The sequence below is a fragment of the Janthinobacterium salmonicoloratum genome (assembly GCF_051380845.1).
In the GTDB taxonomy this organism is placed as follows: Bacteria; Pseudomonadota; Gammaproteobacteria; order Burkholderiales; family Burkholderiaceae_D; genus Janthinobacterium; species Janthinobacterium lividum_F.
Window position 1 is genome coordinate 1 of the sequence record NZ_JBNYXV010000010.1, and the last position, 57,671, is coordinate 57,671.

Below are 57,671 nucleotides of genomic sequence, written 5' to 3' on the forward strand. Positions count from 1 at the left end.
TGAAACAACTTTGCGCCGATGATAGTGCTGCAACCAGTGTGAAAGTAGGTTATCGTCAGGCTTGTTATTCGCAGTAGAGAAAAACCCGATCAGAAATGGTCGGGTTTTTTTTCGTCTCGTACTTTGTCTGGCAAGGCATACAAGCGTAAAAAAGCAGCGTTGCACGCTGCCTTTGTCGTCGAACGTCGCTTAACTTCCTCGATAAGTCGAATACGACCACGGCGACACCACCAGCGGCACATGGTAGTTTTCATCCGTATGCGCAATGCCGAAGGCCAGGGTCACCAGGTCTATGAAGCGTGGTGCAGGCAAGTCGAGGCCTTGGGCGGCGAAATAGTCGCCTGCATTGAATACCAGCTCATATTGGCCCGCTTTCATGCTGTCGCCTTCCAGCAAGGGCGTGCTGCAGCGGCCGTCGCTGTTCGTCATATCCATCTTTAATAACACTTTGCCTTCCGGCGCGACTGAAAACAGGGCCACCTTGACGCCGGCTCCCGGCCTGCCGTGGGCGATATCGAGTACATGCGTGCTGAGTTTTCCCATTTGCTATCCTGTATATAGGGTGAATGACTGTGCTTATCGCGCAAATCATATACCGGCGACTGCGCCGGGCTATATGATTGGGCATATAGCCAACATTGTCCTCCTATAGGCGCGCCTCCGCATGAACAATTACGAACATTATCCACGCGACTTGATCGGCTATGGCCGCACGCCACCCCATCCGCAATGGCCGGGCAAGGCCCGCATCGCCCTGCAATTCGTCCTCAATTACGAGGAGGGGGCGGAAAACAGCGTGCTGCATGGCGATCCTGCTTCGGAAACGTTTTTATCGGAAATGATTGGTGCGGCCGCTTTTCCTGCGCGCCACCTGAGCATGGAGTCGATTTATGAATACGGCTCGCGCGCCGGGCTGTGGCGCTTGCTGCGCATGTTCGAGGAGCGGCGCCTGCCGCTGACAGTGTTTGGCGTCTCGATGGCCTTGAAACGCAATCCGGATGCGGTGGCCGCCTTCCAGGAACTGGGACATGAAATCGCCTGTCATGGCTTGCGCTGGATTTCCTATCAAAACATGGATGAAGCGACGGAACGCGAACACATGCGTGAAGCCGTGCAGATCATCCGCGAATTGACAGGTTCCGCCCCGCAAGGCTGGTACACGGGGCGCGATTCGCCCAATACGCGGAAACTGGTGGTCGAGCATGGCGGTTTCCGCTACGACGCCGATTATTATGGCGATGACTTGCCATTCTGGGAGAAAGTGGCGTATACGGATGCCGCCGGCCTGCCCGCCGTGCAGCCGCAGCTGATCGTGCCCTACACCCTCGACACGAACGATATGCGCTTTGCCGCCATGCAAGGCTTTAATTCGGGTACGCAGTTTTTCGATTATCTGAAAGATGCCTTCGATGTACTGTATGCGGAAGGCGATCCGAACGGCTTGAACCAGCCGAAGATGTTGTCGGTGGGTTTGCATTGCCGCCTGGTGGGGCGGCCGGGACGGGCCGCGGCGCTGGCGCGCTTCCTCGACTATGTACAGCGCCATGAGCAGGTGTGGATCACGCGCCGCATCGATATTGCCGAACATTGGCATGCGACGCATCCTTGCACTGTTTGATGGGTATTGATATTGGATGATAAGTGAAATCAGTTTTTGCATATAGTTGTCCCATATGCCGGTGTTAATCTCCTATACTGGGACTATACCGAGGCCAGCATGTCAGAACCGATCCGCTTTTACTATCGTGGTGCCGTACAGGAAGTACGCAACGCCGCCCCTACGCAGACTGTGTTGCAGCACCTGCGCGAGGATTTGCATTGCACGGGCACCAAGGAGGGCTGCGCCGAAGGCGATTGCGGCGCTTGCACGGTGGTCATCGGCAGCCTGGTTGATGGCCAGGTCGAGATGAAGGCCGTCAACGCCTGCATCCAGTTCACGCCCACCCTCGATGGCAAGGCCCTGTTTTCCGTGGAAGACTTGCAACAGCCCGACGGCGCCCTGCACCCGGTGCAGCAGGCGATGGTCGAATGCCACGGTTCCCAGTGCGGTTTTTGCACACCAGGTTTCGTGATGTCGCTGTGGGGCATGTATCTGCAGAAAAACGGAGCGACGCCCACACGCTGCGAAATCGATGACACCCTGTCGGGCAACCTGTGCCGCTGCACGGGCTACCGGCCTATCATCGATGCGGCCAGACGCATGGGCGAACTGCCGCATGTGACATTTGACCGCGATGCCCTGGCGCAGCAATTGCGGGCACTGCAGCGCGGCAGCCTGACCACCTATGAACATGGTGGCCAGCACTTCCACGCGCCGCGCAGCCTCGAGGAACTGGTGGCGCTGCGCGCGGCAAAGCCGCAAGCGTGCCTGCTGGCCGGCTCCACCGACGTGGGCTTGTGGGTGACCAAGCAACTGCGCGACCTGGGCGACATCATTTATCTCGGCAACGTGGCAGCCCTAAAAACCATCGCCATCGTTGACGGCAAGCTGCACATCGGCGCCGGCGCCAGCCTGAACGAGGCCTATGCGGCGCTGTGCGGGCACTATCCGCAAGAGTTGTCGGAACTGTGGCAGCGCTTTGCTTCCTTGCCGATCCGCAACGCCGGCACCCTGGGCGGCAATGTGGCCAATGGTTCTCCCATCGGCGATTCGATGCCGTGGCTGATTGCGCTGGGCAGCGAGATCGTGCTGCGCGGCTCCGCCGGCCAGCGCATCATGCCGCTGGAAAACTTCTATCTGGCTTACCAAAAGAAAGATCTGCAACCCGGCGAATTTGTCGAAGCCGTGCGCGTGCCCTTGCCGCGTGCCGATGTGCAATTCCGCACGTATAAACTGGCGAAGCGCTTCGACCAGGATATCTCGGCCGTGTGCGCCGCATTCTCCTTCCAGCTTGACGGCGAGCGCATCATCGACGCGCGCATCGCCTTTGGCGGTATGGCGGCCACGCCGCAACGGGCCGCGCAAACGGAAGCATTTTTGCTGGGGCAGGCGTGGACGGAAGACAACCTCGTCAACGCCATGCGCTTGCTGGCCGACGATTACGCGCCGTTGTCGGACATGCGCGCCTCGAATACCTACCGCATGACGACGGCGCAAAACCTGTTGCGCCGCTTCTGGCTGGAAACACGCCCCGGTGCGCCTTTGCTGCGCGCTGCCGTCAACGCCTACGCTTGCCGCGCCTGAAAGGACCAGCATGAACCATCCTGTCACGCCCGAATTGCAAGCGGCCGCTTGGGCCGCCGTGGGCAAGCCCAGCCCCCATGAATCGGCGCAATTGCATGTGCTGGGGCAAGCCACGTACACGGACGATATCGCCGAATTGCAGGGTACCTTGCACGCGGCGTTGGGCCTGTCGCAAAAGCCCCATGCGCGCATCACGGCCATGGATTTGTCGGCCGTGCGCGCTGCCGCCGGTGTTGCCGCCGTCTACACGGCGCAGGACATTCCTGGCACCAATGATTGCGGCCCCATCATCCATGACGACCCCATCCTGGCTGCGGAACTGGTGCAATACGTGGGCCAGCCCATCTTCATCGTGGTGGCCGATACGCATGACCATGCGCGCCGCGCCGCCCGCCTGGCGCAGGTGTCGTACGAGGAGTTGCCCGCGATCATGACGCCGCAGGCGGCCAAGGCCGCGCAATCGTATGTGCTGCCGCCGATGCAATTGACGCGTGGTAATTACCAGGCTGCCTTCGAGATGGCGCCGCATGTGGTCAAGGGCCAGCTGTATGTGGGCGGCCAGGAACAGTTCTACCTGGAAGGGCAGATTTCCTACGCCATCCCGAAGGAAGCGCAAGGCATGCTGGTGCTGTGCTCGACCCAGCATCCGAGTGAGATGCAGCACGTGGTGGCGCATGCGTTGGGCGTGCATTCGCACAACATCACCGTCGAATGCAGGCGCATGGGCGGCGGCTTCGGTGGCAAGGAATCGCAGTCGGCCCTGTGGGCGGCAGCCGCATCGATTGCGGCAGCCAAACTGAAGCGTCCCGTGAAACTGCGCGCCGACCGCGACGACGATATGCTGGTGACGGGCAAGCGCCACTGTTTTTACTATGAATACGAAGTGGGCTACGACGACGACGGCAAGATCCTTGCCGCCAAGGTCGACATGACCACGCGTGCGGGCTACTCGGCCGATTTGTCCGGCCCCGTCGCCACGCGCGCCGTCTGCCACTTCGACAACACCTATTATTTGTCCGACGTGGATATTCGCGCCGCCTGCGGCAAGACGAATACGCAGTCGAACACGGCTTTCCGGGGCTTCGGCGGGCCGCAGGGCGCCATTGCCATCGAGTACGTGATCGATGAAATCGCCCGCCACTTGCAACGCGATGCGCTCGATATCCGCATGCTCAATTTCTATGGCCGCAACGATGTGGAAGGGCGCAATGTCACGCCGTACGGGCAAAAAATCGTCGACAACGTGATCCATGAACTGGTTGCAGAACTGGAAGACAGCAGCGACTACCGCGCGCGCCGCCGCGCCATCGACGCGTTCAACGAGGCCAGCCCCATTTTGAAAAAGGGCCTGGCGTTCACGCCGTTGAAGTTCGGCATCGCCTTCAACGTCACGCATCTGAACCAGGCTGGCGCCCTCGTGCACGTGTACGTGGATGGCTCCGTGCTGGTCAACCATGGCGGCACGGAAATGGGGCAGGGCATCAATACCAAGGTCATGCAGGTGGTGGCGCACGAATTGGGACTGGACCTGGACAGAGTGCGGGCCACGGCCACCGATACCAGCAAGGTGGCGAACACGTCGGCTACGGCGGCGTCCACCGGCGCCGACCTGAACGGCAAGGCGGCGCAGGATGCGGCGCGCCAGATCCGTGAACGCCTGACCGATTACGCGGTCAAACTGTACGGCGGCGATGCAGCCTGTGTGCGCTTGTTTGATAACCATATCCACGTCAATGGTCACGTCGTGCCGTTTGCCGAGCTGGTGCAGAAGGCGTATCTGGCTAGAGTGCAACTGTGGTCGGACGGTTTTTATGCCACTCCGGGCTTGTCGTGGGATGCAAAGACGATGACGGGTCATCCGTTTTCGTATTACGCGTATGGCGCGGCCGTGGCCGAGGTGGTGGTTGACACTTTGACGGGCGAATGGAAGTTGCTGCGTGCGGATGCCTTGTACGACGCTGGCCAGTCATTGAATCCCGCGATTGATCTGGGTCAGGTGGAAGGCGCATTTATCCAGGGCATGGGCTGGCTGACGACGGAGCAGTTGTGGTGGAGTGCGGCGGGCAAGCTGATGACGCACGCGCCATCGACGTACAAGATTCCTGGCATTTCGGATTGTCCGGAAGATTTTCGCGTCAAGCTGTTCCAGAACCGCAATGTGGAAGACAGCATCCACCGTTCGAAAGCCGTGGGCGAGCCGCCGCTGCTGTTGCCGTTTTCCGTCTTCTTTGCCATTCGTGACGCTATTTCCAGCGTGGGCCATCATGCCGTGCAGCCACCGCTGAATGCCCCCGCCACCAGCGAGGAAATCCTCAAGGCGGTCATGGCCGTGCAAGCGGCCGGCGTGGCTGCTTAGGGGAAGATGATGAGCGACTGGTTGACAGCGATGGAGAATGACACGCAGGCATCCGTGCTGGTGACGGTGGCCTTGGTGGAAGGTTCCGGGCCGCGCGAGGCGGGCGCGAAGATGCGCGTCACGCTTGATGGCCAGACGGACACCATCGGTGGCGGCCACCTGGAATTGCGCGCCGTGGAAATCGCCAAGACCATGCTGGCCACGGGCGACACCCATGCGCGGCTCGAGCGTTTTGCGCTGGGCCCCAGCCTGGGACAATGCTGTGGTGGCGTCGTCCACCTGGCCTTTGAGTATGTCGATGCCAGCCTGACAGAATTGCTGGCCGCCTTGCGCGAGCGCCGCCAGCACGACAGCTGGAAAGTCACGGCGCTCGATGGCGATGCCGCGTCGGCCCTGTTCGATGTTGGCGGTCGCTGGATTGCCGGCACGCCAGCCCAGGCGCCCGACACGTTTTCGCGCGAACGCAGTACCCATGTTGCTCAGGATGGCAAGGGGCGGCGATGGCTGATCGACCCCTGCCTGGCGCCGCGCGCGCACCTGACCCTGTTTGGCGCCGGTCACGTGGGTGCCGCCATCGTGCGTGCGCTGGCCCACTTGCCTTGCAATATTACCTGGGTCGATGAACGCGAAGACATGTTTCTCGCAGCGTTGCCGGCGGGGCTGCCAGATAATGTGCGCATTGCCGCCACTGATACGCCCGAGGAATTCGTTGCCATGGCGCCGCCGGGCGGCAGTTTTCTCGTCATGACGCACAGTCATGCGCTCGATCAACGCTTGACGGAAGCCATCATGGCACGCGACGATGCAGGCTGGTTCGGCTTGATCGGTTCGCACACGAAACGCAAGCAATTTGAGCACCGCCTGCAGGCGCGCGGCGTGTCCGAGGCGCGGATCGCCGCCATGGTCTGTCCGATCGGCATGCCAGGCATCCGCAACAAGGCCCCGGCCGTGATCGCCGCTTCCGTTGCCTGTCAATTACTCATGGTGTGGGAGGAAGCGGCCGCTGCCGCCCTGGCCGCACCGTTGCGGCTGGCCTCTGCCAGCGCACCGCCGCGCCGCCAACCACGCGCCGCCATTCACCCGTTATAGAAAGAAGTCATGCCGATTGTTCCCGCCACATTGCAAGCTTACCGTGCCAGCTTGCTGCACTTCCACGCCGATCCCGCTTTCACCGAGGAGGCGCACGCCTGGCATGCGGACGGCTTGCTGATCGTGGCCGACGGCAAGGTCGTGGCGGCCGGCGATTACGCACAGCTACAACCGACTTTGCCGCCTGGCACGCAGATCGTCGATTATCGCGGCAAGCTGATCGTGCCGGGTTTCATCGATACCCATCTGCATTTTCCGCAGACGGAAATGATCGCATCGCCGGCCCCCGGTTTGCTGCCGTGGCTGGAAACATATACTTTCCCCACCGAACGCGCGTTTGAAGACCCTGTCCACGCGCGTGACGTCGCCGAGTTTTTCCTCGATGAACTGCTACGCTGCGGCACCACCACGGCCATGGTGTATGGCAGCGTGCATCCGCAATCGGTCGATGCCTTCTTTGGCGCCAGCGATGCGCGTGGCTTGCGCATGGTGGCGGGCAAGGTCATGATGGATCGCAACTGTCCTGAATTTCTGCGCGACACGGCCGAGTCCGGCGCGCGCGAAAGCGAAGAGCTGATCCGGCGCTGGCACAAGCATGGCCGCTCGCTGTACGCGATCACGCCCCGTTTCGTGCCCACCTCGACCAATGAACAGATGCACCTGGCGGGCGAGCTGGCGCGCGCCTATCCGGACACGTATTTGCAGACGCATGTGTCGGAAAACGAGGATGAGTGCCGCTGGGTACGCGAATTGCATCCGCAGGCGCGCAGCTACCTCGATGTATATGACCAGTACGGCATGCTGCGCCCGCGCGCCATGTTCGGCCATTGCATCTGGCTCGATGAGCACGACCGCGCGCGCATGGCGGAAACATCTTCGGCGGCCGCTATTTGTCCCACCTCCAACTTGTTCCTCGGTAGTGGCCTGTTCGATTTCGAACGGGCCGATGCGGCGCGCGTGCTGCTCTCGCTGGCGACCGACGTGGGCGGCGGCACCTCGTTCTCGATGTTGCAAACCATGAACGAAGCCTATAAAGTAGCACGCTTGAAAGGCAGCTATCTGCCCGCTTTGCGCATGTTTTACCTGGCAACCCTGGGCGCGGCACGGGCCATGCAACTGGAAGGCACCTTGGGCAATTTCGTTGCTGGCACGGAAGCGGACTTCATCGTGCTGGATAAACAATCCACGCCGCTGCTCGAACGCCGCACGGCTGGCTGTCAAAGCCTGGAGGAATTGCTGTTTGCCTTTGCGCTACTGGGCGATGACCGTGCCGTGGCCGCCACGTATTCGGGCGGACAGTGCGTGCATGTGCGGGGGCAGGGCTGACCTACCTGTTGTTCCATACGAATTACCCTGAGCGAGAACGCGAATGCACAAGAAACTCACTGGCCTGGCGCTTGGCGCCGCGCTGGCATTGACCGGAACGGCGCAGGCCGCACCGTCTTCCAATGAAGCGGCCACCGCGCGCCATTTTGCCTCCCTGCTTGCGGGCGCGCAGCCGAAGACAGCCGAGTTGAGCCTGTTTTTTTCCATGATGCCCAAGGGCGGTGATCTGCATCACCATTACTCGGGCGCTATTTACGCCGAGCAATTCCTTGACTGGGTCGACAAGGAAAACTATTGCGTCAACAAGACGACGTACCGCATCGAAAGCAACAAGGACGTCGTCGCGGCCGAGCGCGCCAAGCCGGCCGCGCAGCGTGGATGCCTGTCGTCCACGGAAGTGTTTGCCGACGCGGGCCTGTATGCGGAATTGCTGCAGCGCTGGTCGACCAAGGATTTCTACAACCACGGCGCCATCCAGACGCCGCCAGACCGTACCTTCTTCGATACCTTTGGCTACTTTGGCCCCGTGGCGTCGAGCAACACGGCCGATGGCTTGAAAACCCTGAAGCAGCGCGCCATCGCTGAAAACCTCAGCTACATCGAGACGATTTTCGAGCTGTCGCCATTCGTGCAAAACGCGCAGTTCGACCAGCAGGTACTGGCGCCGGGCTTGCAGCCGGCAGCCTTGCAAGCCGTGCTGGCCAACTGGACGCAGAACCTCGAGCAGGATACTGGCTTCCAGAAAAGCATTACCGCCTATAACGACAACGTCAACGCCAGCAGCGCCGGCATCGACGATGCGAACTTCACCATGCGTTATCAGGCGTATGTGTTGCGTTTCCTGTCGCCATCGCAAGTGTTCTCGTCCATGGTGGCTGCGTTCAAGGCAGCGAGCCAGAATCCGCTGCTGGTGGGCGTGAACATCGTGGGCCAGGAAAGCGTGAACGTGTCGATGCGTGATTACAGCCTGCACATGGAAATGTTCAAGTTCCTCAAGGCAAAATATCCGAACGTCAAGATCGCCTTGCACGCCGGCGAGCTGGCGCTGGGCATGGTGCCGCCGGAAGGCATGGCTTTCCATATCGCGGAAGCCATCGATGTGGCGGGCGCCGACCGTATCGGCCATGGCATGGATATCGCTTACGAGCGCAATGCGCTGGCGACCATGCAAAAGATGCGCGAACGGGGCATACCCGTGGAAGTGAACCTGACCAGCAACGATTACATTCTTGGTATCAAGGGTCAGGCCCATCCGATCACCCTGTACCGCAAGTACGGCGTGCCCTTCGTGATCTCCACCGATGACGCGGGCGTCTCGCGCAATACCCTGTCGAATGAATACGTGCTGTTTGCCAGCCAGTACAAGACCGATTATGCGGAAATCAAAAAGCTGTCATACAACAGCCTGCGCTATTCTTTCCTGGCGGAAGCGGACAAGCAACGTTTGCTGAAAGCGCTTGATGCCCGCTTCACCCGTTTTGAAGCGCAAATTGCCGCGGCCGACAAGGTGGGCAAGAACAATAAACCGTAAGTTGCGCGACGTTCACAACTGATACTCTCAGGGCGGTCGGATATTCCGGCCGTTTTCCATTTACCTTCTCAAATCCCCGCAGTGTTTTTCTGTTAATTTTGTGGCGGCCATGCGACACAATTAACGGCAGATACACGACTTTATCCAATTTCCTGGATGAATCAATTTCAAGTACATATTGCTCATTTATAATCACGCGCCATAAGCCCGGACGCTGTCAGCACGATATCAATCCAGCTAGTTACCCTATGCTATTTATATTTTAAAAATATAAATATGTAAAAAAAATCGTATTTGTCATCCATTTTTTGATGATGCATAGTGGGATGAAGGTGATATTAAAAAGTCACAATCATCTGGGCGATATCGTATGAAGATGGGTATTTGCAGTAAATAAAGGTGAGATGCAGAGTGAAACAAACAGTCGCGCAGCTAAATGACGACATTCTTCTGTATTTCACCGCCGTGTCACAGTCTTGAAATATTTAACAATTACACTCGCGGCTTGCCATGTTAGCCGGGTAAGCATGTCGGGTGAATGACACAGGTGCTAGCGCCCTGGGTTGTACGGATCGGGTGCAGTTTTTTCCGCCGTTATTGTCTGAATAGGAATAGTTGTGATGTGTGGAGCGGCGTTTTGTGATGGTCTTGTCAGGACCGCAGCCAGTCCAGCCGGCGTAACAGTTGCAGCATCGTAAAGAGGAGATCTTGTGTTTGTGTTGCTGTGCGGCGCAGCCGGGCGGTGGGCAATCCAGGATTTTCAAAAATAATAGTCTTTTCTGGGGTTAAAGATGATCAATCACAAGCGACTTCGGCTAACGCAAATCGCGTTGAGCCTGTCTATTGCACTGGCGGCGGCACCATCGTTCGCACAGAACACTACGTCTTCCATTGGCGGCCGTATCTCGGCCACCGACGGCAAGCCGGCAGCTGGCGCGCAAGTCAGTATCGTTCACGTTGAGTCCGGTTCGGCCAGCAACGTAACCACCGATGCAGAAGGCCGTTATGTTGCGCGCGGCTTGCGTGCCGGCGGTCCTTATACCATCACCATTACCAAAAATGGCGTGGTTGAAAAACGCGAAGGCGTGTATATCGCCCTGGCCGAAACGGCCAACGTCGACGCCACGCTGGGCGCAGACATGCAAGTGGTGAAAGTCAGCACCAATGCCATTCGCAATCAGGTTTTCAACCGGAACAACATGGGCGCCGGCACCAATATCGGCCCGACCGAACTGGCTACCCAGGCGTCGATCTCGCGCAGCCTGCAAGACTATGCCCGCGCCGACCCACGCCTGTCGCAAACCGACAAAGAGCGCGGTGAAATCTCCGTTGCCGGTCAAAACTCGCGCTACAACTCGATGACGATTGACGGCGTGGCCGTGAACGACACGTTCGGCCTGGAAGCGTCCGGTACGGCTACTGGCAAGCAACCGATCTCGATCGAAGCGATCCAGTCGGTGCAAGTGAACGTCGCCAACTATGATGTGACGCAAAAAGGCTACACGGGCGCCAACATCAACGCCGTGACCAAGTCCGGTACCAACAAGGTCAAGGGCAGCGTTTACTACGTGTTCCGCAATGACAGCACTGCTGGCGATCGCTATAACGATACGACGGGCGAGTACTACGATGCGCCAAAATCGAAGGACACCACTAAGGGCATCACTCTGGGCGGCCCGCTGATCGAAGACAAACTGTTCTTGTTTGCCAACTACGAGGAGACCAAGAGCTCGCGCGGCGCGCCAACCTTCGGTCCGATCGGTAGCGCACAGACCAACGTGGCGATTACCCAATCGGCCATCGATGGCGCAGCTTCCATTGCAAAAGACAAATATGGTATTGATATCGGCAGCCTGGCTGTGCCTGGCGGTTCGGAATTTACGGCCAAGGAAAAGCTGCTGAAGCTGGACTGGAACTTGACCGACACCCAGCGCATGATGCTGCGTTACACCAAGACCGAACAAGCGGAACCAATCTATACGGGCTTCTCGCAAACGGGTTTGTCGCTGAGCTCCTACTGGTACACCCAGGAAAAGAGCCTGGAAACCCTGGTTGGTCAATGGACCGCCGAGTGGACGCCGACGTTCTCGACCGAAGTCAAGGTATCGTCGCGCAAGTACGACAGCGTGCCGCAAAACAATGCTTACCTGCCAGCCATCGGCCTGCAGTTTACCGGCGTGTTGCCTGACGGTGCCCCTGCAGGTTTAGCAACCGGCAACCGTTTCCTGAACTTCGGCACCGAACAGAGCCGTCAGAAAAATGTCTTGGGCACCAAGACCAAAGACTTCTACGCGGCCGGTACATGGGCGCTGGGCGATCATGAAGTCAAGTTTGGTACCGACTACAGCAAGAACGATGTCTACAATGCCTTCTTGCAAAACGTCAATGGTAACTACACCTTCGGTTGTATCAATACGAATGACAGCACCAATCCAAAGCTTAATTTCCAATACACCTTTGGCAAAGTAGATTGCAGCACTGGGACTGCAGCACAGCGCCAGGCCGCCATCCTGGAAAACTTCCGCCGCGGTCGTCCTAGCTCGTATTCCTATCAGGTGGCGCAGCCTGGCCGCACGCTGGACGATGCGATCGCCAGTTTTTCCCTGAAAAATATCGGCTTGTTCGTGCAAGATACCTGGAATGTCAACAAGCAGCTGACCATTAGCGCCGGCTTGCGTGTTGATGGTACGCGCATCGGCGAAAAGCCGATCTACAATGCGCTCGCAGCTCAGCCAACAGTGGCGCGCACGACGCCAGGTGGCCGTCAGACGGGTGGTTTCGGCATTGACAATTCGCACACCATCGATGGCGAAAACTTGTACCAGCCACGCGTGGGCTTCAATTACAAGTTTGATTCGGCGCGTCCAATGCAGTTGCGCGGTGGTTTTGGCCTGTTCCAGGGCGCTGCTGCCAGCGTCTGGCTGGGTAATCCTTACCAGAATACCGGTATGGCCGTGCAAAACTACACGTGCTCAAGCTCGGCAGGCACTTGCCTGAACAGCGACGGTTTCTTTAATCCTGACCCAACCAAGCAGCCAACCAACTTGGGCGCAGTCATTCCGGCAATGAAGGTCGATGCGCTGAGCCCGAATCTGGCGCAGCCGTCGGTTTGGAAGGCCAACCTGGCGTTCGAACATGAATTGCCATGGATGGGCCTGATTGTCGGCGCGGAATACCTGCGACTGCAAACCAAAGACTCGATCTACTATCAAGAGCTGAACATGGGGGCACCTACAGCTACTGGTAGCGATGGCCGTCCGCTGTACTATGGTGCGAATGCCTACCTGGAAAAATGCTGGAATTCCACCGGCAGCTTGACTGGTACCTCGGATTGCAGTGCACGCACCAAATCGGGCGCCAACGAGAAGTTTGGTCAAGTACTGATGGCAACAAACACCGACAAAGGCGCGTCCAACGTGCTGACCTTGTCGCTGCGTAGCCCCGTGCGTGATGGCCTGTCGTGGGGTACTTCGTACACCTATAGCGATGCTACGGAAGTGTCGCCGCTGACGTCGTCGACCTCGAGCTCGAACTGGGGCGGCCGTGCTGTCTTCGATCCGAACGAAAACGTTGCATCCAATTCGAACTACCTGGTCAAGGACCGCTTCACGGCGAACGTGAACTGGAGCAAGCGTTTCTTCGGTACTTACAAAACCACGTTCGGTCTGTTCTATGAAGGCCGTACCGGCAAGCCATACAGCTGGACCATCAATAATGACTTGAACGGCGACGGTCTGGCGGGCAATGACTTGATGTACATCCCAAGCGCACCAGGTTCGGGCGAAGTTGTGTTCCGTGGAGATACTGCTACCAATCACGCGAACGAAGACGCTTTCTGGGCTGTCGTCAATGCCAATGGTGATCTGCGCAAGGCAAAAGGCGGTGTCGTTGGCCGTAACAAGAGCTTTGCACCATGGACCAACAGCTTCGATGTCCGTATGAGCCAGGAAGTACCGGGCTTCTTCAGTGGTAACAAAGGTATCTTCACCTTCGACATCCTGAACTTCAGCAACTTGCTGAATCGTAAATGGGGCCGCATCAATGAAGTGGCCTTCCAATCGGCTGGTGGCCAAGTGCGCAGCTTTGTTGACTATGTCGGTATGAAAGATGGCAAGTACGTCTATAACACGCGTCCTGTCGTAGAAGGTACGGAAACGCGTCAAGCCAAAGGCGAATCGCAATGGGCACTGCAAGCAACGATCAAGTACGAATTCTAATTTCGTAGTTGCCTCGTAGTTTGGCAAGCTAAAGACGGCTGGTGGCGACACCAGCCGTTTTTTTATAGACCAGATGGTTTACTCATTCTTCTTTTTGACAAATATCATTCCATGGCTCACTTTTTACGCACTCCGGTCGCTGCCGCGGCCCTGATCCTGGCCCTGTCCGCCTGCGCCAACCTGGCGTCTGCACCGAGCGGCCCGATTGACGTGAACCTGGTTGCCCTGAACGATTTTCACGGCAACCTCGACCGCAGCAAATTTACCTACTCAAGCATCGCCGATGCCGAGCGCAAGACGGTGCAGGCCGGCGGCATCGATACCTTGTCCGGCGCCCTGACGGCGTGGCGGCGCGAAGATGCGCAACTGATCTTTGTCGGCAATGGCGACTTGGTCGGTGCCAGCCCCGCCATGTCGGCGCTGTGGGCGGACGAACCGAGCATCGTCGCCATGAACATGCTGGGCATGAAGGCCAGTTCGGTCGGCAACCATGAATTTGACCAGGGCAAGGCGGAATTGCTGCGCCAGCAGCGCGGCGGTTGCGACTCTTCACGCGCAGACAAGGCGTGCAAGTTCACGCCGGACTTCAAAGGCGCCAGCTACACCTATATGGCGGCCAATGTCATCGACACGCAGACGGGCAAGTCCTTGCTGCCCGCCTACCGCATCGAAGAGGCGCATGGCGTCAAGGTGGGGCTGATCGGCGCCGTGCTGAAAGATACGCCGTCCGTGGTGACGGCCGCCGGCATTGCCGGCCTGCAGTTCGGCGATGAGGCGGACGCCATCAACGCCACCTTGCCGCAGTTGCGCGCGCAGGGCGTGGGCGTGTTCGTCGTGCTGCTGCACCAGGGCGGCGAGACGAAGGAAGCCGTCGACCAGCCCGATTGCAGCCATCTGAAGGGTGAAGTGGTGGACGTGGTGAAACGCCTCGACCCGGCGATTCAACTGGTCATCAGCGGCCATTCGCACCAGGGTTATCTGTGCCGTGTCGATGGCCGCCTCGTGACGCAGGCACAGATGGGCGGACACATGTTGACGCGCATCAAGCTCAAGGTCGATCCTGTCAAGAATGCCGTGATCGATGCCAGCGCGCAAAACGTCGTCATGCTGCCAGGCATGTATGAGCCGGACCCGGCCGTGGTAGCTTACCTGGAATCGGTCAAGCAGCGCAGTGCGGCGGAATTGTCGCGACCCGTGGCCATCATCGCCGTGCCAAACGTGGGCCGAAGCACCAAGGGCGGCGGCGCTTCCCCGCTGGGCGATCTGGTGGCCGACAGCACACTTTTCGGCGCGCGCGCTGCCGGTGCGCAAATCGGCCTGATGAACAATGGCGGCATCCGCAAGGACCTGGAAGCGGGTGCCGACCTGATGACAAACGTGGGCCAGAACCAGGCAGTTGTACCGTTCGGCAATACGCTGATCGTCGTGAGTCTTTCCGGCGCGCAAATCCGTACCTTGCTCGAGCAGCAATGGCCGGGTGAAGAGGCAGGCGAGGGCAATCTGCTGCAAGTGTCCGAAGGTTTTAGCTACCGTTGGGACAGCACGCGGCCGCAGGGCCAGCGCGTTGTGCCGGGCAGCATCATGCTGAATGGCATTCCCCTTGAGGACAATCAACAATACCGTGTCGCCGCCAACAGTTTCCTGGCCGGCGGCGGTGACCGCTTTACCGTGCTGGCGGCCGGCACGCGCCGCTTGGACACGGGCGTGCGCGACATCGACGCTTTCAGCAATTACCTGATAGCCCGTGCGCGCGCCGGCAAGCCGGCTGGCAGCGCCACGGCGGCAGGGCGCATCGTGCGCGTCAAATAATTTACAAGGAATAACCATGCGTCGTTTATCTGTTTCCCTGCTCGTCACTACCCTGTTCGCAGGCACGGCCCACGCGGATTTCACCATTCCCGGCTTTGAGCTGGTGCACACTTCGCCCGTGGAAACGAGCTTGACGAATCCCGACCTGCGCGAGCCAGTTGCCGTGTGGAGCGAGCTGTTTGCTTCGGCCAAGAAAGAAATCGTCATCGCCCAGTTCTATGCCGTCAGCAAGCCGGGCACGGCTTTTGAAAAAGTGCTGGCCAGTTTGACGGCCGCCGGCCAACGCGGCGTGAAAATCCGCTTCCTGCTGGACCAGAAGGGCGTGGGTCTGTCGGAGGCGGCGACCATCGCCCGGATCAAGGCGATTCCGAATCTGGACTTGCGCCTCATCGATTTCAATAAAATCACGGGCAACGGCATCGTGCACGCGAAATACCTGGCCGTCGATGGCCAGGTGGCGTACATCGGCAGCCAGAATTTCGACTGGCGCTCGTTCGAGCACATTCATGAGACGGGCTTGAGAATCACCGAGCCCGCCATGGTGAGCCAGGTGCAAGCCATCTTCGAGCAGGATTGGCAAGCCCAGGCATTGACGTCGCAAGGCAGCCGCGCCACGGTGCTCAACAGCAAGGTGGTGCCGGCCAACTATGCGCAAAACGCGTTTTTGCTGGCCAGCCCGAATGCGTACAACCCGGCCGGCGTGGGCGACTCGGAAACGGGCTTGCCCGCCTTGCTGGCGGAAGCGAAAAGCGAAGTGCGCATCCAGCTGCTCGATTACGCGCCCTTGTCCTACGGCCCGAACCGCACGCGCCCGTACTACGCCGTGATCGACAACGCCGTGCGCGCAGCCGCCCAGCGTGGCGTGAAAATCAAGCTGATGGTGTCCGCCTGGAACACGGAAGCGCCGGCCATCGCCTACCTGAAAAGCCTGGCCCTGGTGCCGAACGTGGAAATCCGCATCGTGACGATTCCTGCCGCTTCGACGGGTTTCATTCCATTTGCGCGCGTGATCCACAGCAAGACCATGAGCATCGACGGCAAGCTGGCCTGGGTCGGCACGAGCAACTGGGCGGGCGGCTATTTCGACCTGTCGCGCAACCTGGAAGTAGTGCTGCGCAACGAGCAGATGGCACAGCGTATTGCCGCGCTGCATGAGCAGACGTGGAGTTCGGCGTATGCGCAGCCTATCGACATCAACAAGCAGTATCCGAAACCGGCCAAGGCCGCGCCGCAAGGCAAGGAGTAATGGTGAACATGAAAAAATTACTCTGCGTGCTGGCGCTGGGCGCCGCTTTTGCTTCCGGTAATGTGCTGGCCTGGGGCAACGACGCCCACCGCGCCGTGGGCGCCATCGCCGATCAATTGCTCAAGGGTAGCGCGGCGCAGGCGCACATCGCCCAATTGCTGTTGCCTGGCGAAAGCCTGGAAAAGATCGCCAACTGGCCCGATTGCGTGAAGGGTACGTATTGCGGTCCGCAGACGCCGGAAATGCTGACGTATGTGGCGGCGAACCCCAAGCATGGCGAATACCATTACACGAACGTGCCTTTCCAGAACGCGCACTACCATGACCATGGCGTGGGCACGGCCGATGACGATATCGTGCAGACGCTCAAGCAGGCGATCCTGGTGTTGCAAGGCAAGGCTGATGGGGCCAGCAATCCGCACGGCTTCAGCCAGCGCGAAGCCTTGATTTTGATCACGCACCTGGTGGGCGATATCCACCAGCCATTGCATGTGGGCAATGCGTTTCTCGGCAAGGATGGCCAGTTTTTCGTGCCCGCCACGCAGGCGCAGATTGACGACGTCGCCATTTTCAACGCACGCGGCGGCAACGATCTGCTGCTCGACGATGCGAAGATGACGGCGCTGTCCGATGCCGTGATTCCCGCGCCGCTGCCGGCGGAAGAGCGCGCGGCCAGGCCAGCCAGCGTGTATCCGAAGTCGCCTACCAAGCCCCTGCATTCATACTGGGACACGACCGTGGTCGATTACGCCATGCGCCGCCTGAGCACGCGTACGCCGCAGCAGTTCGCCCGCACCGTGATCGCCAGCGCACCTGTGGTGAGCGCCAATAGCGGCGACCCCGTCAGCTGGCCGTATCAGTGGGCCGATGCCTCGCTGGCGGCGTCAAAGATTGCTTTCACGGATGTGGTGGCCGGCCCCGCCACGCAACAGACCAGCCGCAAGGGCGATGTCTATAACGTGTGGACCTTGACGGTTCCGGACAACTATCCCGTGCCCAGCTCGGCGTTGGCGAAGCAGCAGCTGATCGAGGGCGGCTATCACCTGGCCGCCGTGTTGCAATCGATTTGGCCGCAATAAGTTGGCCGCAATAAGATGTCATGCGAGAGCGGCCTGCGGGCCGCTTTTTTCATGCCAGGGTGACGCTGATTCCCATCTCGCGGTAGGGCGCGACCAGGGCGTCGTCTACGTCGCGGTGCACGATGATGTCGTTGACCTGGCTCAAGGGCACGATTTGAAACGGCGAGGCCGTATTGCACTTTTCCGGCGAAGCCAGCACGACAGTGCGGCTAGACGCCTCGCTCAGGGCGCGTTTCACGCACGCTTCTTCATAGTCTCCCGTGGTGATGCCCGCTTGCGGATGCAGGCTGGACACGCCCATGAAATACAGGTCGGCGCGGATGCGGGCTATGGCTTCCACGGTTGCCGCACCGACACCCACGATCGAGTGCTTGTACAGGCGCCCGCCCAGCATCAACACCTCGATGCCAGGGTGATTGACCAGTTCGACGGCAATCGAGGGGCTATGCGTGACGATGGTGGCGCGCAATTCGCGCGGCAACTGGCGCGCCAGCTGCACGGCGGTTGTACCGCCATCGAGGAACACCACTTGTCCCGTCTGTATCATGGCCGCGGCTGCGCGGCCGATGGCGGGCTTGGCTTCGGGTGAGATCTGTTCGCGCCCCGCAAATGGCGCCAGCGCGGGCGAGCGCGGCAGCAAGGGCAGGGCGCCACCGTGTACGCGTTCCAGCAATCCCTCTTTCGCCAGCTCGCGCAGGTCGCGGCGTATCGTGTCTTCCGACAAGCCCAAGGCATCACTGACGGCCCTGGCGACGATCTGTCCCTCGCGCTGGAGTAAGTCCAGCAAATATTGTTTGCGTTGATGTGTGAGCATGGGCTTTCTTGAATTATCTTATATTTTCTTGATATTGCACGAGTCTGCATGATAAAGTCGTCGAAGGCAAGCATATACAAGCACAAGGAGACGCTATGCGTGAAGAAACAGCACAGCAGGAACGGGTCCGCATCCACGGCGTGCAGACCCTGTCGCACGACTGGTATTTATTGCAGAAAACCACGTTCGACTATCTGCGCCGCGATGGGCAGTGGCAGACGCAGACGCGGGAAACCTATGACCGGGGCGATGGCGCCACCATCTTGCTCTACAACAAAGTCAAACGCACGGTGATTTTGATCCGCCAGTTCCGCTTTCCCACCTACCGCGACGGCCACGATGGTTTCCTCATCGAATCAGCGGCCGGCTTGCTGGAAGCGGCCAGTGCGGAGCAGCGCATCCGCGCCGAAGTGGAAGAAGAAACGGGCTATGCGGTGGGCGACGTGCACAAGGTCTTCCATGCCTTCATGAGCCCCGGTTCCGTGACGGAACGCCTGCATTTTTTTGTCGCCGAATACGATCCGGCCAGCCGCATCGGCGACGGCGGCGGCCTGGCGCACGAAGGCGAGGATATCGAGGTGCTGGAGCTGCCCCTGGCGCAAGCGCTGCAGATGGTGGCCGATGGGCGCATCTGCGATGGCAAGACCATCATGCTGCTGCAGCATGCGCAGTTGCAGCTGATGCCCGTCAAGCGGGGCATGCAGATTCTGGTTGCCGGCCCCTACCGTTCAGGCACGGGCGACGATCCCGTCCTGATGGCGGCGAATGTGGCGGCCATGCAAGCTGTCTGCCTTCCGCTGTATGCCAAGGGGCACATGCCCGTGCTCGGTGAATGGCTGGCTCTGCCCATGCTGGCGCTGGCCGGTTCAAGCCGGGTAGGCGATGCCGTGTATGAAGAACTGTTCCACGCGCATGCGACGCGCTTGCTCAGCCATTGCGATGCCGTGTTGCGCCTACGCGGCCCGTCCCAGGGGGCGGACCAGATGGTGGAGGTGGCGCGCGGGCTGGGCCTGCCTGTATTTTTCTCGCTGGACGAGATTGCACAGGCGTAAAAAAAGCGAAGCCCGAAGGCTTCGCTTTTTTTTTGACGTGACAGGCTCTTAACGGGACTTCACAAATGGAATACCAATCGCCTTCGGTGCGATAGATTTCGCCATCAAGCCCGCCAGCACGATCACGGTGACCACGTACGGCACCATCTGGATCAGCGAGCCGGGGATGCGGCCCACCACCGGCAAGTCCACGCCTTCAATTTGAATCTGGATGGCGGCGAAGAAGCCGAACATCAAACAGCCGAGGAAGGTATAGACGGGGCGCCAGTTGCCGAACACCATGGCCGTCAGGGCCAGGTAGCCGGCGCCGGCTGACATGTCGCGCAGGAAGAAGCCGCTTTGCACGATGGCCAGGTAGGCGCCCGAGAACGAGCACAGGATGCCGGCCACCAGCATGGCCAGGTAGCGCGTCGCTTCCACGCTCACGCCAGCCGAATCAGCCGCATGCGGGTTTTCACCGCAGGCGCGCAGGCGCAGGCCGAAGCGCGTGTGGTACAGCAGCCAGTGCACGAGCGGGATCAGCAGGAACGCCACATACACGAGGATGGAATGGCCGCCGATCAGATGGGCATATACCCAGCCGATGAAGGGAATGTGCTCCACGTAATGCGTGCCCGGCAAGACCACGTCAAACAGCCGCGCCGAACCGAGGTCGGGCGTGCGGCCGCCTTGCTGGAAGAAGAATTGCGCCAGCACGAACGTCAGCCCGCTCATGGCGATATTGATCGCCATGCCGGCCACCAGCTGGTTGCCTTTTTGCGTGATGCTGACATAGGCCTGCAGCAAGGCCAGGGCGACGCACACGAGCATGCCGGCAGCCATGCCGTAATACGGGTTTTGCGTCGTGTAGGCCACGGCGGCGGATGCAAACGCACTGGCCAGTATCTTGCCTTCCAGGCCAATGTCGATCATGCCGCTGCGTTCGGCAAACAGGCCGGCCATGGCGGCAAAGATCAGGACGGGCGCATTGCGCACGGTCGATACCAGGATGCTGGCGAATTGAAAGTCGTCGAGTGTCATGGTGTTAGCCTTTGGTGCGCTTGAGCAGGGCGGAAATGGCCGGTGCGTAGAAGTTTTCCATGGCGCCGCAGAACAGGATGATCAAGCCCTGGATGAAAATGAAGGTTTCCGTCGGGATATTCGGTTTTTCCAGCGACAGGTCAAAGCCACCCTGGATCAGCGCGCCGAACAGCACGGCCGACAGGAAGATGCCGACTGGATGCTGGCGGCCCATCAGGGCGATGGCGATGCCGATGAAGCCGGCGCCACCGACGAAGTTGAGCGACAAATAATGCGTCGAACCCATGATGGAATTGACGGAACCGAGGCCCGCCAGCGCGCCGGAGATCAGCATGACGATGATGATCATCTTGCTGATCGACACGCCCGCATAGTGGGCCGCATGCTTGTTGAGGCCCGTGGCGCGCAGCTTGAAGCCCCACGAGGAGCGCCAGACCATCACGCCGTAGATCACCAGCGCGGCAATTGCCAGCAGAAAACTGATGTTCAGCGGCGTGTCGCCCAGCGACGGGAACCAGGTCGAGAGGCGCGGCATTTCGCCGCTTTCCGCAAACACGCGGCTGGCAGTGTTCTGTTCGCCCGGTGGAATCAGGTACTTCACGATCACGAAGTTCATCAGGCTGGCGGCGATGAAGTTGAACATGATGGTGGTGACGACGATGTGGCTGCCGCGCCTGGCTTGCAGATAGCCGGGCAAGAAACCCCACAGTGCGCCGAACAGGGCCGCGCCTATCATGGCGGCCGGAATCAACAGCCAGGCGGGCAGGGTCTGGTCGAAGGCCAGCATGGCCACCGTCAAGCCCAGGCCGCCGATATACATCTGGCCTTCGGAACCGATATTGAACAGGCCGGCCTGCATCGCCACGGAGACCGACAGGCCCGTGAAAATGAAGGTACTGGCGTAGAACAGGGTGTAGCTCAAGCCTTCGGGATTGAGGATGGCGCTGTGGACCAGGATCGACAGCGATTCGGCCGGGTCTTCGCCCAGCATATAAATCACCAGGGCGGCGACCAGCAAGGCCGACAGCAGGTTTAACATGGGCATGACAAAGGCTGTCGCCCAGCGTGGCAAGTCGTTATTCATGATTTATGCATTCCCCCCATCAACAGACCGATGCGGGTGGTATCGAATTCTTCAATTTTCAGTTCGCCGGTGATGCGTCCGCCGCACATGACGAGAATGCGGTCGGCCAGCGCCCGCACTTCTTCCAGTTCGACGGACACCAGCAGGATCGCCACGCCCGCGTCGCGCAGGGCCAGCAATTGCGTATGGATGCTTTCGATGGTGCCGATGTCGACACCGCGCGTGGGCTGGCCCACCAGCATCAGTTTCGGCTTGGCCAGTACTTCGCGCGCGATCACCACCTTTTGCTGGTTACCGCCCGACAAGAGACCAATGCGCAAGTCCGGGTTGGCCGGGCGCACGTCGAAGGTTTTCAGCAGTTCCGCACAGCGGGCGCCGATGGCCTTGAAGTTGAACAGGCCCCAGCGGTTTTTCAGGTGATCCTGGTAACCGAGGATGGTGTTTTGCATGACGGAGAAATTTTTCACCACGCCATCGCGCAAGCGGTCTTCCGGAATGTGGGCGATGCCCAGTTCGCGAAAGGCCAGCGGCAAGCCGTCGGCATCGTGGCGCTTGGCAAACGGCAAGTCCTTGTCGAGGAAGCGCAGCTTGCCCGAAGTGGGCAAGCGCATGCCGGACAAAATTTCCAGCAGTTCGCTCTGGCCATTGCCGGAAACGCCCGCGATGGCGACGATTTCGCCGGCGCGCAAGTTGAAACCGATGTCGGCCAGCAGTTTGACTTGCTGGTCATCGGCCAGTTGCAGACCGTCCACTTCCAGCACCGTGGCGCCCGGATTGTACGGTGCACGGGGCAGATGGCTCTGAATGGGGCGGCCGACCATCATGTTGGCCAGTTCCTCTTTCGAGGTAGTCGCCGTGGCAACGGCGCCCACCACCGTGCCGCCGCGCATGACGGTGACGTTGTCGGTGATTTCCAGGATCTCTTGCAGCTTGTGCGTGATCAGGATGATGGTCTTGCCTTGCTCCTTGAACAGACGCAGGATTTCAAACAGCGAGGCCGTTTCCTGCGCCGTCAGCACGGCCGTCGGCTCGTCGAGGATCAGGATGTTGGCGCTGCGGTAAATCTGCTTGAGGATTTCCACGCGCTGCTGCGCGCCGACGGAGAGGTCTTCGATCTTCGCCAGCGGGTCGACGTCGAGGCGGTAGCGCGCGCAAATCTCGCGCAACTTGGCTTCCGCTTCGGTGCGGTGGCTGGCCAGACGAAAGCCGCCTTCCGTACCCAGCATGATATTGTCGAGGACGGTGAAGTTCTCGACCAGCATGAAATGCTGGTGCACCATGCCGATGCCGAGATTGATCGCTTCCTGGCTGTTGCGGATAGGCTGTACTTTTCCGTCGAGCAAGATTTCTCCGCCGTCGGCACGGTAATACCCGTACAGGATGCTCATCAAGGTCGATTTGCCGGCGCCATTTTCTCCCACCAGGCCATGGATACTGCCCTTGGCGATGGAGAAGCTGACGTCGGCGTTCGCCTTCACATGTCCAAACTGCTTGGAAATGCTGCGAAATTCTACTGCTGGCTGCATAGGTTCATAACTGGATAGTTTCATGGAAACGCGCCGCGCGGAGACAGGCCCCGGCGGCGCGCTAAAAGATACAGAGAAAATTAAACCGGGCAGCTGCTGCCGACGCGGTAATCGATCACTTTGATCTTGCCATCGATAATGTCCTTACGCGCACCCAACACGCGTTTTTCGATTTCCGGCGTAATCAGCTTGCGGTTGTTCGCATCGAGCGCCCAATCCACGCCGCCTTCTTTCAAGCCTTTATAGCTGACGCCGCCCTTCCAGGTGCCGTTCTTGACTTGCATGAAGCTGTCGTAGACTGTGTTGTCGACACGTTTGACCATCGAGGTCAGGATGCTGCCTGGATACAGATGGTTCTGGTTCGAATCGACGCCGATAGCCAGCTTGCCTTTTTCCTTGGCCATTTGCAGGGTACCCATGCCGCTGCCGCCAGCGACGGCGAAGACGACATCGACGCCGCGCTCGAATTGCGAGCGGGCCAGTTCGCCGCCCTTGGCCGGATCATTCCAGGCGCCGGACGTGGTGCCGACCATGTTTTGCGTGATTTCCGTCTTCGCATTGACGGCCTTCGCGCCTTGCGCGTAGCCGCAGGCGAAGTTGCGGATCAGGGGAATATCGATGCCACCGATGAAGCCGACCTTCTTGCTCTTGCTGGCCATGGCCGCAGCCACGCCCACCAGGTAGGAGCCTTCTTCTTCCTTGAAGACGACGGAATTGACGTTGCTGCCGGCGGCCTGGCCGTCGATCAGCACGAATTTTACGTTCGGGAATTCCTTGGCGACCTTTTGCACGGCTTGCGTTTGCGCAAAGCCGATGGCGGCGATCATGTCGAGTTTCTTGCGGGCCAGGCCACGCATGACTTGTTCAGCCTGCGTATCGCTCGATGCCTGCACTTCGATGAAGGAAATGCCTGTGTCTTTTTTGAAGCGCGAGGCGCCTTCGAAAGCGGATTGGTTGAACGACTTGTCGAACTTGCCGCCCGCGTCATACACGACACCCAGTTTTGGGGTAGCCGCGGACGCTTGAGCAGTCAGAAATACGGCTGCGATCGTCAAACTAAATTGTGTAAGTTTCATGAATTGGCTCCTGGAAGATCGATATTGTATATTTTTTATAGGTGAAACATATAATTTGGGGCCGATTTAGCCTGTTTTTGATGCACGAGGTGATAATTCCTTATCAACATTGCACTGTATTGCACAAGATCATTGCTGGCCTCGACTGCTTTTATGTCGACAGCGTGATACTCATGCAACAGTCGCGCCCCGTCTCTTTTATAGGTACAACATCGAATGGGGCTGCCGGAGCGGGCTGGGATGCGCCGTCGTTGACGGGCAGGGCAAGCACGGGACCGGCGCCGCGATGGGCGTCCGAATCACTATGCATCATGCCAGATATGTATGACAAATACGTTTTTGTTTATGTATTTATATGCGGTGCATATAAATAGGTGGTAAAGGTCAGGCTGGAGGATTCAGTATGTTTAAAAAGGCCCGCACGACGGGAGCGTCGTCGAGCGTGGTGTAGCTGATGTACAGGTTGGCCGATGGCGGATTGGTCTTGATGGGCAGGAAGACGACGCCGGGCCAGCCGATGCGGCTCGTCGTTTCCGGCACCAGGGTCACGCCCAGGCCCGCGCCCACCATGGCCAGCAGGGTTTGCGGCTCGCTCGCTTCCTGGAAAATCACGGGTTCGAAACCGGCGTTGATGCAGCATTGTACCAGGTAGCGGGGAAAGGCCGATTTGTCGAGGTTCAGGGTGAGCATCGGCTCGTGGGCGATGTCGATCAGTTCGATCGCCGTGTTTTTCGCCAGCGGATGGTGTTCGTTGACGGCCACGCAGACGTTTTCGCGGAAGCACAGTTCCTGGCGTAAATTATCGTGACGCAAGTCGTCATCGTTGAGCTTGGGTTCGCGCCAGAAACCCACGTCGATTTGCTTGGCGCGCAAGGCTTCGTATTGCACCGTGGGACCGAATTCATGGATGGTCCAGGTGACGCGGGGAAATTTGGTCTGGAATTCTTCCAGCAGACTGGGGATGGGGCCCCACATGGCCGAGCCGACAATGCCCACGCGCAAGCGGCCCACTTCGCCGCGGTCGATCTGGCGGATGGTGTCGATGGTCATGCGCATCTTGGCCAGCAGATCGGCCGCCTCGTTCATCAGCGCCTTGCCCGCCACGGTCAGCTCGAACGTGCGCGTGGTGCGTGCAAACAGGCGCACGCCCAGTTCGCTTTCCAGTTTCATGATCTGCTGGCTCAGGGGCGGCTGCGAGATATGCAGGCGCTCGGCGGCGCGGCTGAAGCTTTTCTCCTCGGCGACGGCAAGAAAATACTTTAACTGTTTCAGATCGATGGACATGCTTTCCTTGGCGTTGCGTGGTGCTTGGCGATGGAACGGCGCGCAGACCTTGAGTCAGGCATGCGCGCTTTCTTTACAGCAGTCCTATTATCGTGCCACGACTGCCTGCATGGCAATGGCAAGTGCCGTACCGACCCGGGCATTGTGCTTGACCAGGGCGATATTCGTCGCCAGGCTGCGGCCATCCGTCAGTTGCTTGATGCGCGACAAGAGGAATGGCGTGACTTGCTTGCCTTTCACGCCACCCGCATCCGCTTCCTGCAGCGCCTGCGTGGTGATCGCATCGATCTCTTCCTTGGGCATGGCTTGCGCGGCGGGCACAGGGTTGCTGACGATCACGCCGCCTTTCAGACCCAGCTGCCACTTGGTGCCGATGAAGGCCGCCTGTTCCGCGGCCGTGTCGAGGCGGAAATCGGCCTTGAAGCCGCTTTCGCGCGTGAAGAAGGCGGGAAAACCTTCCTGGCCCACGCTGATGACGGGCACGCCGTGGGTTTCCAGGTATTCCAGGGTCAGGCCGATGTCGAGGATGGATTTGACGCCCGCGCAGACGACAGCCACCGACGTTTGCGCCAGTTCCTGCAAGTCAGCGGAAATGTCGAAGCTCGTTTCCGCGCCGCGGTGCACGCCGCCGATGCCGCCCGTAACGAACACGGAAATACCAGCCAGTTCCGCGCAGATCATGGTGGCGGCCACGGTGGTGGCGCCCAATTTACCCTGCGACAGGACGAATGGCAGATCGCGGCGGCTGACCTTCATGGCGTCGGGCGAGGTACCCAGCAGTTCCAGCTGCTCGGGCGACAAGCCCACGCAAATCTTGCCGCCGATGATGGCGATGGTGGCCGGCACGGCGCCGCCGTCACGGATGATCTGTTCCACTTCGCGCGCCATTTCCACGTTTTGCGGATACGGCATGCCGTGCGAAATGATGGTCGATTCCAGCGCCACGATGGCCTTGCCGGCGGCGCGCGCGTCGAGCACTTCTTGCGAGAACGAGAGGAAGGTATTCAATTGCGTCATGTTTCAATCCTGTTGAAAGAGGGTAGGGGGAGGCGGTGCCAGGTCGGCGTCGTCAATGTTGTCGAGTGCACCGGCAGAAATCTGGGGCGAGACGGTGGCAGCCGATTCCAGGGTCATGGCGGCCAGCTTCAGGCCGCGCCGGCATGCCAGTTTCAAATCGCTGCTGTCGTGATACAGCGACCAGCAGACGGCGGCGGAAAACGCGTCGCCGGCACCCGTCACGTCGACGGCGTCCACTTCGCGCGCGGCCAGGTGCACGACAGGCGCGTCAGGGCCGTCGCCATCCGTAAAGTACACGCCTTCGCCGCCGCAGGTGACGATCACCTGGCGCGCGCCCTGGCGCTGCACTTCGCGGCAGGCGGCGCGCACGTCAAACGCCGTGGGCAAGGCCCGCGCCACCCGCGTTTCCAGTTCGCCCCGGTTCAGGATCAGCAGGTGCAAGCCCGTCAGGTCTTGCGGCAGGTGCGCCATCTTCGGCTGCGATACGGCGACGATGACGAGCGGCGTCGCGTGGGCCGCATCCTGGCGCGCGTCGGCCAGCAGTGCCTGCACGCTGTCGTGGCCCAGGTTCAGGTCGCAGACGGTGAGGGCGGCGGCGGCGCGCTGCGGCTGGCGGCTATGCAAAAAGGCCGGGGTCAGCTGTTCGTAGAGTTGCATGTTGGCCATCGCCAGCAGCATTTCGCCATGTTCGTCGAGCACGGCCGTGTAGGTGCCGCTGCTGGTGTTGTTCAGATGCAAGCTGCCACGCATGTCGATGCCCGCGTCTTCCGCATGCGTCTGCAGGGCGTGGCCGGCCGCGTCGTCGCCCAGCGCCGTCAGCAGGGCGACGGGAATCGACAGGCGGGCCAGGTTTTCCGCGATGTTGCGGCCTACGCCGCCAAACACTTCTTCCGAACGCACGGGATTCGAGGTGCCCATCTGCAGGGTTGCCAGGGTGCGCATCTTGCGGTCGAGGTTGGCGGCGCCTATGCACAGCACGGGGCGGCTGTCGGGCAGCACGTAAGCGCGTCCCAGCAGGCGGCGCTCGCGGATCAATCCGGCGATGTGGCCGGCGACGGCCGAGCGCGACAAGCCCAGTTCGCTCGCCAGGTCTTGCTGCGAGATGAAGGGGTTGTTGCGGATCAGCGTGAACAGCTGGTCTTTTTTATTGGTATCGGTCACTGGGTTTTCGTCGAAGGGTTAAACATTTGTCTGAAACTGTAAACATTTGTCTTTATTGTGTCAAGCGTGTGTGAGATTCTTGTCAGGCATGCGCAAAAAGTGGTCGTATGGAGCTTGTATGCATGCATTTCCCGGGCATGGCGAACCTGGGCTTGTCTCGACTATAATATCGGCGATTTATATTTGAATTGTATAAATGGGCAAGAAAAATGGTATTTGCCATACATATTCCGTTTGATGCATAGTGGCGGCAAATAGAGGCTATCCCAGTAGGGAGCGTCTTCTGCTGGCAGTGCGTCAGGAGCGCGGATAAGGCGTGAGGAGGAAGCGTGGTGGTCCACGCGACGACGATCAACGCAGTCCCCGCTTCTGAGGTGCGCCAGCAGGGGATGTATTCATCTACTGGGATAGCCTCAATGGCAATACGCATTTCGATATACCTGTAACACCATACATACCCGATACCTGGGCCGCAGTCCCTTACCGGGGAAGCAACCATCATCATTAGTCAATCAGAGGATAACCATGTCGAACAACACCCCTTTCCACGCCGCCGAAATCATCCGTGCCCGCGCTCCTGAAAATTTCAAGCCGCGCGTGGCGATGATCCTCGGCTCCGGCCTGGGTGTGTTGGCCGAGCAGATGACGGACGCCGTCAGCATCAGCTTTGACGAATTGCCAGGCTTCCCGATCAGCACCGTGCACGGCCATGCTGGCGAACTGGTGGTCGGCACCCTGTCGGGCGTCGCCGTCGTCTGCATGAAGGGCCGTGGCCACTTCTATGAAGGCTATGGCATGGGCGTGATGACGAGCGCCATCCGCACCCTGAAACTGCTGGGCTGCGAAATGCTGTTCGTCACCAACGCCGCCGGTTCCCTGCGTCCTGAAGTGGACGCCGGCAGCCTGGTGGCCATCAGCGACCATATCAACCTGCTGCCAGGCACGCCGATGGTCGGCCCGAACGACGACCGCTTCGGCCCGCGCTTTTTCAGCATGGCCAACGCCTACGATGCTGACCTGCGCAACCTGGTCAAGGACACGGCTGCCTCGAACGGCATCACCCTGCACGAAGGCGTGTTCGTCGCCTACCCTGGCCCGAACTTCGAAACGGCCGCGGAAATCCGCATGATGGCCCGCCTGGGCGCCGACACGGTCGGCATGTCCGTGGTGCCGGAAGTGGTCTCGGCCCGTCATTGCGACCTGAAAGTGGTGGGCGTGTCCGTCATCACCAACCTGGCCGAAGGCATGTCGCCATTCGCGCTGTCGCACGAGCAAACCCTGAAATACGCCGCCATCGGCGCGAAAGACCTGGTCAAGCTGATCCTGGCTTTCCTGGCCACGGTAGCGACCAAGCCGCAAGCCTAAGTACTCTTTTTACGCAGTAGCGGCGCGCCGGCCACCGGCGCTGCCGCGCGGCAGGCCGGGAAAATCCGGCCTACACTGTCCGCATCACCCCGCATCATTCCATAAAGCGAGCCTTATCATGTCACGCGCATTTATCCTCCTGCTTGATTCCTTCGGCCTTGGCGCGACGCCAGACGCCGCCAAGTATGGCGACGCAGGTGCCAATACCTTTGGCCACATTGCCAGCACTGTCGCCAAAAGCGGCAAGACCTTGAAACTCCCCAACATGGAACGCCTGGGACTGGGCGCCGCAGCGCACCTGGCCAGCGGCGAATGGGCCACGGGCTTCGACCAGCGCGACGGTTTCACCGGCGCCTATGGCGCGGCGCGCGAGCGCTCCACCGGCAAGGACACGCAGAGCGGCCACTGGGAAATCGCCGGCGTGCCCGTCGAATTCGACTGGGGCTATTTTCCCCGCACCACGCCATCGTTCCCCGCCGACCTGACCGACAAGCTGAAAGCCATGTCGGGCGTGCCGGGCTTCCTCGGTGACTGCCATGCCTCGGGCACGGATATCATCAACAAGCATGGCGATGAACACGTCGCCACCGGCAAGCTGATTATCTATACGTCGGGCGACTCGGTGATGCAGATCGCCGCGCACGAAGAATCGTTCGGTCTCGAGCGCCTGTACCAAGTGTGCGAAATGGCCTTCAAGCTGGTCGAACCGTACAACATCGGCCGCGTCATCGCCCGCCCGTTCACCGGCAGCAATGGCAATTACACGCGCACGTCCAACCGCCACGACTACGCCGTCGCGCCGCCCGCGCCGACCCTGCTCGATCACGTCAAGAATGCGGGCGGCGAAGTCGTCGGCCTGGGCAAGATCAGCGACATTTTCGCCACCCAGGGCATCTCGCGCGTCGTCAAGGGCGTCGACAACATGGCGCTGTTCGAAGCGCTGTTGAAGACGGCCGATGAAGTGCAGGACAAGTCGCTCACTTTTGTGAACTTCGTCGATTTCGACCAGGCCTTCGGCCACCGCCGCAACGTCGAAGGCTATGCCGACGCGCTGCGCGAAATGGATGCGCGCCTGCCGGAATTCATGGCCAAGCTGAAGGAAGGCGACCTGGTCGTGATCACCGCCGACCATGGCTGCGACCCGACCTGGCACGGCTCCGACCACACCCGCGAACACATTCCGATGATCTTCTTCGGTCCCGGCGTCGCCCCGCGCGCACTGGGTATTTCCGAGACGTTCTCCGATATTGGCCAAACCCTCGCCAAACACCTTGGCGTACCACCACTTGCTAATGGAACCAGCTTGTTATGACACTCATGCACCCCGAATTCAAGCGTAACGAGGCCGTAGGCCTCGACCTGGGCTGGATCAACCAGATCCGCGTCAACCGCGCCGCGACGGACCGCCGCGCGGCCAGCCTGGCGAACCGCCGTACGGTGAAAAAGGAATACCAGGCCGCCTGGCTGGTCAAAGCCATCCAGATGATCGACCTGACCACCCTGGGCGGCGACGATACGCCGGGCCGCGTGGAGCGCCTGTGCATAAAGGCCATGCGCCCGCTGCGTGCCGACCTGATGGAGGCACTGGGCTTGACGCAATTGAGCACCGGCGCCGTGTGCGTGTACCACGAGATGATTCAGCCGGCCGTGAAAGTCATCCAGGGCCGCTTGCCCATCGCCGCCGTGTCGACGGGTTTCCCGGCCGGCCTGACGAGCATGGAAACAAAGCTGCGCGAGATCGAACTGTCGGTCGCCGCCGGCGCTTCCGAGATCGATATCGTCATCACGCGCCAGCACGTCCTGAACGGCAACTGGCAGGTGCTGTACGACGAAATGCTGGCCTATCGCAAGGCGTGCGGCGAAGCGCACGTGAAGGCGATTCTCGCCACGGGCGACTTGCTGACCATGGAAAACGTGGCCAAGGCTTCGTGGGTCTGCATGATGGCAGGCGCCGATTTCATCAAGACCTCCACCGGTAAAGAGGGCGTGAACGCCACCATCCCCGTGGCCCTGACGATGGTGCGCACGATCCGCGAATACCATGAGCAGACGGGCTTCCAAGTGGGCTTCAAGCCGGCCGGCGGCGTCAGCTCGGCCAAGAGCGCGCTGCAATACCTGACCCTGATGAAGGAAGAACTGGGCAACGAATGGCTGCAGCCGCACCTGTTCCGCATCGGCGCTTCCAGCCTGCTGACCGACATCGAGCGCCAGCTCGAGCATTACGTCACCGGCAGCTACTCGGCCAATCATCGTCACGCACAACCTTAAAGAACAATCGTCATGCCAACAATTAACGAGATTCTCAATACTATGGACTACGGCCCTGCTCCCGAAAGTCAAAAAGAAGCGCAGGCGTGGCTTGATGGCCACCAGCGCAAATTCGGTTTGTTCATCGACAATGCCTGGAGCGAGCCGGCCGAGCTGTTCGCTTCGACCAATCCTGCCGATGGCACGCAACTGGCGGAACTGACGCAAGCGAGCGACCATGACGTGGAACGCGCCGTGGAAGCGGCACGCCGCGCGCTGCCCGTATGGCAGGGCATGGGTGGCCATGGCCGTGCGAAGGTCATGTACGCGCTGGCACGCTTGCTGCAAAAGCATTCGCGCCTGTTCGCCGTGCTGGAAACCCTGGACAACGGCAAGACCATCCGCGAAACGCGCGATATCGATCTGCCGCTGGCCGCGCGCCATTTCTACCATCACGCCGGCTGGGCGCAGCTGCAATCGGAAGAATTCGCCGACTACCGCGCCGTGGGCGTGGTGGGCCAGATCGTGCCGTGGAATTTTCCCCTGCTGATGCTGTCGTGGAAAATTGCCCCGGCCCTGGCGGCCGGTAACACGGTGGTCTTCAAACCGGCTGAATTCACGTCGCTGACCGCCATGCTGTTCGCCGAATTGTGCGTGCAGGCGGGCGTGCCGGCCGGCGTAGTGAACATCGTCACCGGCGACGGTCGCGTGGGCTCGGCCATCGTCAACCATCCTGGCGTCGACAAGATCGCGTTTACGGGTTCCACGGAAGTGGGCCGTTTGATTCGTGAAGCGACGGCCGGCAGCGGCAAGAAGCTGTCCCTGGAGCTGGGCGGCAAGTCGCCGTTCATCGTCTTTGAAGACGCGGACCTGGACGGCGCCGTGGAAGGCCTGGTCGATTCGATCTGGTTCAACCAGGGCCAGGTATGCTGCGCCGGTTCGCGCCTGCTGGTGCAGGAATCGATCCAGGAACGCTTCCTGAACAAGGTGCGCACGCGCATGGAAAACCTGCGTCTCGGTTCGCCCCTGGACAAATCGATGGACGTGGGCGCGCTGGTCGATCCGGTGCAGCGCCAGCGTATCGCCGCGCTGGTCGATTCGGCCCGCGCCGAAGGCTGCGACGTGTGGCAACCGGCGTGCGAACTGCCGGCTGACGGCTCGTGGTTCCCGCCCACCCTGATCACGGGCGCGTCGACGTCGGCTGCCGTGGCACAGGCTGAAATCTTCGGCCCCGTGCTGGTGGCCATGAGCTTCCGCACGCCGCCTGAAGCGGTGCAGCTGGCGAACAACACGGTGTACGGCCTGGCCGCCAGCGTGTGGACCGAGTCGATCAGCCTGGCCCTCGATATCGCTCCCGCCATCAAGGCTGGCGTGGTGTGGATCAACAGCGCCAACCAGTTCGATGCCGCTTGCGGCTTCGGCGGCTACCGCGAATCGGGCTTTGGCCGCGAAGGTGGCCGCGAAGGCATGCTGGAATACATGACGGCCCTGGCCGAAGATGCGCGCCCGGCCTTGCCGGTGGTGCAGGCCAAGGTGAAAGGGAATGCGAAACCGGTTGCAGCCGACCCCTTCGCCATCGACCGCACGGCCAAGATGTACATCGGCGGCAAGCAGGCGCGCCCTGACAGCGCCTACAGCGCGCCCGTATTTGGCGCGAATGGCGCTCTGCTGGCCGAGGTGGGCGTGGGTAGCCGCAAGGATATCCGCAACGCCGTCGAAGCGGCCCATAAAGCGTCTGGCTGGACCAGCGCCACGGCGCACAACCGCGCGCAAGTGCTGTACTACATCGCCGAAAACCTGGCTGCGCGCGCCGACGAATTCGCCGCCCGCATCGCCGCCATGACGGGCAGTAAAAATCCTGAGAAGGAAGTGCAGGCATCGATCGAACGCCTGTTCTACTACGCCGCCTGGGCCGACAAGTATGACGGCCTGGCGCACCAGCCGCCCACCAAGGGCATCACCGTGGCGCTCAATGAAGCGGTCGGCGTGATCGGCATCGTCTGCCCGAACGAAGCGCCACTGCTGGGCTTCATCTCGCTGGTAGCGCCGGCCATCGCGCTGGGCAACCGCGTGGTGGTGGTGCCATCGGAAGCGCATCCGCTCTCCGCGCTGGACCTGTACCAGGTCTTCGACACGTCCGACTTGCCGGGCGGCGTCGTCAACATCATCAGCGGCAACGCCGATGAACTGGCGCGCACCCTGGCCACGCACGCCGACATCGACGCCGTCTGGCGCCATGACGGTTCCGGCGAAGGCTGCGCTGAAGTCGAGCGCCTGTCGGCCGGCACCCTGAAGCGCACCTGGGTCGGCGGCGCCAAAGGCCGCGACTGGTATAGCGCCGCCCAAAGCGGTGGCCGTGCCGTGCTGGCGCATGCGTCGCAAGTGAAAAACGTGTGGATTCCTTACGGCGTCTGATGAGCAACTAGTGTTGCAAAGCTGGGGTCAGAGCCGTAGGGACTGACCCCAGATCTCATGATTGGAGTTATTCCATGTTGTTAACCCAAGAAATCATCCGCAAGAAGCGCGACAAGGGCGTGCTGAGCGCCGAAGAAATCCAGTTTTTCGTGCGCGGCATCACTGACGGTAGCGTCAGCGAAGGGCAGATCGCGGCGCTGGGCATGGCCGTCTATTTCAACGACATGAACATGGACGAGCGCGTGGCGTTCACCCTGGCCATGCGCGATTCCGGCCAGGTGCTGGACTGGCGTTCGCTGAACCTGCCGGGTCCCATCGTCGACAAGCATTCGACGGGCGGCGTGGGCGACGTCGTCTCCCTGCTGCTGGGGCCCATGGTTGCCGCATGCGGCGGCTACGTGCCGATGATCTCGGGCCGGGGCCTGGGTCACACGGGCGGCACGCTGGACAAGTTCGACGCCATTCCCGGCTACTGCACCGTGCCGGACAATGAACTGTTCCGCAAGGTGGTGCAGGATATCGGCGTGGCCATCATCGGCCAGACGGCGCAGCTGGCGCCGGCCGACAAGCGTTTTTACAGCATCCGCGACGTCACCGCCACGGTGGAATCGGTGGCCATGATCACCGGCTCCATCCTGTCGAAGAAGCTGTCGGCTGGCCTGGACGCGCTGGTGATGGATGTCAAAGTGGGCTCGGGCGCCTTCATGCCGACCTACGAAAAATCGGTGGAACTGGCCGAGAGCATCGTCGCCGTCGGCAATGGTGCGGGCATGCAGACGTCGGCGATTTTGACGGACATGAACGAATCGCTGGCGCCGTACGCCGGCAATGCGCTGGAAGTGCGCGGCGCCATGGATTACCTGACGGGCCGTTCGCGTCCCGCGCGCCTGCATGAAGTTACCCTGGCGCTGTGCGCCGAGATGCTGGTACTGGGCGGCCTGGCTGCCACCGAAGAGGAGGCGCGCGTGAAATTGATGGCGGCCCTCGACTCGGGCGAAGCAGCCGAGCGCTTCTCGCGCATGGTCTCCGCCCTGGGCGGCCCGGCGGACCTGGTCGAGAATCCGGACAAGCACCTGGAACAGGCACCGTTCGTCGTGCCGGCACCAGCGCTGTCGTCCGGTTACGCCAACGTGCGCGATTGCCGCGCCATCGGCCTGGCCGTGGTGGCCTTGGGTGGTGGCCGCCGCCGTCCGACCGACAGCATCGATTTTGCTGTCGGCCTGACGGATCTGGTGGGCCTGGGCGAGCAGGTATCCGTGGGCCAGCCGCTGGCCATGGTGCATGCGCGCACGGAAGCGGCGGCGCAGCAAGCCGTCAAGGAAATCCAGGACGCGTATGCCATCAGCACGGTCGCGCTGGCGGCCAAGCCGGTGATTTACCGTACGATACGTCCGTAAAGTAACATTAGCAACACTGGGGTCAGACCTCCGTTTGCGATAGCGCTGAGCTATGCGTTAGCGGCATTGAGGGTCTGACCCCGGCCTTAATGATTTCAAAGGTAATACAGAAAAAATGAACAACCAAGAACTGATCGCCGAAGCCAACGCTGGCCGCGAATTGGCCTACGCGCCATACTCGCGTTTCAAGGTGGGCGCGGCGTTGCTGTGCAAGGATGGCCGCGTCTTCCGTGGCTGTAACGTGGAAAACGCCGCCTATGGCCTGTGCAACTGCGCCGAGCGCACGGCGTTTTTCAGCGCCATCGCGCATGGCTGCAAACCGGGCGACTTCGCCAAGCTGGCCGTCACGGGCGATACGGCGGAACCGATCTCCCCATGCGGCGCCTGCCGCCAGGTGATGTTCGAGATGGGCGGCGCCGACCTGCCGGTGATCCTGACGAACCTGAAAAACGATGTCATGGAAGTGACGGCGGGCTGGCTGCTGCCGCACGGCTTCGGCAATTCCGACCTGGACATGAAGTAACAGGATCCGCTTGAACAAGACGATCGACATCCAGGCGGCCGTGGCGATTGCCGCGGCCGAAGCCATGGCGGCCAAGACGCAGGGTACCTTTGGCGTGGGCGGCGTGCTGCTCGATGGCGCCGGCAACGTGCTGCAATCGATGCACAACAACGTCGTGCGCCAGGGCCTGGTGTTCGATCCCACCGCGCATGGTGAACGTCAGCTGGTGGACTGGTATTTCGCCGAGCGGGCCAAGGGCACGCCCTTGCCGCCGCCGGGCGACCTGACCATCGTCACCTCGCTCGACCCCTGCTGTATGTGCACGGGGGCGATTTTGGCGGCCGGTTTCAACGTGGTGGTGGCCGCCCCCGACGTCAAGGCGGGCATCAATTACGATGGCGCCGCCACGTTCACGGCCTTGCCGGCGCCGTTGCAGGCACAGGCCGTCCGCAGCTTTTGCTATCCGGCCGTGCGTGGCGGCACCGAGTATGCGCGGCTGCCTTCCGGCGCCGCACCCAAATCTTTTTTCATTGGCAAGAGCATCCACGAGGCGACGCAGGCACTGTGCTCGCTCGTGTTCGAAGCGACATCGGCGCAGGTGATGCAGCTGCTGAACGCCGGCGACGACGTGCATCTGCGCGATCCCGCCACCTTGCCGTCCGAGCATGTCGTGGTACGCGCTCTGCGCCGCCGCTATCCCGACGCCCTGACTTACCGCTGCGAACCTCATGCGCCCGACGCTGGCCTGGCGCCATTCCTGCAGGCGGCCATGGAGCAGGATGTGCGCGATGGAGGCCAGGGCGACGCGGCCGCCTTGCTCGATTCCTTCGGCAATCTGCTGCTGTGCATGCCGGGAAAATTGGCGCAATCGGCCATCCGCACGCCGTTCATGGAATGCACGCGCCAGTACGCGCAGCTGCGTTTTGAATTGATGGCGAATGCGGAGCCCGCGCTGCAGGAGGAGATCAAAAGCTATCTGGGTCACCCCAAGCACGGCACTTTCGTGCTGGCCATCGGCCCGGACGACAGCGCCGCCAGTTTCATGACCCTGGGCGCCTACGGCTCCACCATGGAGGGGGCGCTGCCGGAGAATAATCCGGCGCAATTCCAGTACGTGCGACCCGGTATGCCGGAAGACGCGCTGCTGGCGCTGTGCGAGACCATGCCGCCGCTGTACCGCAAACTCATACGCATCCGGCCGCGCCAGGTGGCGAACCAGGCCCTGGTCCAGGCGCTAGGCTAGTCTAGACGTCATCGTCGGGCAGGTTTTTCAGTAAAAAGTCGCGCACGTTTTCGCCCGCCACGCGGCGGATCTGCGCTTCCGACAAGCCTGCGTCGAGCAGTGCCTGCGTCAAGCGCGGCAAGCCGGTGGCGTCGATGGCCGTGGTGACGGCGCCATCGAAGTCCGAGCCATAGGCCACGTGTTCCGCCCCGATCAGTTTTACCGTGTACTTGATGGCGCGCGCGATGGATGCCACGTCCTTGCCGCAGACGGCCGTATTCCAGAAACCGATACCCACCAGGCCTCCCTGGGCGGCGATGCGTTTCAATTGTGCATCGCTCAGGTTGCGCCCATTGGCGCAGGTGCCGCGCACGCCCGTGTGCGACACCATCACGGGGCGTTTCGCCAAAGTTAACACGTCGTCGATGGTGGCCGGCGAGGCGTGAGCCAGGTCGACGATCATCTTGCGCTGCTCCATGGCGCGCAGCCATTGCCGGCCCAGCGGCGTCAGGCCGCCTTTCTTCAAACCATGCTGGGAACCGGAGAGTTCCGTGTCGAAGAAATGCGTGGGTGCGGCCATGCGGTAGCCGGCCTGGTACAAGGTATCCAGATTTTCCAGCTTGCCTTCGAGCGCATGCGCGCCTTCCAGTGTCAGCCAGCCGGCCAGCAGGGCGGGATCCTTTTCGCGCGCGGCGATGAAACTGCGCAGCTGGGCGCGGCTGCCGATGACCCGGACCTTGCCATGGCTCTTGGCCGCTTGCTGGCGCAGCTCGTCGGCCTGGTAGGTGGCGCGCGCCAACAGGCTGTTCCAGGTCGCGGGCGGCAAGCCTTGCGCCACCACCAGCGCCGTGATGTTGTCTGTGTCGCTGCCATTGCGCTCGATATTCATCTTGCGCGGCGTCTTGGTGACGACGGAAAAGGCTTGCAGCGCCACGTTGGCCCGCTGCAGGCGGGGAAAGTCGACATGCCCGCGCTGGCTGTCGCGGTTCAGATTGCGTTGCCACAGCAAGCTGTCCGCGTGCAGGTCTGCGATCCACAGGCTCTGGTGCAGGGCCATAGTAGCCGTCGATGGCGACTTGCCGGACGGCGGATGGACGCGGTTGAGGTGCTCGTCGACGAGGACGGGAGCGGACAGGAAGCCGCCGATCAGCGCAAGGCTGGCGGCGGCGAAGGTACTGATAATCATTGTTCTCCGTTTTACCATGGATCGTAGGTGCCCAGGCTCCAGATATGGCCTTCCGGGTCGCGGCAGGTAAAGCCCCGTCCGCCGTAATCTTCATCCTTGATGTCGAGCACGATCTCGGCGCCGGCTTCGCGCGCGCTGCGGTAGACGGCGTCGGCATCGCTGACGACCAGGTAGCAGTTTTGCGTGTTGGCGCCGCCGATGTCGCCAGGCAGTTTCATCAGGCGGCCATAGTCGTTGTCGAGGGCCGGCGCCACCATGACCATGCCATTGCCAAAGCTCAATTGCGCATGGGCGACGCCACCGTTGCCGTCAGGCACGATTAATTGTTTTTCAAAACCGAGCGCCTTGCACAGCCATTCGATGGCGGCGGGCGCGTCGCGGTAGCGCAGGCAGGGAATGGTCGTAGCTGCTGTAGCTTTTGCTGTCGTGGTCATCAGAAAACTCCTATGGCTGTGGGGGAGTAGCTTCGATCATGGATACGGCGTAGCGTTCCGTCTCAAAGCCCTCCATCGGGATGGGTTTGATGCCCGTCAGTGCCGCGCCCATCCATAGTGCCATAGAACAATCATTGCACTCTTGCCACGACGAAAATTTTTATTGCGGCGACTGCTGCGAGCCAGGCGCTTTCTCGTCCGCGCCGGCATCGTCGCTGTTGCTTGCCCATTTCAGCAGCATGACGAGGGCAAACAACATGATGGCCAGCGGCAAGATGGTGATCAGGAACGCCAGGCCCAGGCAGCACGCCAGCAGCATGGGCCAGGGCATGGCGCGCAAGGCGGCCATGCCCTGGCGCGTATAAGCGCACAGCTCGTTCCAGAAAGCGCTGAAGGAAGTGCTGCCCGGTGCCGAATTGATGTCTTTCATGCCGTTCTCCTGTCGTGTGGGTGCCGCTGCCGTATGCATGCTGGCGATGAATCCACTATAGGTAAAACCTTGCTGCCTGGTATCGCGTATGCGACGAATGGCAGGAATGGCGGACCGAACGGCGACAGGCAGGGACAAACGGCTATTCGAACACCTTGAGTTTCAGCTGGAAACTGAGGGCGCCATACAGGCGATCCTTGTAGGACGGCACGATGGCGATATTCACGCCCACGCGCTGGTATTCATAGCTGATGGTGGGCACCAGGGCGGGGAACCAGCCGCCATCGCGCATCTTCGGATAGCCGCTGAAGCCGCCAACGACGGCGCCGACGCGCAGCGGGCCCACCTTGATCGGCTGGTAGTACACGCCCAGGTAGTTCGAATAGGCGCGGTCGCTATTGTAGAAGCGCCCGGCCGTGACCGACGCGACGGTGGAAAAGCGATATTCGGCGCCCAGGCCCGGATTGCTGTCGTTCAGGTTCTTGTCGCGCTGAAAGTGATACGAATAAAAGCCTGCGTTGAGCCAGGTTTCGCTCAGCGGCTGACTCTCTATCATGCCGACTGTCTGCGCCTGTGCCGCGCCCGCCACTGCCAGCAGCGCCGCGCAGGCAGCTTTGCCCAGCAATGACGCGGTGCGCGCCGATGACCATTGTTTCATGCCTGTTCCTTATCCTGTCGATATTGCGCCGCCATTGCAAACGCTCCAGCGCGTCATGCTATCACTGCTCGTTTGTTCATTGGAAATTTCATCACGTGCCTGGCGCTGCCGCAGGCAGGGCGATGGCCGCCTGCACCATGTGCGTGAGCAGGATTTCGGCATCCTCGTAATCCTTGCGCGTGAGCTGCTTGCGTTCCAGCACCAGGGCCATCTGCGCCGAGAAATCCGCATACGATTGCGTCATAGCCCAGATGGCGAACATCAGGTGCGTGGCGTTGACGGGCGCGATCCTGCCGGCGGCGATCCAGGCTTCGAAGACGGCGATATCCTTGCGCAGCAGGGGCACGACCCTGTCGCGTATCTGCGCGCCGTACAGGGGCGCGCCATTGATCACTTCCAGCGCATACACGCGTGAGGCCCATGGCTGTTCGCGCGAAAAACGCAGCTTGGCGCCGATATACGCGCGCAACACGTCGCGCGGTTCGTCGTGTTCGTTGGCCAGCGACTCCATGCGCGCCAGCCAGTCGTCGAGCACGTCGTCGAGCACGCGCTGGTACAGCAGCTGCTTGGATGGGAAGTAATACATCAGGTTTTGCTTCGACAGGCCGGCCCGCTCGGCGATGGTGGCGATCGACGCGCCCTCATAGCCGCTTTCCGCGAACGCGCGCACGGCTTGTTCCAGGATGTCCGCCTCCAGGCGATCGCGGTTTTGCAGGCGCCGGCCGCCGGCATTTTTCGCGGGAAGGGCAGGGGATTTGTCGCTGGCCATGGCGGGTTCTTTAGCGTGGGCGGATCGATTGCAGGAAGGTCTGCAGCACGGGGGTATCGGTGTAGGCCACGTTGAAGCGGAACCACACCGTCTCGGGCGCGCGCAGCATGAAAAATTCGTTCGGCGACAGCAGGATTCCGGCCTTCAAGGCCATGTCGGCGATGATCTTGCCATTCCATTCCGGCGTCTGCAGGTCGGGCCAGCCGGCGCTGACGAACATGCCGCCACGGGGCCGCGCCACGGGCGTCATGCCCGCCTGCGCCAGGCAGTCGATGCTGCGTTCGCGGGCTGCATCGAGCTGCGCCACCAGGCGTTCCACCATGCGCTTGTAGGGCCGGGCGGAGATGGCGTGGTAGACGGCGCGCTCGTTGATTTCCGACGTGGTCAGTCCCGCCAGCATTTTCACGCGCACCAGCTCGGCCACCAGCGACGACGAGGCGCAAATCGACCCCACGCGCAGCACGGGCGACAGGGTCTTGGAAAAACTGCCCACGCGGATCACGCGGCGCAAGCCATCCATGGCCGCCAGCGAGGCTTCCCCGCGCGCCGCCAGTTCGCGGTAGATATCGTCTTCCACCAGCCAGAAATCGAATTGTTCGGCCAATGCCAGCAGGCGGTGCGTTTGCGCCTGGCTGAGTGAGGTACCGAGCGGATTTTGCAGCACCGTGTTGACGAACATCAGCTTGGGCTGGGTGCGCGCGGCCTCGCTGGCCAACGCGTCGAGATCCAGGCCCGCTTCGCTGCGGTTGACGCCGACGGGGATGCAGCCGTGGTGGCGGATCAGCGATTGCAGATTGCTGTAGCCGGGGTCTTCCACCAGCACCGTATCGCCCGGCTTGGTCAGGCTGCGCAGGATCAGATCGAAGGCGTGCGTGGCGCCGTGCGTCAGCAAGACCTGGTCCGCTTCCACCTGGAACAGCTCTTCCGACAGGCTGGCGGCCAGGTGCTGGCGCAGCGAGGCAAAGCCCAGCGGGTGGCCATAGCCGCGCAGGCGGCTGGCGGGTATGCGCATGGCCTGGCGCACGGCATCGAGCACGGTCGCTTCGCCATACATCTCGGGCGGCAGCCAGCCCGCACCCACGGGCAGGGCATCGGACACGCCCGAATACAGGTCCGGCGTGAGGGCGTCGATGGCGGTGGGGCTGGCAAGGGTGTTGGCAATGAGGGCCGCCTGCGGCGAGGCGGCGATATCGTGGCGCGCGACGAAATAGCCGGAGCCGCGCCGCGACGATAGCAGACCCAGATTGACCAGGCGGTCATACGATTCGACGACGGTGAACGTCGACACGCCATTGCACCGGGCGAACTGGCGCACGGACGGCATCCGCGTGCCGATGCGCAGGGCGCGGCTGCCCACCATGACGCTGATGGCGATGACGATCTGCTCGACGAGGCCGCCCTTTTTCTGGCGGTCGATGTCCAGCACGGGCCAGCCACTGGCTTGCTCCGGGGCATCGTCTGTGCTGTCGCTGTGCTTCACGGTGGCTCCTTATGCTGCCTTGCACAAAACTGTACTGATTTTTCGACCTGTACGGTTGGGATACTTTACCGTTTGTGTATCTGTGCCATTGGGGGTGGCCTGTCTATTATTACATCAGCTTTTTGCCAACTGGTAAATTATTTTACGCTTCGTCAAAAACGATCTTGGCGCCGCGGCAGCCCATCCCAAGGAGAAGGTCATGAACGAAACAAGGCCGGAATCGATGTCGGCATTCTGGATGCCGTTTACCAATAACCGCGATTTCAAGGCCAACCCGCGCCTGCTGGTGTCGGCCGAAGGCATGTACTACAAGGACGTCGATGGCAACGCCATCCTCGATGGCACGGCCGGCCTGTGGTGCGTGCCGTGCGGCCATGCGCAGCCTAAAATCGTCGGCGCCATCCGCGACATGGTGGGCCAGCTCGACTTCGCTCCCACTTTCCAGATGGGCCATCCGGCCGCCTTCGACCTGGCGGAAAAACTGATGGATTACACGGGGCATAAATTTGGCCACGTGTTCTATACGAACTCCGGTTCCGAAGCTGTCGACACGGCGTTAAAGATCGCGCTTGCCTATCACCGGGCGCGCGGCGAGGGCGCACGTACCCGCCTGATCGGCCGCGAACGCGGTTATCACGGCGTGGGCTTCGGCGGCATTTCCGTGGGCGGCATCGGCGGCAACCGCAAGACCTTCGGCCCCTTGCTGCCCGGCGTGGACCACCTGCCGCACACGCACAACCTGGACAAGAACGCCTACACGGCGGGCGAACCCGAATACGGTACCCACCTGGCCGATGAACTGGAACGCATCGTCGCCCTGCACGACGCCTCGACGATTGCCGCCGTCATCGTCGAACCGGTGGCCGGTTCCACGGGCGTGCTGATCCCGCCGAAAGGCTATCTGAAACGCTTGCGCGAGCTGTGCACCAAGCATGGCATCCTGCTGATCTTCGATGAAGTGATCACGGGTTTCGGCCGCATGACGACGCCATTCGCAGCCGACTATTTCGACGTCGAGCCTGACCTGATGACGACGGCCAAGGGCCTGACCAACGGCATGGTGCCGATGGGCGCCGTGTTCAGCAAAAAGTATATCCACGACGCCTTCATGGATGCGCCGCCCGGCATCGAGCTGTTCCACGGCTACACGTATTCCGGCCACCCGCTCGCCTGCGCCGCCTCGCTGGCCACCCTGCAAGTGTTCGAGGAGCAGGACATCCTGGGCCACGCGAAAAGCATGCAGGCGTATTGGAGCGACGCCGTGCATTCCCTGAAAGGCTTGCCGCACGTGATCGACTTGCGCAGCATCGGCCTGATCGCCGGCATCGAGCTCGAGCCCATCGCCGGCAAACCTGGCGCACGCGCTTTCAACGCCTTCAAGCAGGCCTTCGCCGACGGCGTGCTGATACGCACGACGGGCGACATCATCGCCCTGTCGCCGCCGCTGGTGCTGGAAAAACAGCATGTCGACGAGCTGTTTGGCAAGCTGGCCAAGGTATTAAGAAATCTCGACTAAGGAACACCATGAACACTCTCGACACCATCACCCACTTCATCAACGGCGCCAAAGTCGACACCCAGAGTGGCCGTTACGGCGATGTCTACAACCCCGCCATCGGCGAACCCGTCGCCCGGGTCGCGCTGGGTACCGTGGAAGACGTCGACGCTGCCGTGCAGGCGGCGGCCGCCGCCTTTCCCTCGTGGTCGGCCACGCCGCCCCTGACGCGCGCGCGTGTGCTGTTTCGCTACCTGCAGCTATGCCAGCAGCATACGGATGACTTTGCCGGCATGCTCACGCGCGAGCATGGCAAGACCTTTGCCGATGCCCAGGGTGAAGTGGCGCGCGGCATCGAGATGGTGGAATTTGCCGTCGGCATCCCGCAATTGCTGAAAGGCGAATTCACGGACCAGATTTCGCGCGGCATCGACGCCTGGTCCATGCGCCAGGCGCTGGGCGTGGTGGCCGGCATCACGCCATTCAATTTTCCCGTGATGGTGCCGATGTGGATGTTCCCCGTCGCCATCGCCTGCGGCAATACCTTCGTCTTGAAACCGTCCGAGCGCGATCCGTCGGCCTCCTTGCTGCACGCGAAATTGCTGAAAGAAGCTGGCTTGCCCGACGGCGTCTTCAACGTGGTACAGGGAGACAAGGTGACGGTCGACGCCTTGCTCGACCACCCCGTGGTGCAGGCGATCAGCTTTGTCGGTTCGACGCCGATCGCCGAATACATCTATGCGCGTGGCAGCGCCAGCGGCAAGCGCGTGCAAGCCTTGGGCGGCGCGAAGAATCACATGGTGGTGATGCCCGACGCGGACATGGACATGACGGTCGATGCGCTGATCGGCGCCGCCTACGGTTCGGCGGGCGAACGCTGCATGGCCATTTCCGTGGTCGTGGCCGTGGGCGATGCGGGCGACAAGTTGATCGACGCACTGGCAACGCGCACGGCTGCACTGAAAGTGCGCGACGGCATGGCTGATGGTGCGGAAATGGGACCGGTCGTGTCGCTGGCAGCCAAGCAGCGCATCGAAAAACTCATTGCCTCGGGCGTGGAGCAGGGCGCGACTTTGGTGGTCGATGGCCGCAACCATGTGGTGCCGGGCCGCGAGAACGGCTTCTTTGTCGGCGGTACCTTGTTCGACCATGTGACGCGCGACATGAGCATCTACAAGGAAGAGATTTTCGGTCCCGTGCTGTGCGTGCTGCGCTGTCCTGACGTGGTGCATGCGGTGGAGCTGATCAACGCCAACGAGTATGGCAACGGCGTGGCCATCTACACGCGCGACGGCGGCGTGGCGCGCGAATTCGTGCGACAGATCCAGGTCGGTATGGTGGGTGTCAACATCCCCTTGCCCGTGCCGATGGCCTTCAACAGCTTTGGCGGCTGGAAGCGCAGCATGTTCGGTGACCACCACGCGTATGGCCCCGAAGGTGTGCGCTTCTACACGCGCCACAAGGCCGTGATGCAGCGCTGGCCGAACACGGCAAGCGCTGGTGTGGAATTTGCTTTTCCACAGATGAAGTGACGGTTTTACACTAAATCCACCGCAGGCTCAAAGAAGGAAAACGCGATGATCGAGTCCCTCAACTATTTGCCGCATCCCGCCCTGCCCAACGAGGAATTGGCGGGCCATTTCACGGACCTGGCGCCGCCCCTGACGGCGCGCCAGGCGGCCATCGAGAGCGCCCGCTGCCTGTATTGCTACGACGCGCCGTGCAGCCGTATCTGTCCGTCGGAAATCGACGTGGCCAGCTTCATCCGCAACATCCACGACAAGAACATCAACGGCGCCGCCGCCGGCATCCTGAAGCAGAATATCCTGGGCGGCAGCTGCGCCCGCGTCTGCCCCACGGAAATCCTGTGTGAAGACGTCTGCGTGCGCAACCACGACGCGGAAGGTCAGCCGGTGAAAATCGGCCTCTTGCAGCGCTACGCCGTCGACCACATGCATTTCGCACAGCATCCGTTCAAGAGGGCGGCCGCCACCGGCAAGACGATAGCCATCGTCGGCGCGGGGCCGGCGGGACTGTCGTGCGCGCACCGCCTGGCCATGCTGGGCCACGACGTGGTGATCTTTGAAAAGGAAGGCAAGGCAGGCGGCTTGAATGAATACGGCATCGCCAAGTACAAGCTGACGGACGATTTCGCGCAAAAGGAAATCGACTTCCTGCTGCAGATAGGTGGCATCGAGATCCGATGTCGCCAGGTGCTGGGCGAGAACCTGCAGCTGCGCGATTTGCACGCGCAGTACGACGCCGTCTTCCTCGGCCTGGGCCTGGGAGCCAGCCGCAAGCTGGGCCTGACGGGAGAGGACGCGCCAGGCCTGCTGGCCGCCGTCGATTACATCAGCGCGCTGCGCCAGGCGGACGACCTGGCCGCGCTGCCTGTGCCCAAGCGCGCCATCGTCATCGGCGCCGGCAATACGGCCATCGACATGGCAGTGCAGGTCCAACGCCTGGGCGCCGAGGAAGTCACCCTCGTGTACCGGCGCGGCTTCGACGCCATGACGGCTACCCACCATGAACAGGACATCGCCAAGGCCAACCAGGTGCGCATGCTGACGTGGGCCCAGCCGCAGCAGGTGCTGCTCGATACTGCCGGCAAGGTGGTGGGCATGCGCTTCGAGAAAACGCGCATGCAGGGCACGCGCCTGGCGGGGACGGGCGAAACGTTCGACGTGGCGGCCGACGCCATCTTCAAGGCCATCGGCCAGAGCCTGGACACCGACGTGCTGCATGACCCGATGGCGTCGCTGTTGAAACGCGAAGGCGACAAGATCGCCGTCGATGCGGGCTTGCGCACGGTGCTGCCAGGGATTTACGCGGGCGGCGACTGCGTGGCGCCGGGGCAGGACTTGACGGTGCAAGCCGTCCAGCATGGCAAGCTGGCCGCACTGGCCATCCATGCCGACTTACTCACCAAACTGGAGGCTGCATAATGGCTGATCTCAGCATCGAATTTTGCGGCATCAAGGCGCCGAATCCCTTCTGGCTGGCATCCGCACCGCCGACCGACAAGGCCTATAACGTGATGCGCGCCTTCGAGGCTGGGTGGGGCGGCGTCGTGTGGAAAACACTGGGTGAAGACCCTGCGGCCGTCAACGTCTCGTCGCGTTATTCCGCCCTGTATGGCAAGAATCGCGAAGTAGTGGGCTTCAACAATATCGAACTCATTACCGACCGCTCGCTGGAGATCAACCTGCGCGAAATCACGCAGGTGAAAAAGGACTGGCCCGACCGCGCCATGATCGTCTCCCTGATGCTGCCCTGCGAAGAGCATTACTGGGCCGACATCCTGCCCAAGGTCGAGGCGACAGGGGCGGATGGCATCGAGCTCAATTTCGGCTGCCCGCACGGCATGCCGGAGCGGGGCATGGGCGCGGCCGTGGGCCAGGTGCCCGAGTATGTTCAGATGGTCACCGCCTGGTGCAAAAAGCACAGCGGTCTGCCCGTCATCGTCAAGCTCACGCCCAACATCACGGACGTGCGCATGCCGGCGCGCGCGGCCAAAGCGGGCGGCGCGGACGCCGTCTCGCTGATCAATACCATCAACTCGATCACCTCGCTGGACCTGGACCGCATGGTGGCGCTGCCCATCGTGGGCGGCGCCAGTACGCACGGCGGCTATTGCGGATCTGCCGTCAAGCCGATCGCCCTGAACATGGTGGCGGAAATCGCCCGCGATCCGCAGACGCGTGGTCTGCCCATTTCCGGCATCGGCGGCATCGGCAACTGGCGCGACGCGGCCGAATTCATCGCCCTGGGCGCCGGCTGCGTGCAGGTGTGCACGGCCGCCATGCTGCATGGTTTCCGCATCGTAGAGGAGATGAAGGATGGCCTGTCGCGCTGGATGGACGAGAAGGGCTACGAACGCATCAGCGACTTTTCCGGCAAGGCCGTGGCCAACACGACGGACTGGAAATACCTGGACATGAATTACCAGGTGATTGCGCACATCAACCAGGACGACTGCATCAAATGCGGCAAGTGCTATGTGGCTTGCGAAGACACGTCGCACCAGTCGATTGCGCAACTGATCGACGCCGCCGGCATGCGCACGTATGAGGTGATCAAAGAGGAATGCGTGGGCTGCAACCTGTGCGAAATCACCTGTCCGGTGCAGGGCTGCATCACGATGGTGCCGCAGACGACGGGCAAGCCATACATGAACTGGACGCAGGACCCACGCAACCCGCATGCGTTGGTGGAGACGGCATAGGGCACGCATCAAGGCATATATCTTGCGTGTGTTTATTTTATAAACAACGGCTGGCCTTTGCGGTAAGCTAGATTGACTTAAAAGTCGAGCCGTTTCTATAAAACCGATTCCCTCCCAACCGATGGAGCATACCTGTGAACCACGACTATTCAGGCAACACGCAACTCTGGAATGAAGACCTGGCGCCCACCACGGCGGCGCAGCGCACCTGGCGCTGGTACCACTTCGCCGCGCTGTGGGTCGGCATGGTGATGTGCATTCCCGCCTACACCCTGTCGGCCAGTCTGATCGACAGCGGCATGTCCGGTTACCAGGCCGTGCTCACGGTATTTCTCGCCAACGCCATCGTGCTCTTGCCCATGCTCCTGATTGGCCATGCGGGCACCAAGTACGGCATCCCGTATGCCGTGCTGGCGCGCGCCTCGTTCGGCACCATGGGCGCGCGCTTGCCGGCCCTGATGCGCGCCATCGTCGCCTGCGGCTGGTATGGCATCCAGACCTGGTTCGGCGGCCAGATGATATATACCCTGATGGGCGTGCTGATGGGCCATGAGCTGGGCGGCGAGAAGATCGCGGGCCTGGGCATCAACGGCAGCCAGTTGCTGTGCTTCCTGGCTTTCTGGGCCATCCAGTTCTATTACATCCTGCATGGCATGGAGTCGATCCGCAAGCTCGAAACCTATACGGCGCCCTTGAAAATCCTCATCTGCTTCGTGCTGCTGTACTGGGTGCACAGCAAGGCCGGCGGCGTGGCCAGCCTGCTGGACCAGCCATCGCAATTCATCCCGGGCGGTAAAAAGGCGGGCCAGTTCTGGAGCGTCTTCTGGCCATCGTTGACGGCCATGGTGGGATTCTGGGCCACCCTGGCATTGAACATCCCCGACTTCACGCGCTTCGCCAAGACCCAGCGCGACCAGGTGATCGGCCAGTCGATCGGCTTGCCGGTGCCCATGGGATTGCTGGCCATGCTGGCCGTGATCGTCACGGCCGGCTCCGTGGTCATGTATGGCAAGGCCATCTGGGACCCCGTCGACCTGGCCAGCCGCATGACGGGCGCCGCCGTGCTGATCGCCCTGATCATTCTGCTGATCGACACGGTCAGCGTCAACCTGGCGGCCAACCTGGTGGGTCCGGCGTACGACTTTTCCTCGTTGGCGCCGAAGCAGATTTCGTACAAGATGGGCGGCTACATCACGGCCTTCATCGCCATCGTCATGATGCCGTGGAAGGTGCTCGAATCGACGCAGGGCTATATCTTCACATGGCTGATCGGCTACTCGGCCTTGCTGGGCCCCATCGCCGGCATCCTCATCGTCGACTATTATTTTGTGCGCAAGACGCAGCTCGACGTCAGGCAGCTGTACCGTGACGACGGCGTCTACTCGTATGGCAATGGCTGGAACATGGCGGCGCTGATCGCCTTTGTCATCGCCGTGCTGCCGAATATCCCGGGCTTTTTGAACTCGGCCTTTCCCACGGCGTTTCCGGGCGTGGCCGAAGGCTTTAAAACCATCTACACCTACGCCTGGTTCGTGGGTGTGGCCATCGCCGCCGTCGTATACGGCGTCATGATGAAGGGTAAGGCCGTGGCGCACGTGCAGCAGGCGCCGCAGTCCTGATCTTTTCGAGAAGGAGACAAGATGACTACACTGATACGTGGCGGTACCGTCGTCAACGCCGACCGCGCTTTCCGCGCCGATGTGCTGATCGAGGGCGATACCATCGCCGCCGTCGGCGAGAACCTTTTGGCACCCGCCGGCGCCACCGTGATCGACGCGGGTGGCCTGTACGTGATGCCGGGCGGGATCGATACCCACACGCACATGAATTTACCCTTCATGGGCACCGTGACGTCGGACGATTTTTTCACGGGCACGGCGGCGGGACTGGCGGGCGGCACCACCACCATCATGGACTTCGTCATTCCTGCACCGAAGCAATCCTTGATCGAGGCCTATCACCAGTGGCGGGAATGGTCGGCGAAGGCGGCCGGCGACTATACCTTCCACGTGGCGATCACCTGGTGGAGCGAGCAAGTCCATGAAGAGATGGGCACCCTCGTGCGCGAGCATGGCGTGAACAGCTTCAAGCACTTCATGGCCTATAAAAACGCCATCATGGCCGACGATGAAACGCTGGTGAAAAGCTTTACCCGCTCGCTGGAACTGGGGGCGCTGCCCACCGTGCATGCGGAAAACGGCGAGCTGGTTTTTCAATTGCAGCAAGCCTTGCTGAAAAAAAGCATCACGGGTCCGCAGGCGCATCCCCTGTCGCGTCCGCCGGCCGTGGAGGCCGAGGCGGCCAACCGCGCCATTGCGATTGCCAATGTCCTCAATACCCCCGTATACATCGTGCACGTCTCGTGCGCGGAGTCGCTTGACGCCATCACGCGGGCGCGCGCCAACGGCCAGCGCGTGTATGGCGAAGCGCTGGCGGGCCACCTGGTGATCGACGACAGCGTCTACCAGGGCGATGATTTCGATTATGTGGCGGGCCACGTCATGAGCCCGCCGTTCCGCGGCAAGCACCATCAGGCGGCCTTGTGGCATGGCCTGCAAAGCGGCAACCTGCACACGACGGCCACCGACCACTGCACCTTTTGCGCCGAGCAGAAGGCGGCCGGCAAGGATGACTTCACGCGCATCCCGAACGGTTGTGGCGGCGTCGAGGAACGCATGGCCGTCGTCTGGGACGCTGGCGTCAATTCCGGCATGCTGACGCCCTCCGAATTCGTCAAGGTCTCGTCGACCAATGCGGCGCAAATCTTCAATATGTATCCGCGCAAGGGTGTCATCGCCGCAGGCAGCGATGCCGACATCGTGCTGTGGGATCCGCAAGGCACGCGCACCATTTCCGCCGCCACGCAGTTCGCCAGGGGAGGCTTCAACGTCTTCGAAGGACGCACCGTGCGCGGCATCCCCAGTACCACGATTGCCGCCGGCAAGGTGGTCTTCCACAAGGGCGAATTGACGGCCGTCGAAGGGGCGGGGCGCTATGTCGAGCGTCCGGCATTTTCCGCCGTCGCGCCATGAAAGGAGTGCAGCATGAATGAACTGAGGATCAACGGCGAACGCCTGTGGGCGGCCCTGATGGAACTGGCGCAGATCGGCGCGACAGTGAAGGGGGGCGTCAAGCGCCTGGCCCTGACGGACCTGGACAAGCAGGGGCGCGACCTGGTGGTGCGCTGGGGCCGGGAGGCGGGCATGAGCATCACCATCGACCAGATCGGCAATGTCTTCATGCGCCGCGACGGCACGGACAATACCTTGCCGCCCGTGATGACGGGCAGCCATATCGATACGCAACCCACGGGCGGCAAGTTCGACGGCAATTACGGCGTGCTGGCCGGCCTGGAAGTGGTGCGCACCCTGAATGATTTACAGATCAAGACGCAGGCGCCCATCGAGGTGGCGTTCTGGACCAACGAGGAAGGTTCGCGCTTCGTGCCCGTGATGATGGGTTCCGGCGTTTTTTGCGGCGCCTTCTCGCTCGAAACCGCCTACGCGGCCAAGGACACGGAGGGGAAAACGGTGGGTGAAGAGCTGGCGCGCATCGGCTACAAGGGCGAGCAGGTGCCGGGCGACCATCCCATTGGCGCTTACTTTGAAACGCATATCGAGCAGGGCCCCGTGCTGGAAGACGCCGACAAGGTGATCGGCGTGGTGCCTGCCGTGATGGGACTGTCGTGGTACGACTGCGTGGTGACGGGCATGGAAGCGCATGCGGGACCCACGCCCATGGGCCTGCGCAAGGATGCGCTGCAGGTGGCCACCAGCATCATGCAGGAGGTCGTCGCCATTGCCAACCGTTACCCGCCGTATGGACGCGGCACGGTGGGCATGGTGCAGGTCTTCCCGAACAGCCGCAACGTGATTCCCGGAGAGGTCAAGTTCAGCATCGACCTGCGCAATGTGAACGACGAACTGCTCAACACCATGCATGGCGAGATCACGGCCTTTATCGATGCCACGCGCACCGGTACGGGACTGGATATATCTCTTGAACGGGTTTCCTATTACCCGCCATGCCCGTTCCACCCCGATTGCGTGGGCGCCGTGCGCAACGCCACGGCAAAGCTGGGATACTCAGTGATGGACGTGGTGTCCGGCGCCGGCCACGACGCCATCTACGCGGCCCGGCTGGCGCCGGCCGGCATGATCTTCGTGCCGTGCAAGGACGGCATCAGCCACAATGAAATCGAAGACGCCAAGCCCGAGCACCTGGAAGCGGGATGTAACGTGCTGCTGCACGCGATGCTGGAGCGGGCGGTGGCTGTGTAACCTTATGGCTTGGGCTGGAAGTTGCGCAAAAACGCCAGCAGCGCGCGCGCCGCGATGTCGGCGTCGTCCGCCGTCATGGTTTCCAGCGGGTTGTGGCTGATGCCGCCATTGCCGCAGCGGGTAAACAGCATGGCCACGTCGGTGATGGCGGCCATGGCCATGGCATCGTGGCCGGCGCCCGATAGCAGCGCATACGGTGCTATGCCCACGGATTCCACGGCCTGCGCCAGCTGCGCCATCAGCCATGGCGCGCACGGCGCCGCACGCGCCGACAGCAGCAGCTCTAGCTGATAGTCGATCTGGCGCCGCGCGCAGATGGCGGCGATGCCGTCGAGAATATCGTCAACGGCAGCCTGGCGTACAGCATCGCTGGCGGCGCGGATGTCGAGCGACAGGATGCAGGCGCCGGCGATCACGTTGACGGAACCGTTGGGCACGTGCAGCTGCCCCACGGTGCCCACCAGCGCTTCGCCATGGTTGCAGCGCTGTTCCACCAGCAGGATGATTTCGGCCGCCGCGCTGGCCGCGTCCTTGCGCATGGTCATGGGCGTGGTGCCTGCGTGGCTGGCCACGCCGCCAAGATTGACCAGGTAGCGCGAGCTGCCGGCAATCGCCGTGACGATCCCCAGCGGCAGGTCGCGCTCCAGCAGCACGGGGCCTTGTTCGATATGCACTTCCACATAGCCGAGCAAATCTGCCGGATCGCGCGCGATGGCGCCGATGGCGCTCGCCTCGTGCCCGGCGGCGGCCAGCGCGTCCCGCATGCTCACGCCATCCGCATCGAGTTGCTCCAGCAGCGACACGTCGAACTTGCCCGTGACGGCCGTGCTGCCCAAAAACGTGCTCTTGAAACGCACGCCTTCCTCCTCGGCGAAGCCGACAATCTCGACGTGGAAGGGCAGCTTTTCACCCCGCTCATGCAGATGGCGCACGACGGCGATCGGCAGCACGATGCCCAGCCGGCCGTCGTACTTGCCGCCGTTGCGCACCGTGTCGTAATGCGATCCCGTCATCAGCGTCTTTGCGCCTGGCGCGTCGGACAGATAGCGGCCGACCACATTGCCGACGGCGTCGATGTGCACCTGCATGCCAGCCTCCCGCATCCAGTTGGCCAGCTGCGCTGCCGTTTTCTGGTGCGCCGGCGTCAGGTAGGCGCAGGTCAGGTTGTAGTCGCTGTCGCTCCAGCCGGCCAGGGTTTCCGCCTGCTGCATGATGGCCGGGCCGAAGTCCAGGCGCACGTCGAACAGGTCGTTCAGGCGCAGTTCGGCGATGCGCTTGATCTGCCGCAGCGATTCGGCCAGTTCATCGGCATGGCGGTTTTTCAGGCGCCGCGCAAACGTGGCGATGATGTCCAGGCGCGTCAAGCCATCGCCCGTCGGACCCTTGACGGCCAGGATGAAGGGAAAGCCGAACTTGGCGTTGTACTCGCTATTCAGGCGCTGCAGGGAGGCGAATTCGTCGGCACTGCACAGGTTCAGGCCGGACTTGGCCTGCTCGCGCGTCGACTCCGCCGTCAACTGGCCCGCGATGGCGGCCTTGCCGGCCAGCTCGGGGTGGGCGCGTATCAGCCCCAGCTGCTCTTCGGGCGAGGCCTGCGCCAGCACGCGCTGCAGTTCCGTCTTGAGTGCCGCCAGGCTGGTGAATGGCCGGGCGGACGCCGCGCGCTGGGCGATCCAGGGCGAATGTTCGTAGATGCCGTGCAGGTGGGCGATAAAATCGGCCTGGCTGCCGGCGTTCAGGTCTGAAAGGGTGGTCATGGTTTTCCGATCATGCAAGCGGTGATGATAGCGCTCCGTTCCTGTCTCCATTATATGCGCGTGCTGATAGCGGCTATCGCTGCACCAGCGCCTTGGCCGCGGCGCTGACCTGGTCGCGCAGCCATTTGTGCTCGGGCGCCTGGTGCACGCGCTGGTGCCACAACTGGTAAAAACGCATGGGCGGGAATTTCAAGGGCACGGTATACGTTTTCAGCGGCAGGGTCTTTTCATAGAAGCGCATGAATTGCCGGCCCGTGGTGAGCACCAGATCCGTCTGCGTCAGCATGTAGGGGATCAGGCCGAAATACGCCGATTCCACCACCACGTTGCGTTGCAGGTTTTGCCGTTCGAGGAAGGAATCGATCACGCCGTGGTAGCCGGGCATCATCTGCGACGGCGCCACGTGAGGCAGACTCAGATAATCGTCGAGTGTCATGGCGTCGCTGGCCGTGCGCCGCGCATAGGCGTTTTCCGCATGCATGGCGCAGATGATGGGGTCTTCAAACAGTTTCGAGATATGCAGATGCGCGGGCGGCTCGTCCCAGTTGGCGATGACCAGGTCCAGGCCTCCATCGGAGAGTTGGCGGATATGGTCGATGCCCGGCCCCAGGCTGTGCAGCACGACGCGGCTTTTCGGCGAACCGCGGCGCAGCAGGGCTACCACGTTGGGCAGGAACTGGCTGTCCAGGTAGTCGGGCGCAGCGATATGGAAGGTACGCGCCTCTTCCTGCGCCACGAACGGCGTCTTCTTGACGAACAGGCTCTCCGTCTGGTCGAGGATGCGCTTGGCCGGATTGAGCAGGCTTTCGCCATGCTGGGTCGGCACCATGCCGCGCGCGCCGCGCACCAGCAGCGGGTCGCCCGTCAATTCGCGCAGCTTGCGCAAGGAGGCGGAAATCGAAGGCTGCGGCTGATTGAGTTTCAGTGCCACGCGCGAGACATTTTTTTCCACCAGCAGCAGGTAGAGGATGCGGATCAGGTGCAGGTCGAGGTGTTGCGGCAGGCTGGACATGTGGCGGCGGCTCTGTTGTATATTGATTTGAATATGTCAAATATACGATATTTTTCATGTGATGGGCGGTAAATCCGTTTATCTTGTGTAGATTGGCACGAATATTGGTTCGGTCTGACTAGAGGAAATTTATGGAAGTATTTGCCTACCTGATCCCGTACGGCCTGGAGTGGCTGAACCTGATCGTCCGCTGGCTGCACGTCATCACGGGCATCGCCTGGATCGGTGCTTCCTTTTATTTCGTCTGGCTCGACAACTCGATACGCCCGCCCGCGCCCGGCTCCGAACTGGCGCAGAAGGGCGTGGCGGGAGAATTGTGGGCCGTGCACGGCGGCGGCTTTTATAACCCGCAAAAATACCTGGTGGCGCCCGCCGAATTGCCGAAGGAACTGCACTGGTTCAAGTGGGAAGCATATTCGACCTGGCTGTCCGGTTTCGCGCTGCTCACCATTGCCTATTATTTCAATGCCCAGGCCATGATGATCGACAAAGCCGTGGCGGATATTTCCAGCGGCCAGGCCATCGGCATCGGCATCGCCACGCTCGTCATCGGCTGGACCGTGTACGACCTGCTGTGCCGTTCCCCGCTGGCCAAACATGAACTGTGGTTCGGCGTGACGGTGTTCGCGCTGATCGTCGGTGCCGCCTACGTGCTCACGCATGTGTTGAGCGGACGCGCCGCCTATATCCACGTGGGTGCCATGATCGGCACCATCATGGTGGCCAATGTGCTGATGCTGATCATTCCCGGCCAGCGCAAGATGGTCGAAGCCATGGCGGCTGGCAAGCTGCCCGATCCCAAGCACGGCTTGAAGGCCAAGCAGCGCAGTGTGCATAACAATTATTTTACCTTGCCCGTGCTGTTCATCATGATCAGCAACCACTACGCGATGACCTACCGCAACGATCACGCCTGGCTGGTGCTGGCGCTGATCATGGCGGCCGGCGTCTTCATTCGCCACTTCTTCAACCTGCGCCACAAGGGCAGGGTGGAGTGGCGCTACCCGGCCATCGGCGTGGCTTTGCTGGTGGCCGTGGCCGTGGCCATCGCGCCGAAAGCGCCCGTGGCGGCGGCACCTGCGTTGAACCCTGCCGCGCAATTCAAGAGCGTGCATGCCATCATCGCCCAGCGCTGCGCCACCTGCCATTCGGCCCAGCCCACGCAACCGGGTTTCGCCACGGCGCCGGCCGGCATGATGCTGGATAATGAAACGGAAATCCGCCAGCATGCGGCGCAAATCTACAAGCAGGCCATCGAGCTTAAAGCCATGCCGATCGGCAACCTGACCAATATGACGGAGGCCGAGCGCAGCGAATTGGGCGCCTGGCTGCAACAGACCATGCAAGGAGCAAAATGACAACGCACGCGGAACGAATCACGGCCTGGATCGACGAACACTTCGATGAAGAAGTCGCATTTTTACAGAAGGTGGTGCAGCAGCCGACGGATACGCCGCCCGGCAATAACGCGCCGCATGCGGAACTGGTGGCGCAGTTGCTGCAGGCGTATGGCTGGAACGCCGAAAAGCATGCGGTGCCTGCGGACCAGGTGGTGGCATATGGCATGCAAAGCATCACCAACCTGATCTTGCGCCGCCCGTATGCTGCCGGCGGGCCGACCGTGGCCCTGAATGCGCATGGCGACGTGGTGCCACCCGGCGACAACTGGACGTTTCCGCCGTATGGCGGCCAGATCGACGGTGGTTACATGTATGGCCGAGCGACGGCCGTCTCGAAAGGTGATTTCGCCACCTATGTGTTTGCCGCGCGCGCGCTGGAGGCACTGGGCATTCCGCTAAAAGGCCAGCTGGAACTGCATTTTACCTACGACGAGGAATTCGGCGGTTTGCTGGGGCCGGGCTGGCTGCTGGAACAGCAACTGACGAAGCCCGATTTCGTCATCGCCGCCGGTTTCAGCTATGGCATCGTCACGGCGCACAACGCCTGCCTGCAGCTGGAAATCACCGTGCACGGCAAGTCGGGCCACGGCTCCATGCCGGAGACGGGGCATGACGCCCTGCAGGCGGCCAACAAGATCCTCAACGCCATCTACGGCCAGTTGCCGGAGCTGAAAAAGATTAAATCCAAGGTGGCCGGCATCGACTCGCCCACCATGCTGGTGGGCCGCATCGATGGCGGCACGAATACCAATGTGGTGCCGGGCAAGGTCGTCATGAAGATGGACCGCCGCATGATTCCGGAAGAAGATCCGGTGGCGGTGGAGGCGCAGGTGCGCGCGCTGATCGAAGACGCCGTGCGCGGCGAGCCTGGCATCCGCATCGAGATTCGCCGCCTGCTGTTGTCGCACGCGCTGCGGCCCTTGCCCGGTTCCGAGCAGCTGGTCGGCAGTCTGCAGAAAAACGCGCAAGCCATCCTCGGCGAAACGATTCCCGCCGTCGGCACGCCCCTGTATGCGGATGCGCGCCTGTATGGCGAACGGGGCATCCCGGCCGTGCTGTATGGCGCCGGTCCGCGCACGGTGCCCGAATCGAATGCGAAGAAGGCCGATGAACGCCTGGCGCTCGATGATTTGCGCAAGGCCAGCAAGATCGTCGCCCTGACCCTGCTGGACTTCCTGGGGCAGACGTAGGGCAGGAATTAAGGCAAGGAATAGGGCAGAGCGCTTTGGCTTACAATGGGGCGGACATTCAACTTGTGAAGAAGAGCCCCATTGAATACCCGTTTTCTCGAAGCGTTTGTCTGGGCTGCGCGGCTGGGCAGCTTCCGCACGGCGGCTGACAAGCTGCACATCACGCAAGCTGCCATTTCGAACCGCATCGCCTCGCTGGAGCAGGATTTCGGCACGCGTCTGTTTGACCGCGACGCGCGTGAAATCCGCCTGACTTTCGCCGGGCGCAACCTGCTCGTGTACGCCGAACGCATGCTGGAACTGTGCCGCGACATGTATGCGGCCAATTCCTCGCCC

Annotated in this window: 44 protein-coding genes and 1 pseudogene (1 of these 45 running past the window's edge); 28 read left to right on the top strand and 17 right to left on the bottom strand. The window is 61.5% G+C overall.

Features of this window, described 5'->3' with window-relative positions; translation table 11 throughout:
* Positions 1-189: 189 nt before the first annotated feature.
* Positions 190-543 (bottom strand): hydroxyisourate hydrolase, encoded by a 354-nt coding sequence (gene uraH / locus ACQ4WY_RS27235; protein ID WP_436506778.1) that lies wholly within the window; start codon positions 541-543, stop codon positions 190-192.
* Between the two features lie 121 nt (positions 544-664).
* On the opposite strand from uraH, the gene puuE reads away from it, so the two are divergent.
* The 10 genes from puuE to ACQ4WY_RS27285 all read left to right on the top strand — a co-directional run bounded on the left by puuE (position 665) and on the right by ACQ4WY_RS27285 (position 17,837).
* Entirely contained in the window at positions 665-1,618 is a 954-nt protein-coding gene (gene puuE, locus ACQ4WY_RS27240) for an allantoinase PuuE (RefSeq protein ID WP_436506779.1), read from the top strand.
* Positions 1,619-1,717: 99 nt separating this feature from the next.
* On the top strand, positions 1,718-3,184 hold the full coding sequence (gene xdhA, locus ACQ4WY_RS27245) for a xanthine dehydrogenase small subunit (RefSeq protein ID WP_436506780.1): 1,467 nt from the start codon (positions 1,718-1,720) through the stop codon (positions 3,182-3,184).
* Positions 3,185-3,194: 10 nt separating this feature from the next.
* A complete protein-coding gene (gene xdhB, locus ACQ4WY_RS27250; protein ID WP_436506781.1) occupies positions 3,195-5,540 on the top strand; it encodes a xanthine dehydrogenase molybdopterin binding subunit in 2,346 nt (781 codons plus the stop codon).
* 9 nt (positions 5,541-5,549) lie between these two features.
* The gene (xdhC, locus tag ACQ4WY_RS27255; protein ID WP_436506782.1) at positions 5,550-6,629 is read left to right on the top strand and encodes a xanthine dehydrogenase accessory protein XdhC; all 1,080 of its coding nucleotides are present in this window, start codon (positions 5,550-5,552) and stop codon (positions 6,627-6,629) included.
* A gap of 9 nt (positions 6,630-6,638) precedes the next feature.
* Positions 6,639-7,955: a guanine deaminase gene (gene guaD / locus ACQ4WY_RS27260; RefSeq protein ID WP_436506783.1), complete on the top strand. Its 1,317-nt coding sequence runs from the start codon at positions 6,639-6,641 to the stop codon at positions 7,953-7,955.
* Between the two features lie 43 nt (positions 7,956-7,998).
* Positions 7,999-9,486 (top strand): adenosine deaminase family protein, encoded by a 1,488-nt coding sequence (locus tag ACQ4WY_RS27265; protein WP_436506784.1) that lies wholly within the window; start codon positions 7,999-8,001, stop codon positions 9,484-9,486.
* Positions 9,487-10,316: 830 nt separating this feature from the next.
* Positions 10,317-13,703: a TonB-dependent receptor gene (locus tag ACQ4WY_RS27270; protein WP_436506785.1), complete on the top strand. Its 3,387-nt coding sequence runs from the start codon at positions 10,317-10,319 to the stop codon at positions 13,701-13,703.
* 111 nt (positions 13,704-13,814) lie between these two features.
* Positions 13,815-15,512 carry a bifunctional metallophosphatase/5'-nucleotidase gene (locus tag ACQ4WY_RS27275; RefSeq protein WP_436506786.1) on the top strand — a complete coding sequence of 566 codons (1,698 nt, stop codon included), beginning with the start codon at positions 13,815-13,817 and terminating at the stop codon, positions 15,510-15,512.
* 16 nt (positions 15,513-15,528) lie between these two features.
* Entirely contained in the window at positions 15,529-16,758 is a 1,230-nt protein-coding gene (locus ACQ4WY_RS27280) for a phospholipase D-like domain-containing protein (RefSeq protein WP_436506787.1), read from the top strand.
* Between the two features lie 8 nt (positions 16,759-16,766).
* Positions 16,767-17,837, top strand: coding sequence for a S1/P1 nuclease (locus ACQ4WY_RS27285; RefSeq protein ID WP_436506788.1), 1,071 nt, complete (start codon positions 16,767-16,769; stop codon positions 17,835-17,837).
* A 49-nt stretch (positions 17,838-17,886) separates the two neighbouring features.
* On the opposite strand, the gene ACQ4WY_RS27290 is transcribed toward ACQ4WY_RS27285, so the two are convergent.
* Complete coding sequence (locus ACQ4WY_RS27290) at positions 17,887-18,651, bottom strand: DeoR/GlpR family DNA-binding transcription regulator (protein WP_436506789.1); 765 nt, start codon at positions 18,649-18,651, stop codon at positions 17,887-17,889.
* A 95-nt stretch (positions 18,652-18,746) separates the two neighbouring features.
* On the opposite strand from ACQ4WY_RS27290, the pseudogene ACQ4WY_RS27295 reads away from it, so the two are divergent.
* Positions 18,747-19,331: pseudogene (locus tag ACQ4WY_RS27295) on the top strand (ADP-ribose pyrophosphatase); the annotation flags it as partial.
* A gap of 420 nt (positions 19,332-19,751) precedes the next feature.
* Here ACQ4WY_RS27295 and ACQ4WY_RS27300 read toward each other — a convergent pair.
* The 7 genes from ACQ4WY_RS27300 to ACQ4WY_RS27330 form a co-directional block, all read right to left on the bottom strand.
* Positions 19,752-20,723 (bottom strand): ABC transporter permease, encoded by a 972-nt coding sequence (locus tag ACQ4WY_RS27300; protein ID WP_436506790.1) that lies wholly within the window; start codon positions 20,721-20,723, stop codon positions 19,752-19,754.
* A gap of 4 nt (positions 20,724-20,727) precedes the next feature.
* A complete protein-coding gene (locus tag ACQ4WY_RS27305; RefSeq protein WP_353658762.1) occupies positions 20,728-21,807 on the bottom strand; it encodes an ABC transporter permease in 1,080 nt (359 codons plus the stop codon).
* Positions 21,804-23,333, bottom strand: coding sequence for an ABC transporter ATP-binding protein (locus ACQ4WY_RS27310; RefSeq protein WP_436506791.1), 1,530 nt, complete (start codon positions 23,331-23,333; stop codon positions 21,804-21,806). The genes ACQ4WY_RS27305 and ACQ4WY_RS27310 overlap by 4 nt, the downstream gene beginning before the upstream one ends.
* A gap of 80 nt (positions 23,334-23,413) precedes the next feature.
* On the bottom strand, positions 23,414-24,409 hold the full coding sequence (locus ACQ4WY_RS27315; protein WP_353658761.1) for a BMP family lipoprotein: 996 nt from the start codon (positions 24,407-24,409) through the stop codon (positions 23,414-23,416).
* 384 nt (positions 24,410-24,793) lie between these two features.
* The gene (locus ACQ4WY_RS27320) at positions 24,794-25,693 is read right to left on the bottom strand and encodes a LysR family transcriptional regulator (RefSeq protein ID WP_436506792.1); all 900 of its coding nucleotides are present in this window, start codon (positions 25,691-25,693) and stop codon (positions 24,794-24,796) included.
* An 87-nt stretch (positions 25,694-25,780) separates the two neighbouring features.
* Positions 25,781-26,710, bottom strand: a complete 930-nt coding sequence (locus ACQ4WY_RS27325) for a pseudouridine-5'-phosphate glycosidase (RefSeq protein ID WP_436506793.1) — start codon at positions 26,708-26,710, stop codon at positions 25,781-25,783.
* A 3-nt stretch (positions 26,711-26,713) separates the two neighbouring features.
* A complete protein-coding gene (locus tag ACQ4WY_RS27330; RefSeq protein WP_436506794.1) occupies positions 26,714-27,871 on the bottom strand; it encodes a carbohydrate kinase family protein in 1,158 nt (385 codons plus the stop codon).
* Between the two features lie 525 nt (positions 27,872-28,396).
* Between ACQ4WY_RS27330 and xapA the strand changes: the two genes are divergently transcribed.
* From xapA to ACQ4WY_RS27365, 7 genes are all read left to right on the top strand, one after another.
* Positions 28,397-29,236, top strand: coding sequence for a xanthosine phosphorylase (gene xapA, locus ACQ4WY_RS27335; RefSeq protein ID WP_426090075.1), 840 nt, complete (start codon positions 28,397-28,399; stop codon positions 29,234-29,236).
* A gap of 118 nt (positions 29,237-29,354) precedes the next feature.
* Positions 29,355-30,548 carry a phosphopentomutase gene (locus ACQ4WY_RS27340; protein ID WP_152281681.1) on the top strand — a complete coding sequence of 398 codons (1,194 nt, stop codon included), beginning with the start codon at positions 29,355-29,357 and terminating at the stop codon, positions 30,546-30,548.
* A complete protein-coding gene (deoC, locus tag ACQ4WY_RS27345) occupies positions 30,545-31,504 on the top strand; it encodes a deoxyribose-phosphate aldolase (RefSeq protein WP_436506795.1) in 960 nt (319 codons plus the stop codon). The genes ACQ4WY_RS27340 and deoC overlap by 4 nt, the downstream gene beginning before the upstream one ends.
* A gap of 12 nt (positions 31,505-31,516) precedes the next feature.
* A complete protein-coding gene (locus ACQ4WY_RS27350; RefSeq protein ID WP_436506796.1) occupies positions 31,517-33,898 on the top strand; it encodes an aldehyde dehydrogenase family protein in 2,382 nt (793 codons plus the stop codon).
* Between the two features lie 74 nt (positions 33,899-33,972).
* A complete protein-coding gene (gene deoA, locus ACQ4WY_RS27355) occupies positions 33,973-35,295 on the top strand; it encodes a thymidine phosphorylase (RefSeq protein ID WP_436506797.1) in 1,323 nt (440 codons plus the stop codon).
* Positions 35,296-35,410: 115 nt separating this feature from the next.
* Complete coding sequence (locus ACQ4WY_RS27360) at positions 35,411-35,818, top strand: cytidine deaminase (RefSeq protein ID WP_101483994.1); 408 nt, start codon at positions 35,411-35,413, stop codon at positions 35,816-35,818.
* 4 nt (positions 35,819-35,822) lie between these two features.
* Positions 35,823-37,040 (top strand): nucleoside deaminase, encoded by a 1,218-nt coding sequence (locus ACQ4WY_RS27365; protein ID WP_436506865.1) that lies wholly within the window; start codon positions 35,823-35,825, stop codon positions 37,038-37,040.
* Between the two features lies 1 nt (position 37,041).
* Here the strand turns inward: ACQ4WY_RS27365 and ACQ4WY_RS27370 are convergent, their stop codons facing one another.
* The 6 genes from ACQ4WY_RS27370 to ACQ4WY_RS27395 all read right to left on the bottom strand — a co-directional run bounded on the left by ACQ4WY_RS27370 (position 37,042) and on the right by ACQ4WY_RS27395 (position 41,976).
* Positions 37,042-38,205, bottom strand: coding sequence for a dipeptidase (locus ACQ4WY_RS27370; RefSeq protein ID WP_436506798.1), 1,164 nt, complete (start codon positions 38,203-38,205; stop codon positions 37,042-37,044).
* A gap of 11 nt (positions 38,206-38,216) precedes the next feature.
* Positions 38,217-38,639 (bottom strand): VOC family protein, encoded by a 423-nt coding sequence (locus tag ACQ4WY_RS27375; RefSeq protein ID WP_436506799.1) that lies wholly within the window; start codon positions 38,637-38,639, stop codon positions 38,217-38,219.
* Between the two features lie 160 nt (positions 38,640-38,799).
* A complete protein-coding gene (locus ACQ4WY_RS27380; protein WP_436506800.1) occupies positions 38,800-39,069 on the bottom strand; it encodes a hypothetical protein in 270 nt (89 codons plus the stop codon).
* 142 nt (positions 39,070-39,211) lie between these two features.
* Complete coding sequence (locus ACQ4WY_RS27385; protein WP_436506801.1) at positions 39,212-39,727, bottom strand: hypothetical protein; 516 nt, start codon at positions 39,725-39,727, stop codon at positions 39,212-39,214.
* Between the two features lie 91 nt (positions 39,728-39,818).
* Positions 39,819-40,496 (bottom strand): TetR/AcrR family transcriptional regulator, encoded by a 678-nt coding sequence (locus ACQ4WY_RS27390; protein ID WP_436506802.1) that lies wholly within the window; start codon positions 40,494-40,496, stop codon positions 39,819-39,821.
* Positions 40,497-40,506: 10 nt separating this feature from the next.
* Entirely contained in the window at positions 40,507-41,976 is a 1,470-nt protein-coding gene (locus ACQ4WY_RS27395; protein WP_436506803.1) for an aminotransferase-like domain-containing protein, read from the bottom strand.
* 199 nt (positions 41,977-42,175) lie between these two features.
* Here ACQ4WY_RS27395 and aptA point away from each other — a divergent pair, with 199 nt between their 5' ends.
* From aptA to ACQ4WY_RS27430, 7 genes are all read left to right on the top strand, one after another.
* Positions 42,176-43,492: an omega-aminotransferase AptA gene (aptA, locus tag ACQ4WY_RS27400; RefSeq protein WP_436506804.1), complete on the top strand. Its 1,317-nt coding sequence runs from the start codon at positions 42,176-42,178 to the stop codon at positions 43,490-43,492.
* An 8-nt stretch (positions 43,493-43,500) separates the two neighbouring features.
* A complete protein-coding gene (locus tag ACQ4WY_RS27405) occupies positions 43,501-45,003 on the top strand; it encodes a CoA-acylating methylmalonate-semialdehyde dehydrogenase (RefSeq protein ID WP_436506805.1) in 1,503 nt (500 codons plus the stop codon).
* 45 nt (positions 45,004-45,048) lie between these two features.
* Complete coding sequence (locus tag ACQ4WY_RS27410; protein WP_436506806.1) at positions 45,049-46,416, top strand: NAD(P)-dependent oxidoreductase; 1,368 nt, start codon at positions 45,049-45,051, stop codon at positions 46,414-46,416.
* Positions 46,416-47,696, top strand: a complete 1,281-nt coding sequence (preA, locus tag ACQ4WY_RS27415) for an NAD-dependent dihydropyrimidine dehydrogenase subunit PreA (protein WP_436506807.1) — start codon at positions 46,416-46,418, stop codon at positions 47,694-47,696. Before ACQ4WY_RS27410 ends, preA begins: the two co-directional genes overlap by 1 nt.
* A gap of 134 nt (positions 47,697-47,830) precedes the next feature.
* Positions 47,831-49,315 carry an NCS1 family nucleobase:cation symporter-1 gene (locus tag ACQ4WY_RS27420; RefSeq protein ID WP_436506808.1) on the top strand — a complete coding sequence of 495 codons (1,485 nt, stop codon included), beginning with the start codon at positions 47,831-47,833 and terminating at the stop codon, positions 49,313-49,315.
* 21 nt (positions 49,316-49,336) lie between these two features.
* The gene (hydA, locus tag ACQ4WY_RS27425; RefSeq protein WP_436506809.1) at positions 49,337-50,728 is read left to right on the top strand and encodes a dihydropyrimidinase; all 1,392 of its coding nucleotides are present in this window, start codon (positions 49,337-49,339) and stop codon (positions 50,726-50,728) included.
* A gap of 12 nt (positions 50,729-50,740) precedes the next feature.
* Positions 50,741-51,976 (top strand): Zn-dependent hydrolase, encoded by a 1,236-nt coding sequence (locus ACQ4WY_RS27430; RefSeq protein ID WP_436506810.1) that lies wholly within the window; start codon positions 50,741-50,743, stop codon positions 51,974-51,976.
* Between the two features lie 2 nt (positions 51,977-51,978).
* Here the strand turns inward: ACQ4WY_RS27430 and ACQ4WY_RS27435 are convergent, their stop codons facing one another.
* Positions 51,979-53,733, bottom strand: a complete 1,755-nt coding sequence (locus ACQ4WY_RS27435) for an allantoate amidohydrolase (RefSeq protein WP_436506811.1) — start codon at positions 53,731-53,733, stop codon at positions 51,979-51,981.
* A gap of 73 nt (positions 53,734-53,806) precedes the next feature.
* Positions 53,807-54,745, bottom strand: a complete 939-nt coding sequence (locus ACQ4WY_RS27440; RefSeq protein WP_034754583.1) for a LysR family transcriptional regulator — start codon at positions 54,743-54,745, stop codon at positions 53,807-53,809.
* 131 nt (positions 54,746-54,876) lie between these two features.
* Here ACQ4WY_RS27440 and ACQ4WY_RS27445 point away from each other — a divergent pair, with 131 nt between their 5' ends.
* The 3 genes from ACQ4WY_RS27445 to ACQ4WY_RS27455 form a co-directional block, all read left to right on the top strand.
* A complete protein-coding gene (locus ACQ4WY_RS27445; protein ID WP_436506812.1) occupies positions 54,877-56,103 on the top strand; it encodes a urate hydroxylase PuuD in 1,227 nt (408 codons plus the stop codon).
* A complete protein-coding gene (locus tag ACQ4WY_RS27450) occupies positions 56,100-57,335 on the top strand; it encodes a M20/M25/M40 family metallo-hydrolase (RefSeq protein WP_436506813.1) in 1,236 nt (411 codons plus the stop codon). The genes ACQ4WY_RS27445 and ACQ4WY_RS27450 overlap by 4 nt, the downstream gene beginning before the upstream one ends.
* 81 nt (positions 57,336-57,416) lie before the next feature.
* Positions 57,417-57,671: the 5' portion of a LysR family transcriptional regulator gene (locus ACQ4WY_RS27455; protein ID WP_436506814.1), read on the top strand. It continues 672 nt past the right edge of the window; 255 of the gene's 927 nt are visible here — the first part of the coding sequence; its start codon is at positions 57,417-57,419; its stop codon lies beyond the right edge, outside the window.

Coding starts and splice junctions, on each gene's coding strand:
- uraH (WP_436506778.1), bottom strand. CDS start 543: ATGGGAAAACTCAGCACGCATGTACTCGATATCGCCCACGGCAGGCCG.
- puuE (WP_436506779.1), top strand. CDS start 665: ATGAACAATTACGAACATTATCCACGCGACTTGATCGGCTATGGCCGC.
- xdhA (WP_436506780.1), top strand. CDS start 1,718: ATGTCAGAACCGATCCGCTTTTACTATCGTGGTGCCGTACAGGAAGTA.
- xdhB (WP_436506781.1), top strand. CDS start 3,195: ATGAACCATCCTGTCACGCCCGAATTGCAAGCGGCCGCTTGGGCCGCC.
- xdhC (WP_436506782.1), top strand. CDS start 5,550: ATGAGCGACTGGTTGACAGCGATGGAGAATGACACGCAGGCATCCGTG.
- guaD (WP_436506783.1), top strand. CDS start 6,639: ATGCCGATTGTTCCCGCCACATTGCAAGCTTACCGTGCCAGCTTGCTG.
- ACQ4WY_RS27265 (WP_436506784.1), top strand. CDS start 7,999: ATGCACAAGAAACTCACTGGCCTGGCGCTTGGCGCCGCGCTGGCATTG.
- ACQ4WY_RS27275 (WP_436506786.1), top strand. CDS start 13,815: ATGGCTCACTTTTTACGCACTCCGGTCGCTGCCGCGGCCCTGATCCTG.
- ACQ4WY_RS27280 (WP_436506787.1), top strand. CDS start 15,529: ATGCGTCGTTTATCTGTTTCCCTGCTCGTCACTACCCTGTTCGCAGGC.
- ACQ4WY_RS27285 (WP_436506788.1), top strand. CDS start 16,767: ATGAAAAAATTACTCTGCGTGCTGGCGCTGGGCGCCGCTTTTGCTTCC.
- ACQ4WY_RS27290 (WP_436506789.1), bottom strand. CDS start 18,651: ATGCTCACACATCAACGCAAACAATATTTGCTGGACTTACTCCAGCGC.
- ACQ4WY_RS27300 (WP_436506790.1), bottom strand. CDS start 20,723: ATGACACTCGACGACTTTCAATTCGCCAGCATCCTGGTATCGACCGTG.
- ACQ4WY_RS27305 (WP_353658762.1), bottom strand. CDS start 21,807: ATGAATAACGACTTGCCACGCTGGGCGACAGCCTTTGTCATGCCCATG.
- ACQ4WY_RS27310 (WP_436506791.1), bottom strand. CDS start 23,333: ATGCAGCCAGCAGTAGAATTTCGCAGCATTTCCAAGCAGTTTGGACAT.
- ACQ4WY_RS27315 (WP_353658761.1), bottom strand. CDS start 24,409: ATGAAACTTACACAATTTAGTTTGACGATCGCAGCCGTATTTCTGACT.
- ACQ4WY_RS27320 (WP_436506792.1), bottom strand. CDS start 25,693: ATGTCCATCGATCTGAAACAGTTAAAGTATTTTCTTGCCGTCGCCGAG.
- ACQ4WY_RS27325 (WP_436506793.1), bottom strand. CDS start 26,710: ATGACGCAATTGAATACCTTCCTCTCGTTCTCGCAAGAAGTGCTCGAC.
- xapA (WP_426090075.1), top strand. CDS start 28,397: ATGTCGAACAACACCCCTTTCCACGCCGCCGAAATCATCCGTGCCCGC.
- ACQ4WY_RS27340 (WP_152281681.1), top strand. CDS start 29,355: ATGTCACGCGCATTTATCCTCCTGCTTGATTCCTTCGGCCTTGGCGCG.
- deoC (WP_436506795.1), top strand. CDS start 30,545: ATGACACTCATGCACCCCGAATTCAAGCGTAACGAGGCCGTAGGCCTC.
- ACQ4WY_RS27350 (WP_436506796.1), top strand. CDS start 31,517: ATGCCAACAATTAACGAGATTCTCAATACTATGGACTACGGCCCTGCT.
- deoA (WP_436506797.1), top strand. CDS start 33,973: ATGTTGTTAACCCAAGAAATCATCCGCAAGAAGCGCGACAAGGGCGTG.
- ACQ4WY_RS27360 (WP_101483994.1), top strand. CDS start 35,411: ATGAACAACCAAGAACTGATCGCCGAAGCCAACGCTGGCCGCGAATTG.
- ACQ4WY_RS27370 (WP_436506798.1), bottom strand. CDS start 38,205: ATGATTATCAGTACCTTCGCCGCCGCCAGCCTTGCGCTGATCGGCGGC.
- ACQ4WY_RS27375 (WP_436506799.1), bottom strand. CDS start 38,639: ATGACCACGACAGCAAAAGCTACAGCAGCTACGACCATTCCCTGCCTG.
- ACQ4WY_RS27380 (WP_436506800.1), bottom strand. CDS start 39,069: ATGAAAGACATCAATTCGGCACCGGGCAGCACTTCCTTCAGCGCTTTC.
- ACQ4WY_RS27385 (WP_436506801.1), bottom strand. CDS start 39,727: ATGAAACAATGGTCATCGGCGCGCACCGCGTCATTGCTGGGCAAAGCT.
- ACQ4WY_RS27390 (WP_436506802.1), bottom strand. CDS start 40,496: ATGGCCAGCGACAAATCCCCTGCCCTTCCCGCGAAAAATGCCGGCGGC.
- aptA (WP_436506804.1), top strand. CDS start 42,176: ATGAACGAAACAAGGCCGGAATCGATGTCGGCATTCTGGATGCCGTTT.
- ACQ4WY_RS27405 (WP_436506805.1), top strand. CDS start 43,501: ATGAACACTCTCGACACCATCACCCACTTCATCAACGGCGCCAAAGTC.
- ACQ4WY_RS27410 (WP_436506806.1), top strand. CDS start 45,049: ATGATCGAGTCCCTCAACTATTTGCCGCATCCCGCCCTGCCCAACGAG.
- preA (WP_436506807.1), top strand. CDS start 46,416: ATGGCTGATCTCAGCATCGAATTTTGCGGCATCAAGGCGCCGAATCCC.
- hydA (WP_436506809.1), top strand. CDS start 49,337: ATGACTACACTGATACGTGGCGGTACCGTCGTCAACGCCGACCGCGCT.
- ACQ4WY_RS27430 (WP_436506810.1), top strand. CDS start 50,741: ATGAATGAACTGAGGATCAACGGCGAACGCCTGTGGGCGGCCCTGATG.
- ACQ4WY_RS27435 (WP_436506811.1), bottom strand. CDS start 53,733: ATGACCACCCTTTCAGACCTGAACGCCGGCAGCCAGGCCGATTTTATC.
- ACQ4WY_RS27440 (WP_034754583.1), bottom strand. CDS start 54,745: ATGTCCAGCCTGCCGCAACACCTCGACCTGCACCTGATCCGCATCCTC.
- ACQ4WY_RS27445 (WP_436506812.1), top strand. CDS start 54,877: ATGGAAGTATTTGCCTACCTGATCCCGTACGGCCTGGAGTGGCTGAAC.
- ACQ4WY_RS27450 (WP_436506813.1), top strand. CDS start 56,100: ATGACAACGCACGCGGAACGAATCACGGCCTGGATCGACGAACACTTC.